This window comes from Bacillus cereus group sp. MYBK15-3 (assembly GCF_051916765.1).
Lineage (GTDB): Bacteria > Bacillota > Bacilli > Bacillales > Bacillaceae_G > Bacillus_A > Bacillus_A cereus.
Map to the genome: position 1 here is coordinate 346028 of NZ_JBQAHG010000003.1, position 56984 is coordinate 403011.

Sequence of the window (56984 nt, forward strand, 5' to 3'; positions counted from 1 at the left end):
GATTTGTATTGGTTTTCACGACCAAGATCCAATAATGCGAACAGGCAGAGACTAAGAATCTCTGCCTGCTTTTTATTTCTTTTCAAAAGTAGTAATGAAAACGCTACATATAATGAGAATACCACCAATGAAAAAGTTACTATTTAATGTCTCATTTAATAAGAGCCAACCAAGTAATGATCCAACGATAGGTTGGAAGAAGAAAAATAAGGAACCGATGCTTGCATCCATTAAGTCTAATCCTTTATTCCAAAGGAAAAAGGCACCTGCTGTTGAAACGATTCCTAAGTATAATACGCCTAATATTACGTACGTATTTACTGTTCCGATAGAGGATGTTTGTAGTTCTCCTATCATAAAAGGTGTAATAAAAAAGAGTGAAAAGAATATGGCATACGTTGTAATAACTAAGGATGAAAATTGGATTGAAGCGATTTTTACATAAATAGATAGTAAGGCCCACGTAATAGCGGCTCCAACTAAAATGATTGTTCCGATAAAATAGGAGCCAATTTCAATATCCCATCCGATTACGATAATGACACCGATTGTCGCTATTATAGTAGATAAAAGTCTATGAGCGGTTAGTTTTTCTTTCAAAATGAGCGCTGCAAATATAACCATAAATGCAGGCGTAGCTGATGTAACTAACGAGCCTGTATGAGCGTCGGATAATTTTGTTCCGATAAATTGGCATGTGATTGAAATGAAATATCCAATAAATCCTATCCAAGCGAAGAGGAGCCAATCTTTTTTGCGAATGGTTACTTTTTTCTTTTGCTTTTTCTCAGCTAGTTTCAAAATGCCATACAAAACAACAAAAGCAATGATAAAGCGTAGCCAAACGAGTGTTAGTGGTGGGATAAAATCGAGTACGTATTTGCTAACAACATACATACCGCCCCATATACTTGCTGCTAGTGATAAACATATAGCTCCTAAAATGGTTTGTTTCATTTGAAGTACCTCCGTCTATTTTTAGGGTAATATGAGTTCCCTAAGACGAGGCATAGTGTATGTGTTATAAGCCCGTCTTAGTTTATAGACGGCCTACAGGTTGATCGTTTTCGAATGAAGTGTTGTAGTACATGCGTGCATTCCTCCTCTTTAAGTTATAATGATATTATAACTTAATTTTCTGATTATTAGAGGTTGTTATGAAATATATCGTTATAAAATCACATGTTAGCAATTATCCTAATCCAATTCGCTTAGAAGAGGGGGATGTAGTGAAAATGATAGAGAGTTACGCTGGTCCGGAAAACTGGGAAAACTGGATGTTTTGTCACGAAGAGAAGTATAACCGGAAAGGATGGGTTCCGGAGCAAATTATAAGAAAAGATATGAATGGAACAGGAATTATTATAAAACAATATACTGCGAAAGAATTAAATGTGAGTATTGGAGAAAGATTGATCGGATTAGAAGAATTGAATGGATGGGTTTGGTGCGAAGGAAGAGATGGTGAGAAGGGCTGGGTACCAAAGGAAAACTTACAAAAATATTAATAATAATATTTGATCAATAATTAGGAAACATATTTTTGCTTATGAGTATATTGGTTGTAGGATAAAAAGTAGATTAATAGAGAAAGAGGAGGAGATTATTATAACTACAACCGTTATTTCACATTTTTACAATGAAGAGTATTTATTGCCATGGTGGCTTATGCATCATACGAAACTTTTTGATCATGGTATTTTAATTAATAAAGGTTCAACAGATCGTTCCGTTGAGATTTGTAAAAAATTCGCACCGCATTGGGAGGTGCGAGATTCTGTAAATCCAGAGTTTGATGCATATGCGACAGATCATGAAGTGATGAGGATAGAACAAGAAGTACAAGGATGGAAAATGATTTTAAATACGACTGAGTTTCTTTGCGTGCAAGATAAAAATCAGTTTTGGAAATCGCTAAATGAATTGGGGGGGAGGATGTATTGGCTGGACGGGCTTATTATGGTTGATGATCCTAACTACAACTATCCGGACCTTAACTTTGGAATACCTTTAATGAAACAGCGATTTCATGGTTATTTACCAGAAGATTGGCCGTTATGGAGAAGAGGTAGATTTATTCATAATCATGAGCATGGAAGTTATACGGTTGGAAGACATTTATCTGCGCATGAATCGATGATTTATCCACCTCTTGCCTGTATATTATGGTTTGGGTTTAGTCCGTGGAACGATGCGATGAGAAAGAGAAAGTTACAAATTGGTCCGACTCTTTCTGAAGCTAGTAAGCATGGGGGAATGGGGACGCACCATATTATTACGTCGGAAAGATTAGGAGAATGGTATAAGGAATTAGCGAGAGGAACGAAGGATTTACGTTTTAATGATGCATATCGTTATGTTTTTGTATAAATGATTTCCACCATAAAATTGTTTCTTCAATTCCTGTATTTAGATCGTATGTTGGTTTCCAGTTTACTTCAGTTTTTAAACGTTCTACATTAACCCCGACAAATAAAGGTTCATCTTTAGAGAAAGGGATTGCACCTAGTTTAATTAAATGTTCTTTTCCTATCTTTTTAGCAATGATAGAAGCTAACTTTTTAATTTGTACAGATTGACCAGAAGCGATATTGATGGTGCCTGTAACGCTGTGTTCTAATATTGTTACGAGAGCGTCAGCGACGTCACTCACATGGAGGAAATCTCTCGATTGTTTTCCATGTGTACATAGTGCTTCCTCGTTTTTTAATAAGGAAGTGATAATGTTAGAAACGAGCCGATTACCTTGTTCGTGAGGTCCATACATATGAAAAATGCGGCCCCAACACATGCTGAGGCCTGTTTGTTGTGCATACGTTTCTAGCCAGGAGTGCAGTGCATTTTTACATAAAGAATACGGGGTTTTATAGGAAAGGAGCGGTGAATCTTCAAATAATACGCCGTTAAACCATTCGTACTCTGCGCCAGTACCTGCAACGACAACACGCTTTCCGCCGCATGTTGTGAAGTGTTGAATCAATGAAATACTAGACTTTAGCCAATAGTAATTATTAATAGATACATAGCATGCTGGTGGCACTGCTTCCCAAGCAAGGTGAATGAGATGGCTAGGCTGAACATCCGAAATGAATTGTTTTACTTCGTCATCGCGAAGCAAGTTTACTTTATGCCAATGGCAAGGGAGGTGAGAGGGGTTATTTTTATTATACGTGGCGTGCACTTCATATCCCTTTTGTATAAGTGAATGTACAACATATTTACCTATCCAGCCACTACCACCTGTTACAACAACTTTCTTCATGGCTCGATCACCTCAATTTCTGGAACCGTCACTAAAAATTTACCGCCCCATTCACGAATGAAAGAGCATTCTTTCATAATTTCGTCTTTCAAATTCCAAGGAAGTATAAGAATGTAATCCGGTTTTGTACGTTTAATTTCTGCTGGAGATTTTATTGGAATACGAGTTCCTGGTAAAAGGAGATTTTGTTTGTGAGGATTTTTATCTACTGTATAAGCTAGAAATTCTTTACCTATCCCGCAATAATTCAAAAGGGTGTTTCCTTTAGCTGGAGCACCGTAACCGATAATTTGTTTGTTTAAAGCTTTCGCTTCAATAAAAAACTTTAAAATATTTATTTTCAATTGTTCGATGCGTTTAGAAAAAAGGAGATAGCAATCTAATGTATCTAACCCGTGGTCGACTTCTTTTTGAATTAATTTTGTAACATTGGAATGGATAGTTGATTGGGCACTTAGATGGTTTACAAAAATCCGTAAGGAACCACCATGCGTTGAAAGTTCTTCTACATCAACAATTTGTAAATGATGATAACTTAAAACTTTTTGAAGGCTTATAAGTGAGAAGTAGGAAAAGTGCTCATGGTAGATAGTATCGAACTGTTTAAAGGATATGAGGTTTAATAAGTGTGGGAATTCAATTGTTATCGTGCCATCTTGTTTTAATAACGTTTTTAAACCGGCAACAAAATCATGCAAGTTTGGAACATGTGCTAATACGTTATTTGCGACGATTAAATCAGCTTGTGGCAATTTTTTTGCTAAGTCATTACTGAAAAAATTTACATGAGTAGGAATTCCTTTTTTGATAGCAATTTCTGCTACGTTTTTCGCGGGTTCAATTCCCAATGTCTCGATATTTTCTTTTTTAAAGTATTGTAATAAGTACCCATCGTTACTTGCGATTTCAATCACTTTTGAATGTTTCGTTAAGTTGAAACGCTTAATCGCCATTTCTACATATTGTTTAGCGTGTAGTAGCCAACTTGAGGAGTAAGAGCTGAAGTATAAATAGTTATGAAAAATATTTTGCGGGGATTCAAATTCATCTAGCTGTACGAGTAAACAAGAGTTACAAACAAATGTGTGTAGCGGATAAAAAGGTTCCATTTTATATGAGCTTTCAGGAGCTACAAATGAATTAGCAAGAGGGGAAACGCCCAAATCTAAAAAAGTGTTGGTTAGTAATGAGTGGCAAAAACGGCATTTTTTCTGTTCCATTTTATAGCCCCCTTATAAATTTTTGAATGCATCGATTTGTTGTCGTGTGAAAGATTCTATATTTTCACCAGATGCATATTTTTTGTACCAATCAACAGTCCAAGCGATAGCATCATCTGTTGATAACTTAGGAGTCCAGCCGAGTTTGTTTACTGCTTTTGTACTATCGAGTGTTAAAACAGGTGATTCATAAGGAGTATTTGTAGAGGAGGAAATGATTGTTAGTGGGTTATTCCATAATTTTATTACAGATTCAATAACATCATGAACGGTTCTGTTAGGTTCATTCATTGGGCCGAAATTCCACGCTTCTGCATATTTAGCATCATTCCAAAGTTTCTCAGCTAAAAGGATATAGCCATGTAAAGGATCTAAAACATGTTGCCACGGACGGACGGCATATTTGTTTCGAATACACAAAGTATGATTGTGCAAATATGCCCGAATGATATCAGGGAATAATCGGTCTTCTGCCCAATCACCACCGCCGATGACGTTACCAGCTCTGACTGAGGCGAGTTTCTGGGTATTAGTGCGGAAGAATGATTTTTGATAGGATGTTGCCACTATTTCAGCGCAAGCTTTACTAGCGCTATAAGGGTCGAAACCTCCTAGTCGGTCATTTTCCACGAACGCTCGGTCGCCACTACCGTCATTCTCATAACATTTATCGCTTGTCACATTAATAATGGCACGTACGCTTTCGATGGACTTTGCTGCTTCTAGCACGTGAACAGTACCTAAAACATTCGTTTTGAATGTATCGATAGGGTTTTTGTATGAAGCGGTTACGATTGGCTGAGCTGCTAAATGAAATATTATGTCAGGTTTATGCTGCTTCATGGCATGAAATAAAGAATGGTAATCTGTAATATCGCCTTTCATTGTCGTGCACTCTTTTGCTACGTTACCTTGTTCAAAAGTGTTAGGAATGGATGGGGGATGAGAAGAAAAGCCTACTACTTCTGCACCTAAAGAACTTAAGAAAAGGGTGAGCCAGGAGCCTTTAAATCCAGTATGTCCTGTAATAAATACTTTTTTCTTATTCCAAAAAGATGATGAAGCCATATTACCAAACCTTCCACGGAGCGTTATTACTTTCCCATAGCTCGACTAATTTATTTTTATCGCGCAATGTATCCATCGGATGCCAAAAACCAGAATGTTGATATGCGGCCAATTCATTTTTGTTTACTAACTGAACTAAAGTGTCTGTTTCAAAAACAGACTTATCTCCACTAATGTAATTGAAAACTTCAGGATTTAAAACGAAAAATCCACCGTTAACCCATCCGCCATCACCTAATGGTTTTTCTTGAAAAGATGTTACAGACTGTTTATCTAATATGAGAGAACCGAATCTACCAGGAGGTTGTACGGCAGTAACAGTAGCCATTTTTCCATGTTTTTTATGGAATGTAATAAGTTCTTTTATATTTACATTACTTAATCCATCACCATAAGTGAGGCAGAAAGGTTCGTCTCCGACATAATTTTTAATCTTTTTCACTCGGCCACCCGTTTCGGTATTTACACCAGTATCGATTAGTGTAACTTTCCATGGTTCTACACGATGAGAATGGCTAGTAATTGTATTATCGTTTAACTGTATTGTGAAATCAGACATGTGTAAGTTGTAATTTAGAAAGAACTCTTTAATTGCATATCCTTTATAGCCTAAGCAAATAATAAACTCAGTAATCCCGTAATGACTATACAAACTCATAATGTGCCATAGAATGGGTTTTGTTCCAATTTCAATCATAGGTTTCGGTTTTAAATGTGTTTCTTCCCCAATTCTTGTACCGTACCCACCAGCAAGAATAACAGCTTTCATTTTTTCCTCCTAAAATAAAAATTTATTATTTATACAGTATTCATGTTTTATGCAAATGAGATTGTTTTTGATTAAGTGAATGAAAATGTTTGAGGTGATGACGATGCAGAAAATATTACGGTTTGAATTTTGGAAATAATTTTTGATATTCAGGGTTATGACGGAGGTCTTGTGTTAGGTTACTAAGCTCTAAAAAACGTATGTCCAGTACTTCAGGAGATTGACCGTAATGTGTTTGAAGTCCCATTTGAACACCCCTTTTTGAAAGGGTAGGTGTAATTTGTAATTTTCTTGCTTTTGATTGTTCATTCCAAGGGCTAAAATAAAATTTTAAAATAAATGAAGGATAGTCATAAATTATATATCCGTGCCGCGAATGATGTCTACCAGGTAAATATGCACCGTCTAGATGATTGTGAATAAATCTCCAAGCACATCCGAGATTTGGGTTATAAGGGAAGACACCGTGGTATCGCTGTTCTACTAAGGGGATAGAATATCTAGGCTTTGAATAATTATAATTATGATTATCTATCATTAAAATCATTCTAATCGCATACATGTTTTGGCCTAGTGTATGAAGAGATGAAAAAAATTCTTCAGTATTATTACAACAAAAGAATTCAGTAGTATTTAAAACGATTTTCCAACCTGAAACTTCTCTTTCAATTTCCATCACTTCAATATCAGTATTAGTTGGATCAAACTCAAGAAATCTTGAATTTCGTACTTCCCAGTGGGGTGCTAATAGTTTACAAATCTCTACGGAACGATCTGTAGACCCTCTATTAATTAAAATGCCGTGATCGAATATTTTCGTGTGATGCATAAGCCACCATGGAAGTAGGTATTCTTCATTATAAAAATGAGAAATGATTGTCTTTTTCATATTAATTCCCTCCTATACAAGCAATCATTATTAGTAGGATATGCTTTTAAATAAGAAAGGTTAAAAGTGGCAGACAATGTAGTGATTAGGTAGTAGTTTAGTAATTTTATTGTATAAGTGTAGATTACTCGTATTGAATCATCATAGGAGGAGATTGGGATTTTGTATAAATTGTGAATAATAAACCGTCACGTTTGACTGTACAGTTTATGTATTGTATGATGTAAGTAATATAAACAAGGGGGGAAGATCGTTGGGAAGGTGTATCGAATCGGACAGTTGGCTCTCATGGCTCACGTGTCGAAACGAACGATTGATTATTATACGAATCTAGGTATCTTAAAAGCGGAGCGATCTCAATCTAATTATCGCTATTACGACGAAACAGCATTTGAGACATTACAATTTATTGAGAAGTGCAAAGAAATGCATATGCCGCTTTGTGAGATTAAAGAGAAAATCGAGGAGAAGAAGAAGCTGCTCGGTATCAATGAACACGTTTCGAAACAAGTGAATGAAGTGACAGACCATATTCATCAATTAGAAGTGGAGCTTACTGAGTTAAAGCCGCTTTTAGATGGATTGACTGATTCACAACGTGAAAAAATATCGAAATCTTTATCTGGTCAAACGACAGCTTTAATACAGACACTTGCTCTATTATTATAGAATAAGTGAAATCCGACCTCTTTAATTTTTGTATCGGGCTATGTTTTCTAACGAACAAATAAGAAAACATTATAGTATACAGGAGGTGGACACCTTAGTTTTTTAACTAAGGGGATTCATTGGAAATATTTAATTTAGTCATGGTTGCGATTTTAATCGCATTTACTGGATTTTTCGTAGCAGCAGAGTTTGCGATTGTAAAGATACGTTCAAGTCGTATCGATCAGCTTGTTGCGGAAGGAAAACGCGGTGCTTTAGCAGCGAAAAAAGTAACAACAAATTTAGATGAATATTTATCTGCTTGTCAATTAGGTATTACAGTTACAGCTATGGGATTAGGTTGGTTAGGTGAACCGACAATTGAAAAGTTATTACACCCGTTATTTGAGAAATGGAACTTAAATCCTTCTATTTCATCAGTATTAACATTTGGTCTTGCTTTTATGATTATGACGTATTTACACGTTGTAGTAGGGGAATTAGCTCCGAAAACGATGGCAATTCAAAAGGCTGAAAGGGTAACGTTATTATTGGCAGGTCCATTAATGATGTTCTATAAAGTAATGTATCCATTTATTTGGGTATTGAACGGTTCAGCTCGTGTGATAACTGGTTTATTCGGTTTAAAGCCAGCTTCAGAACATGAAGTAGCTCATACAGAAGAAGAATTACGTCTTATCCTTTCAGATAGCTATGAAAGTGGCGAAATTAATCAAGCTGAATACAAGTATGTAAATAACATTTTTGAATTTGATAATCGTATTGCAAAAGAGATTATGGTACCGCGAACAGAAATCGTTGGTTTCTACCTGGAAGATTCAGTAGAAGAACACATGAAAGTGATCCAAAATGAGCGATACACACGTTATCCGATTTTTGGAGAAGATAAAGATGATATTATCGGTATGGTCAACGTAAAAGATTTCTTTATTCGATATATGACCGAGGATCAAAAAGATTTATCATCTATTCGCTCGTATATGCGTCCGATTATTGAAGTGATGGAAACGACTCCAATTCACGATTTATTACTTCAAATGCAGAAGAAGCGAATTCCGATGGCTGTTTTATATGATGAGTACGGAGGAACAGCCGGAATTGTAACGCTTGAAGATATCTTGGAGGAAATCGTCGGCGAAATTCGTGACGAATATGATGAAGATGAAGCACCGCCAATTCAACATGTGAACGAGCAACATATCATTGTTGATGGAAAAGTGCTTATCTCAGAAGTGAAAGATTTATTTGGATTACACATCGAAGAAGATGATGTGGATACAATCGGTGGATGGATTATGATGCAAAATCATGAAATCGAAGAAGGACAACACGTTGAGGCGGAAGGTTATGAATTTAAAGTGTTAGAAAAAGACGCTTACCAAATTAAACGTGTTGAAATTCGTAAGATGGAACAAGAACAAGAAGAAGAAGAGAAAGCAGCAACTGTGTAAGTTGCTGCTTTTCTTCTAAAGTACAAAAAATGAGAACTTAGGAGCGGATATTTTGATTCAAGAAGCCTTACGTGTATATCGATTACAATTGTATGTGATCTTTAGTGGTTTACTACTTATGTGGACGATTACTCCGTTTGGAAAACAAGTGACAGGGTTCGGTATTGGATTAGCAGTAAGCGCCTATTGTCTTTGGTTATTAGCTCGCAGAGTGGAGAAACTCGGAAAAAGTATCGTAATGAAGGAAAAGGCTCCTGGATTAGGAGTTTTAAACCGATTTGCAGCTGCTATTTTAGGAGCTATCATCATGTATGAAATTGAGCATGAAATGGAAATGTGGGCATTCGGTACAGGTATTTTAGGTGGTCACTTTTTAATGATTGCAAATTTAGCGTATGCAAATATGCAGTTAGTGAAAGAAGAAGAGAAGCAAAGAGAACATGCTTCGAAAAACATAGAGCTATGATGAAAGGGACCTAATCAGGTTCCTTTTTTAGTTTAGCGATATGATACAAGTAATCAAATTAATGACAAATATAATACGCTTCTTTTTTGTGTTTTTCAATAGTATGAAAAATAATAAAAAAATTTTAAAAAACCCATCGATTTCTAAAGGTTATGTATGTTATTATGACAAAAGACTTTTTGAAAGAGGTGGATACCAATGTTACAAGCGCTACTTATTTTTGTGCTTCAAATTATTTACGTTCCAATATTAACAATCCGTACGATTTTGCTTGTAAAGAATCAAACAAGATCCGCTGCTGGTGTTGGATTGTTAGAAGGAGCTATTTACATTGTCAGTTTAGGTATTGTGTTTCAAGATTTATCAAATTGGATGAACATCGTTGCCTATGTCATTGGCTTTAGTGCGGGACTGTTATTAGGCGGTTATATAGAGAATAAATTAGCAATTGGTTATATTACGTATCAAGTTAGTTTACTAGACCGTTGTAATGAATTAGTAGATGAATTACGTCACTCTGGATTTGGCGTTACAGTATTTGAGGGCGAAGGTATTAATTCTATACGTTATCGCTTAGATATCGTCGCAAAGCGTTCTAGGGAGAAAGAGCTTTTAGAAATCATTAATGAAATTGCACCGAAAGCGTTTATGTCTTCGTATGAAATTCGCTCGTTTAAGGGTGGATATTTAACGAAGGCGATGAAGAAAAGAGCGTTAATGAAAAAGAAAGATGAACATGCATCGTAAAAAAGAGGAGTAGTGCTGCATTAAAAGTGCGGTATAAGTCCAAATGTAAAAGAGAGGAATCTATTTTGATGTAGATTTCTCTCTTTTTTTATGAAAAATATTCATCTATTAATTCAAAAAAACTAAATCGTATAATTATTTTTTTTACTCATTCTCAAATTAATGATTAGCCATATAATTTGAAAAAATACCGGTATGATAAACGCAATTAATAAAACGATAAGTGATATTGATTTAATTTCAGGTGTTTGAATAACACCAGCCCCATCAACATCTCGTAGCCAAATAATAGCGGCCCATATTCCAAAAACGATAATCCAAAATATGTTACCAATCCACCAAGAAATCCATCGTTTTTTCATGTTAGCACCCCCTACATTTATCTACTGTTAAAAGTATATTTTCGTTCGTTACATTTATAATGAAACAACTTTAAAATCAGTTTTTAACTGTATATCTAACTTGTTTGAAGGTTACTATTTCTCCATCATCATTATCATCTTTCGTTTGCAAAAGTTGAACTTTTGGTTTGTAGTCTGTCCGATGAGCGTGTTCGATATCTTTAATGTTAAGCTTGTAGGATTCACCATTCTTTAGCTTTTGTTCTAACACTTTTTTATTAGCAACATAAATAAAAGTTACTTTATTTTCATCAATTCCTTCTGTCTTAATTTCTAACTCATTATCTTTTGCTGTGATCGTTGGTGTTAATAATTCCATACTGCCTTTCCCGCTTTCTAAAGAATTCTCTGCTATAGTTGAACATCCTGATAGTATGATTCCGGTGAATAGAAGAACAAGTAATTTCCTTTTCATAACATCCCCTCCGATTCTATGTGATTTTTGATTTTGGCATTGTTAGACTGCTAGTGTGGAGCGTAAATGTTTAGCTAGTACTCTTTTTATTGTACCATAATATGTAAATTAAAAAAGGCTGTATATCCAATGTAAGAGAGACTGAAAAATTTACTTATTGTTGTAAATTCGTGTGTTTTAGCTTCTAGTTCAATCGAAATGTAGACAGGAGAAAGAAATTTTTTGTGGGAATTACAATTTTTACATTTTACAATAATGATAGGGAATAGATGAATTCATTCACTTCGGAGGTAGTTATTTGAACATTAACGAGAAGGCAATTGAAATGTTTGAACAAAATAAATATGAGGAAGCAATGGAACTGTTTCAACAAGCAGTACATGAATCTAGAGACGTACAATCTCTCAATAATCTGGCTTGGATGTACTTCTATGAGGAAGAGAATGATGATAAAGCTCTTGAATTAATAAGAGAAATTGTTAAGTTGAATCCTTCTTCATACTTTCCTTATAACATCTTAGGGGACATTTACATGAAACAAGAAAAATGGACAGAAGCGAAAGAAGTATTACAAAAATCTATTTCGATTCAACCATCGGATGAAGCATATCATAATGTAGCTGTAGCTCATTATAACCTTGGAGAGCTGGAAAAAGCTTCGGAATTTTTTTTACGAGTTGCAGGGGATTCGGACTATATCATGTATAGCTATGTAAAATGTTTAATTGATTTAGAACGAACGACAGAAGCAAAAGAGAAGTTAGATACTTTTAACAGGGAATCTGATAATTTTTTAGGGGAAATTAATGTAGCAGATTTATATGTTGAATTGAATTGCTATAAAGAAGCAATTGAATGGTTCGAAAAGGGATATAAAGAATGCTGGAAAAGTCCTAATTGGATTGGTAGATTTGTGTATGCTCTATATAAAACGAATAATTTCTCCCGTATAAATGAAGTTATACGGGAATCTATCGAAGCGAAAACAGCAGATATAGAAGATGTTCAGAATGAAGAAGTAGAAGAAAACTGGACAGAAAATGATAAGAAAGAGTTAATTGAGGAATATACAGAAGAGAATAATTGTTATAAAACAATGGTAGAACGTATCAAATCTGGATATGTTCCAGGATTAGAGTTTGAAACTGATTATATAGGCGCTTGCTATTTATTTGGTTGTAAAAGACATAATCACCTTGAATATGAAAAATAAAAAGATTCGACTGTCACATATGATGGTCGAATCTTTTTCGTTATAGGTCGCTTGTATTACATAGGTGTATATCCTCTTTAGAGGCCACTTTTTTTATATTCAAAATATGTAGTGAAATAAAACCAATAAGTCCTATTCCGCCAAAAATAAGCCATGGTGTATACATTCCGCTTAAGTTGGATGTAAAAGATGTACCGGTATAATTACCAATGATAAAACCAAATGCGAGTGATAGTTGATAAAATCCGAAGAAAGTGGCTGTATATGATTCATTACTGTAATTTGCAATAGCGATATCAGCGTTAGGTAATACGAGTGTTTCACCGATTGTAAATAAAATTACACAAATAAAGAGCCAATATGGGTGTTGAAATAAAGGAAGGAGTAAAAAGGAAATACTCATTAATAAAACACCGTATTTAATAATCGAAAGTGTGTTGTATTTGTGGAATAATTTTCGGAATAATATCATAAATATGACGCCTGTTATCGCATTTATCGTAATAACGAGTGTAGCAAGTTGATTGCTATTACTAATGTTTTTCATATGAAGTGGAAGTGCGACAGTAAGCTGAGTAAACATAATATAGAAGAAAATCATGATAAAGGAAAACAGAAGGAAAGATTTGTTTTGTAAGATGACCTGTATTCCTAATGTAATAGACGTGTTTTCAGTAGTGACTTGGAAGTGATTTTTAAGTAAGTAAAAAATAAAAGCAAATAACAGCATAAGAGATCCTGTTAGAGAGAAAGCGTAGAGTGGATCGAGTAAGAGTAAGAATCCTCCTGCAATTGGTCCGATTATTGCACCGCAATTAAAGCTAAGGTTTAAATATGTAAATAAATTTTTTCTCAAATGAGCTGGCTGTGAGCCAAATATAGCGCGAGCGGCAGGTTCGTAAAATGCAGTTCCGAAGCCAATAAGTGCAGAAGAAATAGAAATTGTATAGAAATCAGAGCATATTCCTAAAGCGATAAATCCGACTCCTCTTAAAAATAATCCGGCTATCATCATAATGATATAGCCTATTTTGTCAGCAATTAACCCTGAGAATAATGGGATAACTCGTGATGTAATTGTCATAATCGTCAACACTGTTCCTACTTGGACAGCAGAAAAATGAAGAAAGGTTAATAGATAAATAGCTAAAAATGCGTATACTGCAAAATACCCAAAAGACATAAAAAATAAAGAAATAAGCATGAAACGTATCGGTGTTGAGAAACCTTTCATAGAAATCCTCCTAATTATGTAACCAGTAAAATTATTTGATGGTTAACTATTTTATACTATAATTATACATAAAGTCAGAAAAAAGTAAATTTTAAGAAGAAGGTGGATCGAATTGAATCAAAACGCTCCAAATGAACTAGAATATATTCGGGAATTTTTAAATACATGGAGAATACCAAACGATACGAGAGAGCCAATTGATTTGCTGCAAACAAAAGAAGATATAAAGCTCTTTATGAAAGAATATTTTGATGAAGAGTTTCCATTTCATAGGATAGAGGAATTAAGAGGTTTTCGAGAAGATATTCGGATGACAATTGAAGGCAAAGGATCATTGCAAAAATGGTTAGAGAAATACCCATTTCATGTACATATAAAGGATGATATGAAAGGTATTACATATGAACCAGTATATGAAAAGAATGTGTATACAAAAGTGTTAAGCATTGTATTAATGTCAATTCAAGAAAATGTGTGGGGAAGGTTAAAAGCATGTCCAGATTGCCGCTGGGTATTTTATGATCATTCGCGTAATGGAAGTAAAAGATGGTGCGGTATGTATGCTGGAGAAGAAGGAGGAAGAGCGTGCGGTACAATTGCAAAAGTGAAAAATTACCGAGCGAAGAGAAAAGGAAGAACGGGTTATGATGTGTAATTAATAGTGGGGAAGAAAATGGATGGGGGAATGTAGCATATGAAAGGTACACAAATGTTAGCTTTAAATAAAAAGTGTTGGGATACAGTTGCACCTTATTTCTTTCAAGTGGATTGTTTACCGAAATATGGTCCTTATACGGCGTCTGAAGATGAGATTCATTTGTTCGATTCAATTAAAGATAAAAAGGTACTTGATATTGGATGTGGAAGTGGGCATTCGCTGAAATATATGGGGGAACATGGAGCAGAGGAAGTATGGGGTCTGGATCTTTCAAGTGAACAAATTAAAATAGCGAATGAAACGTTAAAGAGTTGGAATCCAAAGTTAATATGTGGAGCAATGGAAGAAGAAGGGGATATACCGAAAGATTATTTTGATATTGTATACTCCATTTATGCATTAGGCTGGACTTCGGATTTAAGAAAAACGTTGGAATTGATTTATTCGTATGTAAAGCCAGGAGGAAGTTTTATTTTTAGCTGGGAGCATCCCATATATTCAAACTTACAGTATGGTACAGAAGAAGTTGCTATAAAGTCTTCTTATCATGAGGAAACGCCCATTACGTTTGAAACATTTAAAGGAGAAAATGTACAAGCGACATTATATAAGAGAAAAATAAGTACATACATAAATGAGTTAAATAGAGCGGGATTTAAAATTGAGAGAATAGAAGAGCCTGAACCATCAAGCTCGTTTGATGGAGAACTAGCTGAGCCGTCTACGAAGTATTATTCTTTATATAAAGCTAGAATGGTGCCGACTACTTTTATTATTAAAGCTAGAAAATAAACTGTTTTTATAAAAGAAGCCTATCATTTCAAACAAATGATAGGCTTCTTTATTTTAATAAAATTCAGGTTAAATGTGTACTTTTCTTATAAAAATGCATTTCATATAAAAGGTGTAATTATTTTGGGGAAGGGGGATTGTTGTGCGTCATCATAGAAAGTGCAAAAAATTTGGAGTGGCACTGCCTCTTCCGCTTCTAGGAGCAACGGGTCCGACAGGTAATAGTGGTCCAATCGGTCCAACTGGAGGGCATGAAGGTCCTGTTGGTCCTACAGGGGTGACTGGACCGACGGGAGCAACTGGGCCCCAAGGTCCTCAAGGTATCAGGGGGATACAAGGTCCCCGAGGGACAACAGGAGCACAAGGAATACAAGGGGTTATTGGTGATACAGGAGAGCAAGGTATAACTGGCCCAACTGGTCTCCAAGGTGCTCAAGGATTAATTGGTAACCAAGGTCTAATTGGTGATATTGGAGTACAAGGATTAGAAGGAATACAAGGAGCTACGGGTCCTGCTGGTAGTCAAGGTATACAAGGCATACAAGGAATACAAGGGGAAATAGGTGAGCGAGGACAAACAGGGGCACAAGGAATGCAGGGAGAGAGAGGCATAACTGGAGTCTCGGGTATAACTGGTCCACAAGGCCCTCAAGGTGTTCAAGGAATACAAGGAGAGCAAGGGGCTATTGGTATACAAGGGGAAGACGGCTTCCAAGGTATACAAGGAATTACTGGAGAAGAAGGCCCACAAGGAGCTCAAGGAATACAAGGTGAAGTGGGTCCAACTGGTTCTACTGGAATGCAAGGTGCCCAAGGTATAAGTGGAATAAAGGGGATAACAGGTGTAATAGGTTTACAAGGACCACAAGGTGTGCAAGGAATACAAGGTATAACGGGAGCAACAGGTTTTCAAGGGATAAAGGGAATAAGAGGTATAACAGGAGCGACGGGTAGTATTGGCGCTCAAGGCTCAGAAGGACCACCGGGCGGTCCGACGGGAGTGACCGGTCCAATTGGCCCTTCTAGTGGGGTGACTGGACCAGCTGGCCCACCCGGTCCACCAGGAGGTCCAACAGGTCCAACGGGTGCGACCGGTTCAACAGGTGTAAGCGGAGGGATAGGACCAATTGGAGCGCAAGGAGTGGAAGGTATAACAGGTCCAACAGGTTCTCAAGGTGTAAGGGGAGCGCAAGGTTCCCAAGGTGTAGTTGGAGCAGTTGGAGTACAAGGAGCACAAGGTCCTCAAGGTAACCAAGGTATAACAGGTCCAACTGGTGCAGAAGGTTCTCAAGGAATACAAGGTCCGCTGGGAGTAACTGGTCCAACTGGTGCAGAAGGTCCTAAAGGTATTCAAGGTATACAAGGTGTGATAGGTCCAACAGGTGCACAAGGAATGGTGGGAATACAAGGGATAGCTGGTCCAGTTGGTGTTACAGGAGCGGAAGGAGCTCAAGGAATACAAGGAATCCGAGGAGCAACTGGTCCTGCTGGAGCACAAGGTATACAAGGAGTTCAAGGAATTCAAGGGGAAACAGGAGCAGCTGGAACACAAGGTCCTCAAGGTGTTCAAGGGATACAAGGGACTACCGGATTGACAGGTACACAAGGTGCCCAAGGTCCTCAAGGAGTGCAAGGAATAATAGGACCGACTGGAGCTATTGGTTTGCAAGGTCCTCAAGGATTACAAGGAATAACGGGTCCAACAGGAGCGCAAGGAGTGCAAGGAATACAAGGAGTGCAAGGAATTATCGGCCCAACAGGTGCACAAGGAATTAGAGGTCCCCAAGGAAATACAGGGGAAGTCGGTATAACAGGCTCACAAGGAGTCCAAGGAGCGCAAGGTAGTCAAGGCCCACAAGGCCCACAAGGAAATGTTGGAATTACAGGAGCAACGGGCGAAACTGGAGCCACAGGAGCAACTGGGGCAACTGGACTACAAGGTGTGCAAGGTGTTCAAGGGATTACGGGAATACAAGGAATAACGGGAACGACAGGCAATACAGGTGCAACGGGTCCGCAAGGAATACAAGGTATACAAGGGATTCAAGGGTTGCAAGGCCCAATTGGAGCAAGTGGGGTGACAGGTGCTAGTGGTAGTATAGGCCCAGTTGGAGCACAAGGTAGTCAGGGCCCAAGTGGCGTGGTGGGACCGACAGGAGCAACTGGTAGTGCAGGTTCAATAGGTTTCTTGGGAATAGCGGGAGCGACAGGAGCGACTGGCTTACCTAGCGGGGGAGGTTATTTCTTTTCTACTTCAACGAGTATAATTGCAGCGAATGCGTTAATACCAATTAATTCTGGATCTACAGTTTTTGGTTCTGATGTCAGTTTAACAAATGCAACAACTGTAACGTTAAGTACGCCAGGAATTTATTTAGTAAGCTATTATTTTCAAGGCGATCCAACTGCCGGAAATGAAACAATTTCAGTGAGGCTTACTTTAAATGGAATACAAGTCGCAGGGAGTTTTATTTTTTATGTTACAGGAGGTACTTTTATATTAGAACCAGCAGTTTCGAATACGATGGTCATTGAAGTTACTTCTTCAAATGCAACTTTGTCTTTACAAAATGGTCCGTTAGCTATCGGGCATGTAACGACATTATCTGGTGTGATAACAGCTAGTTTAAATGTATTAAAAATAGTTTGATACGTTAGTTATAACGGGGGAGATGCTTGTGAAGAATCAAGATAAGTGTAGTAAGTTTCAAGCACCTATTCCTTTTCCACCGCCAGGTATTACGGGGCCCACTGGTCCAACCGGTCCAACTGGTGCTTTAGGTGGACCAACTGGACCGCAAGGAATACAAGGCGTACAAGGTCCAATCGGTCCAACCGGCCCACAAGGAATACAAGGAGTGCAAGGGGTGCAAGGAGAAAATGGTCCAACCGGCCCAACTGGTTTAACTGGACCACAAGGTTCTCAAGGTAATCAAGGACCTATGGGAGAACGAGGCCCACAGGGAATACAAGGTGTTCAAGGAATACAAGGAGAAAGAGGTCCGACTGGTCCAACTGGTATTCAAGGGATACAAGGAATTCCTGGCCCAATCGGTCCGACCGGTCCAACAGGAATACAAGGAATACAAGGAATGCAAGGAGAAATCGGTCCAACCGGCCCAACAGGAGTACAAGGAATACAAGGAGTGCAAGGGGAAATTGGTCCGACTGGACCAACTGGAAATACTGGTATACAAGGTGTGCAAGGTAATTTAGGAGGTAGTGGTTTACAAGGTGTAACCGGAATACAAGGAATACAGGGTCCGATTGGTCCAACAGGGCCAACTGGTTCTCAAGGAATTCAAGGGGAGCAAGGACCAATGGGTCCACAAGGGGAAACTGGTGTTCAAGGTTTACAAGGTCCCCAGGGAGAGATGGGGCAGGTAGGTCCAACAGGAATACAAGGAATACAAGGAGTGCAAGGTGTAATCGGTCCGACTGGTCCAACCGGTTTACAAGGTGATCCAGGTCCAACTGGCCCAACAGGAGCCACTGGGATAACTGGTCCGACAGGTTCTGCAACTGGCCCGACTGGAGCAACCGGTCCAACTGGTCCACCAGGAGGTCCAACTGGTCCAACCGGTCCAGCAGGATCACCAGGGGGTCCAACTGGTCCGACTGGAGCAACAGGGGCAACAGGAGCGACCGGAGCAACAGGAGCGACTGGAATTCAAGGGGTACAAGGAATCCAGGGACCGACCGGAGCAACTGGTGTAACAGGTTTGCAAGGAGTACAGGGACCAATAGGGGCAACGGGTCCAACGGGTGATCAAGGCATTCAAGGTCCACAAGGGATACAAGGAGTAACCGGTCCGACTGGTCCGCAAGGTCTACAAGGAATCCAGGGACCGGTAGGAGCAACCGGTCCGACTGGTCCACAAGGAGTGCAAGGGGCACAGGGGCCAATCGGTCCAACCGGCCCTCAAGGGATACAAGGCATACAAGGTGAGCAAGGAGTAAGGGGAGCGACCGGTCCAACTGGTTTACAGGGGCTACAAGGAATCCAAGGTTCACTCGGTCCAACCGGTCCTCAAGGTTTACAAGGAGTGCAAGGGATAAGTGGTATAACAGGTCCAACTGGTCCTCAAGGAATCCAAGGAATTCAAGGTCCACAAGGAGATATAGGTCCAACGGGAGCGACTGGAATACAAGGAGTGCAAGGCCCAGAGGGTCCAACCGGTCCACAGGGAATTCAAGGTCTGCAAGGAATTCAAGGTCCGATTGGTCCAACAGGCCCGACTGGACCTCAAGGCATACAAGGTATAACTGGCTCGACGGGTCCAACCGGTGCAACTGGAGCAACAGGTCCGACGGGAGTAACGGGTCCTCAAGGTCCTCAAGGAATTCAAGGTCCACAAGGAGTAACAGGCCCAACAGGAGCGACCGGCTCTACGGGAGTAACAGGTCCACAAGGAATCCAAGGAATCCAAGGTTCGCAAGGGATAACGGGTCCGACGGGAGCAACAGGAGTGACTGGAATAACAGGCCCACAAGGAATCCAAGGAATTCAAGGCCCACAAGGTGTGACGGGAGCAACCGGCGCAACAGGAGCGACAGGAGTGACTGGTGCAACTGGACCGACCGGAATACAAGGCATACAAGGAATAACAGGAGCGACAGGGGGAACAGGAGTAACAGGCCCAACAGGTGCCACGGGTCCAACAGGCTTAACTGGAGCAACAGGATCATCTGCTATATCGACAGGTGGCGGATATTTCTTTTCTACATCAACAAGTACAATTGCAGCAAGTGCCAACATCCCAATTAATTCTGGATCCACTGTATATGGAACTGGTGTATCTTTAACTAGTGCTACGACAGTCACAGTAACGACGCCAGGAATATATTTAGTAAGCTACTATTTTCAAGGGGATGCAAATGGTGGGAATGAGACAGTATCTGTTAGATTGCTATTAAATGGAACGCAACTAACAGGGAGTTTTATACAAAACGTAACGACATCAACTGTAGTAATCGAACCAGCCATTTCAAATACACTTCTTGTGAATGTGACGAGTGCCAATTCAACATTAATATTACAAAATGGCCCGTTAGGTGTAGGGCATGTGACTACTATAGCAGGTGCGATTACAGCAAGCTTAAATGTAGTGAGAATTTTATAAAGAATATAAAAAACACAAGGAATGTCTTTGTAAGACACACCTTGTGTTTTTTAATATTAAATAAACATTTTCTTTATCTTTTCGGTTGAAAAATATGCTGAAAGAAGTATTTGTGATGTAAGTTATCTACAACCTTATTTGCTTGATATGTGCGTTGTTTTTCAATTCGAAGTCTTTGCTCCATCATTTTAATTGCGTGATCAGATAAACGTAACATAATACATTCTCCTTTTCTATAAATATAGGTGACTATTTGATATCGATCCCATATTTATAATTAAGGAGGCAAAATGTGTAACATAGGCAAAAAGCACCTTCCTCTCCCATTACGCTTACGAGGTTAGCTGTCGGACTCGGGAAGTGAGAGTTTCCCTACTTAAAAAAGATTCGCCCCAAGTAGCATAGCTACAAAAATGGTTCCCCCGCTCCAAAATTTGGACTCAGCAAAAGGTTTTATAAAGTAAAAAATAACATAAAGGAGCGAACAAGTCAAATTATTTTGTGTATTCTGTCTTTTTTAATTGCGTAAGAATCATACCGTCAGGAAGTATTGTATCTGATACTGTAATGAATCCGTGTTTTTTATATAAAGTAATAGCAGGGGTATTCGCTTTACCTGTTTGTACAATGTATGTCATTGAAGAGGGAAACATGTTAAATATATAAATTAGGAGTTTCGTTGCGATTCCTTTTTGAAAAAAATCGGGCGATACAACTAACCTGTGGATATCGATTAGTTTTTCTTCTTGTACAAAAGAAATAAAACCGACAAGTTTATTTTCAGAAAAATATCCATAGAATGTTTCAACGCAATTTTGAATATCGTTTACAGTATCATATAAACGAGGTATGGCAGTACTATTTAAGTAGTCTGCTTCAACTTTATAAGCTGGAATTTGAACCTGTAAAATGGATGTTGCTACTTCAAAAGAAGTGGAATTTAACTTAAGAATCATAGATAATGAAGCCTCCTTTAAATATGGTATATGAATATAATTGCTTTATGGGTGAGTTTGACAATATTTTTCTTTTTTGCATATAATATATGTATCTCCATATGTAAAATAGTAGTAAATATATTTCTATAGTGAAATATGATTAGCAATGATAAATACATATGTTTGTATTAAATCATACAAACTATAATAGAAATGGAGGACTAAAAATGGGATGGATTATCACATTAATAGTTGGTGCTATTATAGGTGCAATTGCTAGTTCTATAACAGGTAAAAATTTCCCAGGTGGTATGTTCGGAAATATTATCGCAGGTTTATTAGGTGCTTCGTTAGGTGGTAGATTATTTGGATCCTTTGGGCCATCATTTGGTGGGATTCATGTAGTGCCAGCATTATTAGGTGCAATCGTGTTAATTTTTATTGTATCATTTGTAGTGAAAGCTGCAAAGAAATAGATATATAGATTATGATGAAGAGCCCTGAATAAGGGCTTTTCATCATTCGAAGAGGTGGTTTCATTGGAGAAAATAAATATAAGAAAAAGAGATAAGTTAAGAAAGTTTTTTAGAGAACAAAATTATTTGGCGGTATTACTTGGATTTGCGTTATTGTTCATTAATATTTTATTGCTAACAAAAATATCATTTGTTTTTACACCGTTTATCGTATTTTTAAAAACAATTTTCTTCCCAGTACTATTAGCAGGCGTACTATTCTATATTTTACATCCATTCGTTTCGCTTTTAGAAAAGAAAGGTGTTTCAAGAATCGTATCGATAGCTTCTATATATTTAATCGTACTAGGATTATTTGTATTTTTAGTTGTAACGGTTATCCCTATTATTAAAGATCAAATTGATGCATTAATTGATAACTTACCGTATTTTGGCCATGAGATTGAACAAGCAGCACGTAGATTCGGGGAAAGTAATTTACTCGGTAAAATTCAGGAGAATTTAAATATTAATGTTGCGAATATGGTAAAAGACTATACAGTTGATTTTACAAAGTCATTATCATCAGTAACTGGGAATGTAACTGGATTTTTGAGTACTATTACAGAGGTTGTTTTAACATTTGTAATGGTTCCATTTATATTGTTCTATCTTTTAAAAGATGGCGAACAATTGCCGAATCACTTCTTAAAGTTCATTTCAGAGCAAAGACAACCAGCAGCAATGAGAATACTAGATGATATGCATTATGCGATTAGCTCGTATATTAGAGGTCAAATTATCGTCAGCTTATTTATCGGTATTATGCTATTAATTGGTTATCTTATTATTGGTATTAAATATGCGGTATTACTTGCGATTTTAGCGATGATTGTAAATATCGTTCCGTACGTAGGACCAATTATCGCGATTACACCAGCGTTAATTATCGCATTCATCGACTCGCCAGCAATGGTGTTAAAAGTAATTATCGTTATGATGGTTGTACAATTAGCAGAAGGTAAATTTATTTCTCCGCAAGTTATGGGTAAAAAGTTAGATATTCATCCGATTACTATCATTTTTATCATTTTAACTGCCGGAAACTTATTCGGGATTATGGGCATTATTTTAGCCATTCCAGGATATGCGATATTAAAAGTGTTAGTTACGCACGGTTATAGATTTGTTAAGTTGAATACGTGAAAAAAAGCGTTAAAACAGTGGGAACTGTTTTAGCGCTTTTTTATTAACAATTCATTTGCATATTGGCGCGCCCATTGATCCGCTTCTAATATAGCATCTAGTGAAGGATCTTTTACGTTATGATGAGCTTCAACTGTTTTGTAAATTGTTTTTTCAATATCGAAAAAGGCAATTTCATTTTTTAAGAATAGTGCATTCGCAAGTTCATTTGCTGCATTTAATACAGCGGGAGTAGTACCACCGATTTTGCCACATTCATATGCGTATTGTAGACAAGGGAACTTCTCTAAATCTGGTTTTTCAAAATGTAAACTACCGATTTCTAATAAATTTAATTTTTCATAGGAAGAAGGTAGCCGAGTAGGATAGTGAAACGCATATTGAATCGGCATTCTCATATCAGGAGCACCGAGCTGTGCCATAACTGATCCATCAATAAATTCTACTAAAGAATGAATGATACTTTCTTTATGAATCATTACATCAATTTTTTCATATGGAATATCAAATAGCCATCTCGCTTCCATTACTTCGAACCCTTTATTCATTAATGTGGCAGAATCAATCGTTAGTTTTGCGCCCATTAACCAGTTTGGGTGCTTTAAAGCATCTTTAGCTTGTAATGTTTGCATTTCATCACGTGTTTTATCACGGAATGCACCGCCAGAAGCTGTAACGATTAATTTCTCAATTTCTTTATTATTTTCTCCGTTTAAACATTGGAAAATAGCTGAATGTTCGCTATCTACTGGAATTAAGCGACATCCGTTTTGTTTCGCTAGTTCAGTTACGATATGTCCAGCTGCAACTAACGTTTCTTTATTAGCGATGGCAATATCTTTCTTCGCCTTTAATGCTTCAATCGTTGGAAGTAGTCCGGAAACTCCGACAACAGAACTTAATACAAGATTTGAATCAGGGTGAGTAGCTACCGCAATTAAGCCATCAGTTCCGTATGTGATTTTTGTATTCGCTGAAATACGCGTACGAAGCGTGTCTGCTAAGTCTTTTGTTGCAACGCTTACAATACGAGGTTGAAACGTTTTGATTTGTTGCTCAAGAAGATCGATATTATAATTTGCGGTTAAACCGACGATTTTGAAATGTTCAGGATGAGCTGAAACGACATCTAATGCAGATGTGCCGATGGATCCTGTGGAACCTAAAATGGATATATATTTTACCATGAAAAAACCTCCAAAGTTGTTTCGAATATTTCTGCAAACCTATATAATATTAGACAATTGAAGTGGAAATTCCTGCTATATAAAATAGAAAATTCGGGTTTGTTTGGAAGTGAAATGTGATAAACTGTAAAAAATAACGAAAAAGCAATGAAAGAGAAGAGTACATATTCGAAACTTTTCAGAGAGCTGATATGTGGTGAGAATCAGTAAGGGATGAATATGGAATGGACTCTGGAGCTTCTAACTGAAATGAGTAGGTAAAGACGGTTACTTCACGTTATTGAAGTATGAAGTGAGCTAATGATAGCTAATTAAGGTGGTACCGCGGGAGTCTCTCGTCCTTTTTTAAGGATGAGAGGCTCTTTTTATTTTGAGAAAGGAGGAGTTAGTGTGAGTGAAAAAATAATGTTAACAGGAATTAAGCCGACAGGTTATCCACATTTAGGAAATTATATTGGTGCGATTAAACCTGCATTACAAATGTCAAAGAATAATGAAGGAAAAGCATTGTACTTTATAGCTGATTATCATGCATTAAATGCTGTGCATGATTCAGAAAAGTTCAGCAGTTATACGAAAGAGGTAGCAGCTACTTGGTTATCGCTTGGACTTGGGGAAGATGTTGTTTTTTATCGGCAAACAGAAGTACCGGAAATTCTAGAATTAGCTTGGATTTTAGCTTGCCTAACTCCGAAAGGTCTTATGAACCGTGCTCATGCGTATAAAGCGAAGGTGGAGCAAAATAAAGAAGTAGGGTTAGAGGTCGATGCGGGAGTGAACATGGGGTTATATACGTACCCGATCTTAATGGCAGCCGACATATTACTATTTCAAGCTACACATGTACCTGTCGGAAAAGACCAAATTCAACATATTGAAATCGCGCGTGATATTGCGACGTATTTTAATCATACATTTGGCACGACATTTACACTACCGGAGTATGTCATACAAGAAGAAGGAGCTATTTTACCTGGTCTTGATGGAAGGAAAATGAGTAAAAGTTACGGAAATGTAATCCCATTATTTGCAGAGCAAGAAAAACTTCGAAAGTTAATATTTAAAATCAAAACAGATTCTTCACTTCCAAATGAACCGAAAGAACTAGAAACCTTATTTACAATTTATAAAGAATTTGCGACAGAAGACGAAATACAGTCATTACGTGAAAAATATGAGACTGGAATCGGATGGGGCGATGTGAAAAAAGAGTTGTTTCGCGTTGTAGATCGTGAGTTAGCTGGACCTCGTGAAAAGTACGCAATGTATATGAATGAGCCGAATTTATTATATGAGGCGTTAGAAAACGGTGCTGAGAAGGCACGCGCTATTGCAAAGGTAAATTTAGCGGAAATTAAAAAACGGATTGGATTTGAGAGGGAACGTTAAGCGTTCCCTTATTTTTTTTGATAATCTGTAATAATCCTCTCAATAACAGGGGGAAGATTATTAGGTAATTCATTAAGTGAAAAGAAGCGTAGTTCTTTTGATTCACTTTGATCGCATACAAGTTCACCATGAAATTCTCGGCAAATATAAACAACGAGTACACCGTTTACTTGATCGCCGTTTGGATAGATTTGAAAGAAATCTGGCCCTGAGTATGTACGGAATAGTTCTGGATTTTTAATAATAAGTCCAGTTTCTTCAAACACTTCTCGTTTTAAAGCATCTTCTAACGTTTCGTTATATTCTAGGGCACCACCAATAATGCCCCAGCGGTTAAAATCTGTACGGAGCTGCAGCAATACTTCATCTTTTTCATTTAATATAATGGCGTGTGATCCTATTAGAATAAGTGGATGATTTCCTACTAGATTTCTCATATCTTCAATATAACCCATGTCATTGCTCCTTGTATTTAATAATAGTTAGGAATTTCTTTTAACATTCGTTCTGTTTTACGTGCTGTAAAGGCTAAGTTATGGTCGTCTTTCGTTCTGAAAAATAATGTGCGTAAAAAGGTTTTAATGTTGGCACATAAAATACAATACTCATTAAGCGAAAGGCGTTTTCTTATTTGAGGAAGCCTTTTTATTTTTTTATGAATAATAGAAATTAACTCGTTTTGAGGAAAATCATGATACAGCATTGCTAGTAATGGCGTAACAATGCGCTCATCTTCGTTATTATGAAAAAGGTCAGATGGAATAAAGATTTTATTTAATAAACAATGAATTAATTCTTCGTACCATTCAAAAGTTGTATACGTATTATGAACAATTTCAGTAAAGGCATCAGATACGTGAGCAAGACAATGAGCCCATCCTTTATTTTCGATATAGCCCCGAAAATCCGTTTCTAAGTTTGTGTATGTAATGAGTTTATTTTTTATTTCTTCGATATCTTCCTCTGTACAAAAGTAGTGCGAATTAGCGAATTGGAGTATTAACGCAATTAACGAAACAGTGTAAGAACGTGTGAAAACCCCATCTGTATGTGGGGAGTAAATGTCACAATATAAATACTCATCACTTAAACAAGTTTGCAGAAGTAATTTCAGCTGATCGTCCATAAGGAATTCATGATGAATGAAATGCGCAAAACATTTATATATAAGTTGGTAACGAACGTAGCTATCAGTCGTTCCGATATACTGGAGCATGTTCAAAGTTAACTCATTTACGTCTATATGCTGTAGTTGCGTATAGTCATTTTGTTGTATAAGCTCTAACTGTTGTTGCAATGCTGTAATATCCACTGGAGAACCTCCTCCGCACTTTAAAGATGCGATCTTTTCTAGTATTCTATATATTCAAGGACAATCCTGCTCATGCAAGGAGAACGATTAGAAATTCGAGTATGATATAGATGAGGGAAGAATATGACGACGATAGAACAGTTAGAAAAATATTTTAAAATAAGAAGAAATGCTTCTTCTATTATGATAAAAGAAAATAATGCAGAGATTTTTACAGAAGAGCAATTAGAGGGAATGATGCAATATTGCGTTGCTGAAGCTAAAAAAGATGGATTAGAAAAACTACATTTTGAAATCTCTTCAAAAAGTCCAAATTATGATGTGTATAAAAAATGTTTTGAAACGTATTCATTTGAATATGTTACGGAAAACATGATTGTATTTAAAGATATATATGAAGTAGAAGATGTAGAAAGTGAAATGGATTTTAAGCTTATTGAAGAAGTTGGAGAAGAGGCTTTTTATTCACTGTGGAATGAAGCGACGGGAGAACCAGTCGCTCATGATCAATTTGTGCATATGATGCTACAAGAAATTGGTGAGCAATGGAAAGAACATTGCTTAACAGCGAGTGTCGATGAAGAGCCGATAGGAATTGTAATCCCGCATATTGAAAGAGGTACGTTAGAAGAAGGGAAACTTATGTACTTCGCAGTTACTCCAAATATGCGTAATAAGGGATATGAAGCGGCATTATTTGCAGGTGCGATGTTTGTCTTAAAGGAAATAGGTGCATCTTATTATATTGGTGAGACAAATATACAAAATGAATGGATGAAGGATGTTTTTGAAAAGAATGGATGTCAGTTGCTGAGTTGTACTGAGCGGTATGTAAGGAAGTTTTAGGATATAATCTGGGACACATCTAGTGAGAACCCTTGTACAAATTTTGAACAAGTAAAAGAACTTTTCGCCTGTTTGTAAGATAAAAAGAAAAATGAGAACGACAAAGTAGATATTTGTATAATACAATAGAGTGAGATTCGATTATATGAGAAAGCGTTGGTGAAAGAATGGGACAGCAAAGAAATTGGTTACAAGCAACTGTAGAAAGAAATAAAGATAATACGTTACAAATAAAGTGGGAAAATAATATAGAAGAAGTTCGTATTTATTGGAGTACTTCACCAGAACATATTGAAGAAACTGGAGAATTACTTGCAACGGTAAATGGAGAATTATCATATACAATTGAAAACCCGAGTGAAAATGAACGTCCATATTTTAGATTAGTAGGAAGTAATGGACAAGCAGTAACAGTAGCTGAGCGTAGACTGCCATTACAAGGCGCGTTTAACTTCCGTGATATGGGAGGATATGAAACGACTGAAGGCCGTAAAGTAAAATGGGGCAAATTATACCGCTCTGAAGAATTAGCAGGGCTAACTGAATGGGATATTGCCTATTTACAAAAGTCTGGTTTAAAGTTAATTTGCGATTACCGTACAGACTTTGAAGTGAAGCATAAGCCGAATCCAGAAATTACGGGTGCTCGTCAAGTGTGCTTACCAGTTATGCAAGACTTAGCGAAAGACTTAAATATAAATGAGTTTTTCCAAGTTGGTGACCTTTCTATGTTAGGAAAACCAGGTGAGTATCTTGTGAAAATGAATCAAGATTTCGTAAGTGGTAACGAGGCATTCGTGAGCTTCTTAAACTTAGCGCAAAACCCGGAAAACTTACCGTTAGTAAACCACTGTACAGCTGGAAAAGATCGTACTGGATTTGGTTCAGCATTATTACTACTTTTACTAGGTGTACCAGAAAAAACAGTAATGGAAGACTACTTACTAAGTAACGGATTCCGTGAAAAGCTAAATGAAAAAATGATGGCCTTTTTAGGTGCGAAATTACAAAACGATGAGAGTAGAGCGATATTAGGTGCAATGTTTGAAGCACGTGCTGAATACTTGCAAGCTGCGATTGGTGAAATTCAAAAGCAATACGGATCAGTTGAAGCATACGCTGAAGAATCTCTCGGCTTTACGAAAGAGTCGTTAGAGGAAATGAAAGTGTTATTGCTGGAAGATAAGTAAGAAGAAGGAGGCTGGTTTTAATTAGCCTCCTTTTCTTATTGTTGATATAATTAAGCTATGAGAATATAGGAATTGAGGAGAACATCATGAAATACAAATTTATATTATTCGACGTAGACGATACATTATTAGATTTCCCTGAAACGGAAAGACACGCATTACATAATGCGTTTGTACAGTTCGGGATGCCTACAGGGTATAATGATTATCTTGCAAGTTATAAAGAGATTAGTAATGGATTATGGAGAGATTTAGAAAATAAAATGATTACGCTAAGTGAATTAGCGGTAGATCGATTTAGACAATTATTTGCCCTTCATAATATAAAAGTAGATGCGCAGCAATTTAGCGATGTATATCTTGAAAACTTAGGGAAAGAAGTACATCTTATAGAAGGTGCAGTGCAATTATGTGAGGATCTACAAGATTGCAAGTTAGGTATTATTACGAATGGATATACGAAGGTGCAACAATCGAGAATTGGAAATTCGCCTGTATGTAATTTCTTTGATCATATTATTATTTCAGAAGAGGTTGGTCATCAAAAACCAGCACGTGAGATTTTTGATTATGCGTTTGAAAAGTTTGGGATTACAGATAAATCAAGTGTATTAATGGTTGGAGATTCGCTTTCTTCTGATATGAGAGGCGGAGAAGATTACGGCATTGATACGTGTTGGTATAATCCGAGTTTGAAAGAAAATAGGACAGATGTTAAGCCGACTTATGAAGTGGAGAGTCTGCTACAAATTTTAGAAATTGTAGAAGTGACTAAAGAAAAAGTAGCTTCATTTTAAGTGTATTGATATATGTTCAGTTACAGTCAATATAGGAAAGAGCTGTGTAACAACTAGAGGTGAATAAAGGATGTTAACGTTTTTATTTGAGTTAGACAAGAATCTCCCGCAGAAGGATGAGCCACGGTATGATGCTTATTCAAAGGGCTTTATCGAAGGAGATGTAACGATTTGCGCGAGTGACAGTGTATTTTTTCAAAAATCATGTATGAAGGTTGCAGAGCTGGGGATTTATTTAGGTCAGTGGATGGAACAAGTTCAACATGGGCAGAACGTGCCTATGAAATATGAAACGGCTGACCGTGAAGAGGTAATTCTTGGTTTCTTCTACGAAGAGGATTATAATCAATGGAATGTTTTTTCCAGCTGGCAAGAATTTGAACTTCAAGAGCGTATAGCTACTACAACATTAATAGAGAGCGTTCAACGCTATTTATATGAGTTAAATAAGGAACTGCGCATGATAGAATATCCTGTGACGTTTGATCAGTACTTAAGAGGAGAGCGAATGATGCAACTCTCTTACAAACGACCGTGTGATAGCAAGGCAGATACGACGCCGATAGAGGTTTATAATGGAAGTGAGCAAGTAGGTGTAGTAAGGGGCTATTATAAAAATACGCTGATGAGAGTGCTGGATTTTATTCCGAAAATTGGTAGTAATATTATTTATGAAATAAAGGATAGTAAGGACAATATTCGCGTCATTGCAAAGGATGTAAGTAGGCAGCGCCAAAGAAGGATTTTAGTAACGTACAAAGATAATCATGATGCAGAGCATGAAATACTTGTATGTGACGGAAAGTTATTGGATGCAAATTTCTTATTTACCTTTACATATAAGGCAGAAGAATATGTTGTTCATAAAACTTCATTTGGAATGGGAAAGTTATTACGAAAGGGCTATGTAATTGCAGATTGGAATATTCGTCTTGAGGAAGATATGTATTACATTGAGATGAATGTATATGATGAAGATTACATGCAGGATCAATACTTACTATTAGGCGTATTTCATGCGGTTTTATATGGATAATCAATGAGAAATACCGTCATTCTTCTTGGAAAGAATGACGGTATTTTTTATTTATCCTCAAAAATAAAAATCTCATCAATCGTACTATGTAGTGCCTTCGCTATATCGTGAGCAAGTTGTAAGGAAGGATTGTATTTAACTTTTTCGAGATGACTAATTGTTTCACGTCGCACACCAACGCTCTTTGCTAAATCTTCTTGTGTCATGTTCAACTTGGCGCGGTATTCTTTTATTTTCGTTACGAACGCCATGGTGCATCTTCCGTTTCATCAACAGGTTTATCGTAAAAGAACATAGAGAAGCCGAACGTAAGAATGAGTGTGCTGAAAATAAGAGCGATATCAATCTCTTGTAGTACCGGGTTTGGAAATAACATTTCAATAAACAGAATGATAGCGGTAGTTAGTAATGTAACGATAAAGGCATTGCGGCACGATTTATTGACGATTTGTTCAAATAGTTCATCGTGTTGAACTGTTCTATACGATGTGAAAAAGGAGAAGAAACACAACATAGTAAACAGTCCTTTTTCATAAAAAAAGCCGAGGAAACCGAAGAAACCGAGAAACCCTAAATATTTTATCCAAGTAGTTTTCATGATAGGTCCTCCTTACGTTGTTAGAAATAAGTCACGTTATGTTACAAATATATCACAATTGGATAGGAATGGTAATAATAGTTTTCCAGTTTGCTTCATAATAATAGTAAAAAGAGGAAATATGCTGCAAAATAGAGAGGATAATATTGTAAAATGGTTGTAAGGAGGGGGAGGAAGAAATGCTAACTTGGATCATGATCGTTGTATTACTTGTAGTGATTACTGTCATTGCGACGGTGTTAATTGGGCGGAATGGTGATGCAAATTATAGCAAAGCGACAAAGGGGAATATTAAACGCTTAACAATGATTTATATTATACTAGCTGTCGTTTTAGTTGTTGGATTAGGGGTGTATATTTATTTTAAAGGTTAAATAAACTGAAAAATGTAAAAATCTTAAAATAGAAGTATGCTATAATATCAATATAGTTATTTGGTAATTAAGGAAAGGATTGGATGGAATGATTGAAATTACGAATGTGTCAAAAAGTTATAATGGGTCTACCTATGCAGTAAAAGACTTAAGTTTATCTGTACCTAACGGAGAAATTTTTGGATTTTTAGGGCCGAATGGTGCGGGTAAATCAACGACAATTAAGATGATTACTGGTATTCACGGGGTAGACAAAGGGACTATTACGATTAACGGAAAAAATATTATGGAAGAGCCGATGGAAGCGAAAAAGACGTTTGGTTATGTGCCAGATAGCCCAGATATGTTTTTACGATTAAAAGGAATTGAATATTTAAACTTTATGGCAGATATGTATGAAGTGCCGAAAGACGTACGACAAGAGCGAATTGAGTCTTTAGCGAAGAAATTTGATCTTTACAATGCGTTATCGGATCAAATTCAAAGTTATTCGCACGGTATGAGACAAAAAATCGTTATTATTGGTGTGCTCGTGCATGAGCCAGATATATGGATTTTAGATGAACCGTTAACGGGGCTTGATCCGAAATCCGCATATATTTTAAAAGAAATGATGAGAGAACATGCGGATAAAGGAAAGATTGTATTTTTCTCGACACACGTATTAGAAGTAGCAGAAAAAATATGTGACCGCGTTGCAATTATTAATAAGGGGAATCTTCAGTTTAAAGGGAATTTAGATGAAATGAGAGATCATTTTAAATCCAATGAATCACTTGAAAAAATGTTCTTGGAGATGACGGGCAATGAGTAAAATTTGGACGTTAACGAAAGTATTATTAAAATTAAATTATGCAGATTTTATAACAGATAAGAAGAAGCGATGGGCGTATGTATTTTCATTTGCAGCCATTTTATTTGTCGGCTTTTTACTATTTGGTTCTATCACGCACGCAATGTATGAGGGAATGATACATTTAGGGCAAGATCCAGGAATGATTATCGCAATGGGACTTGCGATTGCGAGTATATGGGTATTTTTAATGAGTATAACGAACATTTTAACTGTATTTTACTACAGCAATGACATTGAAATGTTACTACCATTACCATTAAAACCAGCCCAGATTATTTCGGCAAAATTTTTAACAGTATTAATAACACAATACGTAATGAGTTCATTCATTTTATTACCAATCTTTATTACGTACGGATTAAAAAGTGGCGCATTTATTACATATTACATATACATGATTTTTATTTACTTACTCTTCCCGATTGTGCCGTTAGTACTAGCTTCGTTACTGATGACAGTTATTATGAGGTATACAAATATAGCAAAAAATAAAGACCGAGGAAATATATTTATTGGAATTGTAAGTATACTATTTATTGTAGGAATTAATGTATTTTTACAGTGGAAAAATAAAAGTTCGTTTTCTGAAGATGCAATTGCGGATTACCTTGCGAACAACCAATCTTCTCTTTTAGTACAAATGACAAACTATTTTCCAACTACATATTTCGGAGCAGTGGCATTAGTAGAAAATGCAAATTGGAAGGGTCCTTTATATGTATTAATCTTTGCACTTATTTCATTTGTATTTTTTGTGTTGTTTTATTACATTGCAGAGCGTACATATTTAAAAGGGGTTATTGGACTTTCAACGAGTACAGCAAAAAAAGAGGTCATTTCAGCCGAAGGATTACAGAAATCAACGGTACAAAGTTCACATTTAAAAGCGTATGTGAAAAAGGAATTTAAAACGTTATTCCGTACACCACAATTTTTCTTAAATTGTATTGTACAAACTTTCGTTATGCCGATTATGTTGTTCTTTATTTTATTTGTGCAAGATGGGAATTTAAAGTTTATTACAGAGTATATTAACAATCCAGAGACAACGGGATTTGCAATTGGTGTTGGCCTTTGTGCATCGTTATTTTTAATGGGTAGTAACGTCATTGCAACAACGTCATTTTCGCGAGATGGAAGCTCTTGGTTTGTGAATCGTTATTTACCAGTAAAGGCTTCGGATATCTTTTTTGCGAAAGCAATCACTGCTTGGTTAATTAATGTGATCATTTTAGCAGTATTCGGTATTACGATGGCAGTTGTAGCTGGGATTTCTCCAGTCTTTATGATACTGTGGTTTTTACTAAGTGCGAACGGGTTGTTATTAATTAATTTAATCGGAACACGCTGGGACGCACAAACTGCAGATATTCATTGGGATACAGAGCAGAAATTATTTAAAAGTCGATATACCACTTTGTGGAATTTTTTGGCTAATATTTTAATAGCTTTAATTATTGTGGGGGGAGTAAGTGTATTATACTTCTTCCTTCATGTCGGACTATGGGTTATGTTTATCGTTTTATTTGTAATGTTTACGATTGTAAATTATATCTTTATTAAAATGTTAAAATTAGGTGCTGAACGTATACTGTCAAATATTCAATAAGAAGATAGATCCTCTGTATTCATGCAGGGGATCTGTGTATAGATGGAGGAGAAAAAGGTGAAGAAAATAGCAATTGTAACAGGGGCAACTCGTCTGAATGGAATTGGTGCAGCTGTATGCAAGGTGCTTGCTCAAAAGGGGATAGACATTTTTTTCACGTACTGGCCAAAGTATGATAAAGCGATGCCATGGGGAATGAGTGATCAAGAACCCTTTTTGCTGAAAAAGGAAATTGAAAGTTACGATGTTCGATGTGAAATGGCAGAAATCAATTTATCGCAGTCTTATTCGCCAAATCGTTTGTTTTATATGGTATCAGAACGGTTAGGTGATCCATCTATTCTAGTTAATAATGCAGTATATTCTACTCATACGAGGATTGAGGAATTAGATGTAGAGCAGTTGGATAAACATTATACAGTTAATGTTCGGGCTACTATGCTATTAAGTTCATTGTTTATAAAACATTATTCACTTAAAACGGGCGGGAGTATTATTAATCTTACTTCAGGACAGTCAGTAGGCCCAATGCCAGATGAACTAGCATATGCAGCAACGAAAGGGGCAATCGAAGCATTTACAAAGTCAGTAGCACCAGTTGCAATGGAGAAGGGGATTACAGTGAATGCTGTAGATCCAGGACCGACGAATACAGGATGGATTACAGAGGAGCTGAAGCATCATTTAGTATGGAAATTCCCGCAAGGTAAAGTAGGAGAACCGGTGGATGCTGCGCGCTTAATTTCTTTTTTAGTAAGTGAAGAAGCGAAATGGGTTACTGGGCAAGTCATTCACTCGAATGGTGGTTATTCATAAAAATATTATGTTAACAAATGTTGAGAAACAAAAAACGAAAGAAAATTTTATTTTTTTGTATAAATAAAATGTCAAGAAAGATAAAAATTTGATAGAAGAGTATATTGTCATATGAAGATAGTAATTCTTAATGTGACAATATACTCTTTTTCTTTTACTTGCGAGCAGAAAAATGAAGTAGAAGAAACTCGAATATTAAAATGAGTTTATCAGTTTTTGTACGTATTATTATGAAGATTACTGTCGGAAAGATGATAATTCGTATGAAAAGGGATTTTTTAAGGGGGAATCGAATCGTAAAGGGGAGGATAAATTATGTAAAACATAGGGGGATTTATATGAAAATGAAAAAGGTCGCTATCGCATCGATTACAATTGGTACAATGCTTACTATGGCAGCTTGTAGTCCTTCAGTAGATAAAGAAACGGAAAAGAAAGAGCAAGTAACTGCGCAAAATGATGGAGAAGCAAAAACGACAAGTGCAGATGAAGCGTCAAAAACAACGAAAGATACTGAAAAAGAAACAAATACTTCTTCAAATGAAAAAACAGATAAGGATGCAAAAAATACGAAAGAATCATCAGGAACAGAAAGTAACGGCAAAACGTCAACTCAAAACGAAAATGTAAAAACAAAAGAAAAAGAAACGACAGGAAAAACGAATGATCAAACGACTAGCGGGAAAACAGCAGATCAAAGCACAAGTACAAGCACAAACAATAACGGAAAGACAACGAAAGATCCGAAGAAAAGTGTTGCTGTGAAAACGAACGTTAAAGAAGTTGTAGCATTAATTGATAGCTTGGACAAGCAGTTAGCTGCTAATCCGAAATTGGAAACAGTGAATAAGCTTGGCAAACAAATTAATGAAAAGTGGGATGTGATTGAAAAAGAGCTAGAGGCATCACATCCGACGGATTCTAAAACAATCGGTCAAAGTATGTATCCGTTAATTGTAGGAGCGGAGAAAGAAAAAATCGATATTAATAAAATGAAATCTTTAACGACGAAAACGAAAAAAGATTTAAATCAGTTATTGACGAAACTTTCATAGTTTCAAAAGCCTACTCGTGTGAGTAGGCCTTTTTTAGGTTGTTGTAATGTGCACAGTATAACTTATTTATTTTCATTTTCAATTACGATGCGAAAGGAACTGAATGCTTGTTGACTGATATAATCTTCTTCGCTAACTTTAAAAGGAAATGGAAAAGCGACGAGTTGAAAATTACTTTCCTGATCCACTAAAGGCAATGTGAAATTAAAGATTTGTCTCGTTTCAGGTGCAAGCTTAGTATAAACAACTTTTCTATTGTTAAATATTTCAACTTGTTTCCAATCTTTAAAAGCCACGATTGCGTAAGTCATTTCATCATTTGTTTCATTACCGTTTGATAGAATTAATTGCTTGCCTTCCTTTTCAAAGAAGACAGTTTGTAAATTCTCTTCACGGTTCGTAACAAATACTGGTTCGTAAAGACCGTCTTTTAAAATTGCATCTGGATTTATAAGGGAGAGTTTTATTTTTTCGTTTTCTTTCTGAAGAGGATGTATTGAATATCGCATACTTAGAATATCTTCTAAAATAGCTGCTTTATTTAAGTTATTATCTTTTAATTTGTATTCAGGTTTTTTAATTATTAAAAAGGTTAATTCACTTGCATTAGGAGAAGTGTGTAAAGAGATTTTCGTAGTAATTGAACTGTTTGGTTTCATATCAAAAAAATAGTGTGATATTTCATTAGTAGTATCTTCTATTTTAAAAGGTTTTTGTTCGTAATCTTCTAGAACAATTAATCCATATTTTCGGTTTTCATTAATAGTATGTACGAATGATAATGTTACATTAATTTTATTATCCTCACTAGTAATTGTACTGCCATTGTTAATGTGTTGGCCTTGATTATCCTTCAATCCGTAAGAAATAGTATTGGTTTGTTGCTCTCGTTTATTTTCTATGGAAGGTGGATGAGGTTGTATGATTGAAGTATTGAACAAAATATAAATTGTAAGTACTGAAATAAGTAAAACACAGCTAATAATATATATTTGTTTCATAAATAGCACCTCAATATATGTAAAATATTAGAGAAAAAAGATATGCAAGATGCATATCTTTTTTCTCTTTCTTACCAGAAAGCTTTTGTTTCGTGATTCACATCATTATAACCACTTAATTTATAGGTATGATTACCGATAGCGTAATCATCTCCATAATAAATGCTTGTGTTGGTTGCTGTAGCACTTACAAAGGATGATTTTTTTGCACTATTACTTTTCGTATTTACTAATGAGCCATCGCCATTGAAAGTTCTTGCTTTTGCATAAACATAGTCTTCGGTCGTAGTTGATTTCGATTTAGCAACTGCATATGGGTTACCAAAAAAGGGAGTATATACGCTAATGTTAGAGTCATTCTTAGGTGCAGCTGCAATAGTCAAACTAGGAACACTAGATGTTTTTGTTGATTGAATTGTATCAAAGTCAACTAAAACGGGCTGCTTGTCTACAGTATCGATCTCTGAAGCACTTGCGTTATTAGTAAAACCAAAACCTAACACCGCTAACCCTAAAGTTGTCACCGATAAAGATTTTTTCATATTCACTAATTTTCCCACCTTTTTAAATTTTTGAGTTCGAACTCAATTCATACAATATATGAAAATTTCGAAACTCTCAATGGTTTATCCCATACTTAACTTTTCTTTTACTTTCGATTCAGCATGTCTTCATTTGCAAAAAAGCGAATATATCTTCTAATGCTTAGCCAGCAAGGGATACAGGTTTAATTTTATGAAATTCATGTAAATTTAAATCTATTCATGTCAGAATCTCTGTTATTTTTAAGTTCATATGGGAAACTTATTAAAAAAAGGATGGTGACAAAAATGACAATCGATCGAATTTGTACAATTGGACCCGCAAGTAATAATAAAGAAACGTTAGTGCAGTTAATAAAGAATGGTATGAAAATTGTTCGACTGAATTTATCGCATGGCACGCATGAAAGTCATAAAGACATCATTCGTTTAGTGAAATCATTAGATGACTCTATTAAATTTTTGGGTGATGTACAAGGACCTAAAATAAGATTAGGTGAAGTGAAGGGAGGGCAAATTACACTTCAGGCAGGAGATTCTTTTATTTTACATACACAACCAGTTACAGGGAGTAATACAGAAGCGAGTGTTGATTATGAAGGAATACCGAATGATGTGAAAGTAGGCAGTAGAATTTTAATTAATGATGGAGAAGTTGAATTAATTGTTGAAAAGATAAGTACGGACAAAATAGAAACGAAGGTAAAAACAGGTGGCAATATCTCATCTCATAAAGGAGTTAATTTACCAGATGCGGCTGTTCGTTTACCAGCTATTACAGAGAAAGATAAAAAAGATATTCAGTTTCTTTTAGAAGAGAATGTTGATTTTATCGCGTGTTCTTTCGTAAGAAAACCTAGTCATATAAAAGAAATACGAGATTTTATACAACAGTATAAAGAAACGTCACCTAATGTAATTGCAAAAATAGAAACAATGGAAGCAATCGAGAATTTTCAAGATATATGTAAAGAAGCAGATGGAATTATGATTGCAAGGGGCGATTTAGGAGTAGAGTTACCGTATCAATGCATTCCGCTTTTACAGAAAATGATGATTCAGGAATGTAATCGAACGAATACATATGTCATTACAGCAACACAAATGCTTCAATCTATGGTAGATCATTCTATTCCAACAAGAGCAGAGGTGACTGATGTGTTTCAAGCTGTACTGGACGGGACGAATGCAGTTATGCTTTCAGCTGAAAGTGCATCAGGAGAACATCCAATCGAAAGTGTGAGAACATTACGTCTCGTTTCAGAATTTGCAGAGCATGTTAAAAAAGATGGACCTTTTGCGATGAAAGATGTACTGGAGTTACTGCATAAATCACTGAATGAGTGATGAATAAAAACACGAGGGCGGATATGCACCCGCCCTCGTGTTTTTCATTCATACTATTCTTGCTCTTGCTCATCCAAAATCTTTTCAAACGCAGCAGATACTTTATCAAACTCTTCATCATTTTCAATGTATGAAAACTCATTATCTTCTTCTACTTTTAAAAAGAAAATATCAATGTCTTCCTCAGTTTCTGTTTGGATATCTTCAACAAAGGCAACTGCAATATATTCTGCACCTTCGACATCCATCGCTCCAAGTACTTCTACTTCTTGCTCTTCGTTATTCTCATCACTAAGAGTAAACACTTCGCCAACTTCAATATCAGACATATTCATTCTCCTCCTGTTCGACTCTAAAAATAGAGCACTCAAACTGTATACATACTAACATATCTTTCCATGAAAAACCAAATTCATACGTAAGAAAACAATTCATTCTTCTTTAGTATGAGTATACAGCTATTAGGAGCATTATTTGTGTGTGCTATATTACTTAATCCATTCAACAATTGTATCCATAGTCTGTCTTGTTTTATCACGTTTTGGATCTTCTTTACGGTAACCAAAGGCAACCATAACTGATACTTCAAGATTATCGCCTTGTATAATGCCTTCTTGACGAAGTAAGGAGTCTACTTTCTCTTTATCGAATCCTTCTATCGGACAAGAATCAATGCCGATTTGAGCTGCGCTCGTCATCATATTACCTAAAGCAATATAAGTTTGTTTAGATGCCCAATCAAATACAGTACGATCAGATTGTAATAAGTTAAAATCTGTTTCCTGGAACTTTTTGAAGAATTCATATCTAATTTTTTGAGTGTCTTCAGGCAATCCAATAATATCGTTCATCATATATTTAATATACTCTGCATCATAATGCATATCTTTAATGTTTCTTGAAAGAACAATGACGAAATGGCTTGCTGTTGCAAGTTGCCCACCAGCGCCCCATGAATACGGTTGTAGTTTTTCTCTTAATTCTTTATTTTGTACGACAATAAATTTCCAAGGTTCATATCCAAAAGAAGAAGGAGATAATCTGCCTGTTTCTAAAATGAATTTAAAATCCTCTTCTGAAATTTTGTGCATAGGATCGAACTCTTTACATGCATGTCTGAAATGAAAAGCCTCCATAATTTTCTCTTTTGTAATTTCGTTTGTATTTGTCATAAAAGTTCCTCTTTTCGTTAATTTATTTTGTAAGTAAATTATATTTTTAAAGTAACATAGATACAAGTACGCACATTTATGTGTTATAGTATCAAAAAAGATACTATTGTTAAGAGAAGGGATTTATTATGGATTGTTCAAATGAAAAAAATATAAATTACCCATTTTTAAATAAATATTCTTGTCCAGTTGAAGCGATGGTAGAGGTGATTGGTGGAAAATGGAAAGGTGTTATTTTGTATCATTTATTAGATGGGAAAAAGAGGTTTAATGAATTAAAAAGATTAAAACCTAATATCACACAAAGAATGTTAACACTTCAGCTTAGAGAACTTGAAGCAGATGGCATCATACATCGTGAAGTATACCGTGAAGTGCCACCTAAAGTAGAATATTCGTTAACCGATCTTGGTGAATCTCTTCGTCCAATGATTTTATTAATGATGGAGTGGGCAACTCATAATATGGAGAAGGTTTTGGAGAGTAGGAATACGAAAAATAATAATTAAGAGTTGAAATTAGTATAGACGAGATATGTGAAATAGTTGTAGAAATAAAAGGTGTTTCCATACGTGAAAACACCTTTTATTTCTATATTTTTACTTTTTAACTTCAACTGCTGAAGTTGGAAAGTTATTTAAGTTTGCAATTTGACCATACCAATCAGCGTGTTTAAAAACAACACCTTTTCCATATCCGTCCGTTGAAGTACGTTCCCATAGCGTTGTTGAATAGCTAGCAGTGGGGGATGCTGTACGTACAGAAACAATTTGATTTTGCCAACTAGCAGACAAGTTTTTATAACCGCTACTTAGAGAAAAATACTCGCTACCTTGATTTGTGTGTTTATAGAAGTCTGTACTACCAGGTCCGCTTCCACCAACACCAAGGGGAGTGATTGAATTATTCAACCTTTGTTTATCTTTTTCAATAAAAGACTCTAAACTTTCTTTGCTCGAAAATCCATAAGATAACCAGTCTCCATTTTGATTTTGTTTCGGTAGAACTAATGTTATTTTTACGTCTTTCTTTGATGGAGCACTCAATTTGTTAAACGAATCAACAGTCTTTTCATCTACAGTTACATATTCGAAAGAGGAAATCGAATAATCCTTTTCGGTACTAGCTGATACTAATCCCACTCCTCCAGTTAACGACGAAACAGTTAATAATGCACCTGCTATCAACTTTTTAAGCATGGATTCATCTCCTTAAAACTTAGATTTTTTACATAACTAAAATGTATGTTAATTTGAATGTTTTATAAATATTTAGAAATTTATAAAAATTAAACAGAATATTCTTTTATTATTCTGGAGTAAGGAAAGTAATTAAAAATGAAAAAAGGTTTACTTAAAAAGTAAATCCTTTTTGCTGACCTATTTCAAAACTCAATGGATTAAAGTTTCATTTTATCCATCTATGAATCATAAACTTCTTTTGCATTCGTAGAAGCAGCATCTAATATAAGGAAAATGGCTGCTATCATATGTAGAACGATGTCTATATAAGGGAAAAAGGCAACTAGAGTAACGATAATGCCGATATAATGAGGGTACGTATTCATGTCTACTTTTTTAGCTAATAAAATAGTAGTGATATGTAACACAATCAATAGAAGTAAAGGTATCCCATATAGGTTAACAAGACTTGGAAATACATAATAACAAGGAAGTAATAAAAGATGATAGATACCTGTAGTCCACTTTAGTGCTTGTATGTAGGTTTTCAAAGTGAATCCTCCTAAAATCATTCATAGCTATATATTACCAAAAATAATGAATAATTTGATATTATATATTTGTAGCTTTGAGTAGATTGTAATTATTTTATGTAAACTAATTATAATCTATAAAATAGAAAAACCACCCAAACGAGGGTGGTTCGTATTATAAATAACTACTTAAAGAAGAAATCGGAACCTTCATCTCACTACCTTCCTTCATATTCCGCAACACAACAGTGTTTGTACTAAGTTCTTCTTCACCAACAATAAGCACATAAGGGATATTCTCTTTATTGGCATAATTAAGGGCACGTTTTAATTTGCGTCCTGCTAGTTCAAGTTCAACTTTTAAGGAAGTGGTGGAACGTAATTGCTGGGCAATTTGTAAGCATTGTAATTCTGTCCCGAGCGGGATGATAAATAGATCCGCTGTAGATGAGATTGTTTCTTTCTGCGATAGTGCTGCATAAATAACGTCTAAACCGAATGAGATACCGACTGTTGGATAGTTCATACTATCACCACGGAATGCTCCGATAATGTTATCGTAACGGCCGCCGCTACCTATGCTAGATGTAATTGAGCCATCTTTTAGGAAGATTTCATATACAGTACCTGTGTACATTGTCAGTCCTCTTGCTAAAAACGGATTGAATATCGTATTTTCATTTATTCCGAGAGCGATTAAATATTGCTGTAATTGTTGCAATTCGTTTACTCCATCGGCAACGAGTTGGTTATTGAAAGCTTCTTTAAAGTCAGCTATTGTAAGCTTTAGACAAGATAATACAGTATTACATATTGTATCAGCCATTTCTTCAGAAATTCCGCGCTCTAATACATCTTTTCGTACACCATCAATCCCAATCTTTTCGATTTTGTCTAATGATAAAATGACGTCATTTGTTAATTCAGTAGGGATGTTAATGGCCTGAAGAATACCATTTAACAATTTTCGGTTATTATATTGAATCGTTATCTCTAAGTTTAATGTTCGGAACAGGTCAAACGCCATGCTCATGAGTTCCGCTTCAGCCATGACTGATTCTACACCGACAATATCAACGTCGCATTGTATAAATTCACGAAATCTTCCTTGTTTAATTGGCCCATCTCGAAATACTTTCCCAATTTCATAACGTTTAAAAGGGAGGCGGAGGTTCGGATTCATTGCCACAACTTTTGCGAATGGAATAGTTAAATCGTATCGTAAGGCGAGCTCACGTTTTCCTTGATCTTGAAGTGTATATATTTCTTTTAATATTTCATCACCACCGCCGTACTTGTAAGACATAAGCTCATACATATTTAACGTCGGCGTTTCTAAAGGTTTGCATCCGTATCGTTCAAACGTATCTTCACAAGCTCTTTTAATTTTATTTCGCAGCACTTGTTCCTCTGGTAAATAGTCTTTCGTTCCTTTTACATTTCTCATTTCCATTGTAATCACTCCTTTTTAAATTAAAAAAAGCTATGTGAGTATAAAAATACCCACATAGCTTTATGAACGCTTCGTGGGTCAACAGGAAAAGCCCTGTACCCACGAAGAAAAATTTTTCTTCGGATACACGGCGTTACGTATGATGATGAAGTTGGAAAGAAGTATTAAAATTTCGCATTACAAATCTCTCCTTAACATAAGTTTTTCCAAATTATATCAGATGATTTTTGAATTATCAATATTTTTAGTTTTGAAATATACGTGAAGTTATGTAGGAGAAATGGAAAAGGGTGTATAATAAAACTTAATAATATGAAATAACCTTTTAAGGAGAACGTTATGAAAAAAGATAAAACAAATGCGATGCGAATATTAGATAAAGAAAAAATTGAATATTCGATGATGTCATATGATCCAGACGATGGGAAAATTGATGGCGTATCAGTAGCCGAGAAAATTGGACGAGAAGTGAGAGAAGTATATAAAACGTTAATCGCTCAAGGGAATAGTAAAAATTATCATGTGTTTATTATTCCGGTAGATGAGGAACTAAATTTAAAAGCTGCCGCAAAAGCAGTAAGTGAAAAGAAAATTGAAATGATTCCTGTTAAAGATATTACGAAAGTGTCAGGATACATTCGCGGCGGTTGTTCACCAGTTGGAATGAAAAAGCTATTTTCTACATGTATTGATGAAAGTGCCCAATCACTTGAAACGATGATAGTGAGTGGCGGGAAAATTGGTATACAAATTGAGCTGAAAGTAGAGGACTTGGCGAAGGTGACGAGAGCGCAGTTTGGTGAGGTAACGAAGTAATGATACATAGGAAAAGAAGTTCTAGTTTTATCCCGCTATTTGCCGGGCAGTAAGACCCTCATCTCAAATTTCAGCGGAAGCAAAGAAATTAGGTGGGGATCAACTGCCCGTAAAAGCCCGATTGGTGAGGGCTGATTAAAGTCTCACTTTATTGAATTTAGATAATAATTTATAGGATAGTTAGTCCGTTATGGGGCTGATTATCCTATTTTATTTACAAACTGGATAAAGATTGAATGTTTAGTTTGATATAGGCATGTAATCTGAATTGTTTGTTTGGCTTTGGGAGAAGGTAAAACCTCGATGCAAGAACTTGAAATAAACAAGCAGGGTTTATTCTTAAAGATAGACAAAGAACAGGAGAGTGTTTTAATGAGGAGTCAAGAAATATCCATAAGAAAGCACAAATTGGGGGATGCCAGTATTTTTGAAAAAACACGCTAATAGTATGCAAGATTTTATACAGTTTTTTGGCTAATCCAGTAACAAACAAGAGCACTAAAACCACGTTAGGATAGGAATGTATATAATATGTATAGATTCATAGAACTAAAAAAGGGTTCATTTGTGAGAGCAGGGTTGTCCTTTTTCCTCGCTAACGCTAATGATGGGTTATGTTAACCTCATATGTATAGAATATACAGTTAACTAAAAATGAAAAGTTTACAATTAAAAATGAACAATAAAAAACAGTAATGTAAAATCACTACTGTTTTTTATTGTTTCTTATAAGTAAATCATTTGTACTCCTGTCTATATAATTTAAACGAATAAATAGCTCCAATAAAGAATACAAAAGCTTCAAATAATATAAAGATTTGACGGAAATTCTCAATATCTTTACCAACTAAAGAAATAAATATAGCATTCATTAGAATTTGAGTAGTAAACATACGAGAAGTAATTTTTAAATAAATAGTATTTGTTCTTTCAACCGGTTTACCAATTTTTTTGTAAATAATAATAAGTGCAATTACTGAACCCAAAAATAGAAGTGCTGTAAGTCCTACAACGATATTAAAATTGGCTGTACTTTCTAACATCCATTTATTTAATAGATCAATCATTATTATCTTCCTTTCCTACATAAGAGAATATTTTGTTCTTCTTTTTCACTATAATAAAAAAAGGAAAAAGAAAACATCGAACTTTCTTACAAACATTCGTGTATTCTTACAGTTTTGTCATTTTGTAAATGTATTCATCGCCCTGTTTTTCACTATTTTCTTTGGAAAACATAGTGAATTACGAGAAAGGGCGCTACAAAATCAACTTCCGAGAACAAAAATTATGTAAATAAGCTGTTCACTGGATTCTCGTAGAAAACTGTGGTGAGATAAAATTTTTGATTTTGTAGCACTTTAAAATCTTAGCTAGAGGGCTATTTATCGGTATCCCACAATAAAAAGGCAGGAACATATCAAATATGCTCCTGCCTTTGATTTTATTAAGTTTAATATCTATGACCTAAATATAATAGAATTTGAAGCTTCTTTTTATTTTAAATAAATTGAGTAATTAGGTTATAACGTTAATACGTATGATTGAATATCATAATAATATAATGGAGGTGATGTTATATGGCTCTTACTACAGGACCAATTGAAAACGTAGGAAATCAACCTGCTAATGCAAATAGAGTTAGGGTGAAAATCCTTAACCGTACTGCGGGCCCACTTACTGGAGTAGCTAGAGTTTTTAGACTTGACGGTTCATTAGTATTAATTGAACAGGTAAACTTCAATGTGAATTCTAATGCTTCTACTTTTGCAACTCTAAGTTTAGTTCATCCTACTTTTGGACAAGCATTTGAATATGAAGTTCAAATTGTTCCTAATCAACCTGGTGGACTATATAGTGTTTATGGACTAACAGCTGAAAATGTTATTATTACTGCACAACGTGTTGTGAACGCAGAATTGACACAGTTTCTTTAATTAAAATAGATTGGTGCCTACATGGTATCCAATCTATTTTTGTGCGTATTATTCAGGGAAAGAAAGGTTTTACACAAAAATAAAGACAGTTATGGAAAAGGGAAAAGTCGAGCTATCATCTTGATTTTTATTATTTCTGTCTTAGATTGTATCTGTTTTGTGGCACGGTTTTCTTTGAATGCATTTTATTCAAACTGTTTTTTAAAGTATTTATCAAATATGCATTATTGCATAAATAAATTTAAATTTATAAGTTAATATTAAACTACTTTTAAATTGTAAAGAATATTTTAATAATCTTTATAGGAGAAGGATATTTCTTGTTAAAAGTGAAATTGTTTGGAATGTGAATAAATAAAAAGTTTAGAAGTGATACAGACTGGATAGAGTCTTGTATTAAATAAACAGAAAAGGGGTAGGGGTTTCTAAAAGGTTTCGGGAGTTAGAAAGCATTTTTTAGTGAATAGCTTCAAATTATATTTTAAAGGGGAAATGGGTATATGAAGTTTCGAAATACAAAGCTTGCTATGATTACACTGTCTTCATTTTTTATTTTAGGTTCTGCATCTCTATCATTCACAGATACTATACACGGTGAAGTAGCTTCTGCATCAGCACAAGAGATTATTGTGAAAAATTATGACGATACATATTATAATAACGCAATAGGAAAAACGGGTTTAGAATTAAAGAAGGAACTGCATAATATTATTGATAATCATACAAAGCTATCATACAGTGCGGTTTGGGAAGCGCTAAGAGATACTGATGAGGACCCAAATAATAAAAATAATGTGATACTCTTATATACTGGTCGTTCGCAAGGGAAACTTACGAATGGATCAGGAGTAAATAACTGGAACCGAGAGCATGTTTGGGCAAAATCTCACGGTGACTTTGGAACGACTGCAGGACCTGGAACAGATCTACATCATTTAAGAGCGACGGATGTATCTGTAAATAGTTCACGTGGAAATCTGGATTTTGATAATGGTGGTGTGAATCATTCTGAAGCGACAGAATGTAAATATGATAGTGATTCTTGGGAACCTCGTGATAGTGTAAAAGGAGATATTGCTAGAATGCTGTTTTATATGGCTGTTCGTTACGAGGGAGACAACGGCGAAATAGATTTAGAACTAAATGAAAAAGTGAATAACAATAAAGATCCATACATGGGGAAACTATCTGTCTTATTAAAATGGAATGAACAAGACCCGGTCGATGATTTAGAGCGAAAGCGTAATGAAGTGATTTTTACAAAATATCAACATAACCGCAATCCTTTTATTGATCATCCTGAATGGGTAAATAAAATTTGGAACTAAGATTTTTAAAGGTATTATATTTTGATAGAAGGGATTGATCATTATGATCAATCCCTTCTTATATTTTTACTAGAATAAATGATTTTTATAGGATTGAAGAGGAGAATAGGATAGATATTTTATCAAGTTAATTATATATGGGTATTTTAGTAAGGTCCCCACTCAATATTCACCCCAACAATAAGAAAAACAAGTCCAATGATAAACCAAATGAGTGCAAGTGGAGCCATGAAACGAATCCATTTTCCATAAGAAATGCCGCTCGCTGCGAGAACGCCCATTAAAACACCGGAAGTTGGATTAAGGCAGTTTACTACACCCTCGCCGAGCATAACAGCCTGTACTGTAACTTGGCGTGTAATGTGCATGAAATCAGCTAATGGAGCTAATATCGGAATAAAAATAACCGATTCTCCTGTTCCGGATGAAATAAGGAAATGTAATGCGGCACTACTTACGTACATACCGATAACACCAAATACAGGGCTTTGTCCTTCAAGAGACTGTGCGAGCTGGTTAACGATAGTATCAAGTAATTTGCCTTGTTCTAAAATGACTGAAATACAGCGAGCCATTCCGACAATTAAAGCACCATAGATAAGGTTTTGGCAGCCATTTAGAAAAGTAGAAGCGATATCGTTTGCTTTCATGCCACCTATTATTCCGGCTGTAATTGCTATGAAAATAAAAGTAGCGGTCATTTCTGCGTCCGTCCAATGTAGACGAAAAGCGCCTATTAAAAATGCAATTAATGATAAAGCTGAAACGAGTAAAATTAATTTATGACGTATCGTCCAAGGAACTTCTTTTTTCTCTGCTTCCTTTTCGCTTGAAAGAGCGTTACTTGGAAACCAGTTGTCGCCAAGAATGCTTCCTTTATTCAATTTTTTCAAGCGCTTTACATACCAATTAATATAAAGGATAGTGGCAAGTAAAAAAGATATATAGATAGCTGTGCGTAAACCAATTCCCGAAAACATCGGAAGTTCTGCGATCTTTTGTGAAATGCCTAAAGGTGAGGGGGATAAAATAGTAGCGTTAAAACCAGCATAAGTGCCTAAATAAATAATTGCCACACCGACGATAGCGTCCCATTTTAATGTGCGTGCAACGATGATACCGATGGGGATAAAACCGATAACTGAATTAACGATAATGCCAGTCGTTCCAAGAATAGAAAAAAGTGCGGCAACGATACAAATGAAAAGTAATTGCTGATTACGAAATTTGTTAATAACATGATAGATTAAACCGTCAAGAGCACCTGTTTTTTCAAGAATGGCAATGGCACCGCCTGTAAATAAAATTAAAAAGATGATCGGAGCAGCAAGTGTCATTCCTTTTTCAATAGCGGTAAAAAAAGAAACAAATCCTACAGGTGATTGCGGAACAGAATGATAGCTACCTGGTATTGTCGTTGTAACGGTCCCGTTTGTAACTCTTTTAAATTCTCCAGCAGGAACGAAATACGTAGCAATGGCGCAAAGTAAGGCAATAAAAAATAGTAGTACGTACGCATCAGGCATTTTAAACTTTTGTTTACTAGGTTGTTTTTTTGCCTCAGTTTGTATTTGCATAAAATTCCTCCTTCTTCACTTTATTAATTTTAATATTCTGAATTCAATCTGTGAAATAGATTATAATAAAGGTAGCTTCTTAAGGCAATAGTTTTTGTATCCTTTTCCCGTACATACAAATTATTGCAATATTAGACAGGGAAACGATAATAAGCCAAGAATATGTTATGTAGAAAGAAAAAGGAAAAGAGGGAACAAGATGTGGAAAACTACAGATCTATGTGATGAGTTTGAAAAGGAATTACAAATATGTCGCCAGTCTTTTCGGTCTTTTGGGAAGAAAGAACAATTCCACGGGAAAATTGCAACTGTAAAAGTGAAAGATGATAATGTACTAGTGAAGGAAGGATTGCAAACATTACCAGAAGGAACAGTATTAGTTGTTGATGGCGGAGCGTCTAGGAATTGTGCATTACTTGGTGATAATTTGGCAGCTATTGCGGAAGAAAGAAAGCTAGCAGGAATTATTGTGAATGGGTATGTTCGTGATTCTAGTGAACTAAAGAATATTAATATTGGTATTTTAGCGTTAGGGACAATGCCAAATAGAAGTGTGAAAGAAGGAAAAGGAGAACGAAATATTTCATTGCATTTTGGACAAGTGGATTGGAATCCAAATGAATATGTTTATGCGGATGAAGATGGCGTCATTATTAGTGAAAAGAGTTTACATAGTTAAGAGTTAATAAGTTATTATTCTTAGAAAATAAATCCGATAAAGCATGGACAAAATTCTTTGTCAATAGTAAAATAATACAGAAATTTAAAATTTACAGAATGTATAGGTTTATCGTTTTACGATAACTTAAATGGAAGTAAGTTGTGCCAAGAAAAGTGAATGTTATCACAATGATACGTTCATAAACAAAATTATTTTTTCCTATACAAATATAGCCGCGAATAATGCGGGTAGGAGGTGTTGTACATTTTTGTTCGACACTTACAAAAAGAGAGTGTCAATCGCACGCCCTTGAAGGGCCTTTTTTTGTGTAAATGGTAGTAAGGGAGGAAATTTTGGGATGGCAATGTTGAAAAAGTGGCTGCTTACGTCGTTAATGGCAGTGACACTTGTATTTGTTTCTTTTGCGAATACAGTACATATTACGTTTGCTGAAGAAAATACAGCAAAACTTGCAATTATTGGGGAATCACAAAAAGGCATTATGTTATGTCCGAAAGAAGAGCAAATTAAAGATGGGGAAACAGCTTTAAGTTTGCTGCAAAAGGTCATGGGGGACAAGGTAGAATCTGAAACGATGTCGTTTGGAACATATGTAAAAGGCATCGATGGTTTAATGGCCGGGGCTACAAGTGCTTGGCTGTATGATGTAAATGATAAGTCTGCAGAAGTCGGAGCAGATAGTTATAAATTAAAATCTGGAGATGTTGTTGTCTTTCGCTTTGTTTCAGACTGGAGCAATATAAGCCAGGAAACATTGAAAGAAACGTTAGATAAGTTCGGGACGTGTAAACCAGAAGAACCTAACGGTGGCAAACCAGAAGAACCAAAACCAGAAGGTCAAGACGGTAAAACACCAGATGGGAAAAATCAAGGTGACCAAGACGGTAAAACGCCAGATGGGAAAAACCAAGGTAATCAAGACGGTGAAAAACCAGATGGGAAAAACCAAGGTGATCAAGACGGTGAAAAACCAGATGGGAAAAACCAAGGTGACCAAGACGGTGAAAAACCAGATGGGAAAAACCAAGGTGACCAAGACGGTGAAAAACCAAATGGGGAAAAACCAGAACAACCACAGCAAGAGAACATTCAAGTTCCAAGTGCACAATTAAATGAAGCCATTTCTAAAACATCAGACAAGATGTTACAAGATGGAATTGAAAGTGATTGGGTAGCTGTAGCGCTTTCTCGTTCTGGAAAGAATGTGCCAATTGAGGCAAAATTAAATTATGTTAAGTCAGTAACTGAAAAAGTAGAAAAGCGCATTAATCGTTTTTCAGCGACAGATTTAGCTAGAACAATTATTATGATGAATGCAATGAGTGCAGACCCTAAAAATGTAGGTGGACATAATTTAGTTCAAAAATTGTATGAGTCAGATAAAGTGAATTCTGTTACAGGTTATGCATTTGCTTTACTTGCATTTGATACGAAGAAGTATGAGATTCCAGTTGAATCAAAATGGAACAGAGTTGCTCTAGTGGAAGCACTGTTAAATAATCAGCATACAGACGGTGGATGGACTTATAATAGTTCAGGTAGTAAAGATAGTGCTAGTAGCGTTGATGTAACAGGTATGGTTTTATCAGCATTAGCTCCTTATCAAGAGCGATCAGATGTGAAACCAGCTATACAAAAAGCTGTTGCGTATTTATATAACGAACAGCTGCAAAATGGCGGTTTTTCAGCTGATGGACAAGAAAATTCAAATAGTACTGCGCAAGCAATTATTGGATTATCGCTTGTTAAAGATGTAGATCAAAATCGTCTTCATAAGGCAATGCAAAACCTATTATCATATCAACTTTCAAATGGTGAATTTAAATGGTTACCAAGTGATCAAAATGGTAACGGAATGGCTACAGAACAGGCTCTTTTAGCATTACTTCAATTTAAGGAAATGGGGAAATCTATTTATGATTGGTCTAATGTAGACGCTGGTAATGTAATTAAGCCAAAACCGATTGAAGAGCCAGAAAAGGTCGTTGAACCAGAAAATAATGTAGTAGAAAAAGAAGTTACTGAAGAACCGAAAGAACAAGACCAATTACAACAAGAAACAAAAGATGAAAATCTAAAAGTAGTTGTAGATAACGAACCGGTTAAGAATAAAAAAATCGGAAACGGTAACAGTCTACCAAAAACAGGAGCATCTTCTCATAGTGCAGCAACAGAAGTAGGTATGGGTGTATTATGTATTGCTTCTGCATATGTATTATGGAGACGTAAAGCAGCTTAACAAAAAATTAGGAGCAATTATTTGCTCCTAATTTTCGTATGAAAGGTGAGAGATAGGATGAGTAAGGTGAAATGGTTCATTTCTTTACTGCTTTCGCTCGGGCTACTTGCCGGATGTGAAGAGACAGCTGTAAAGCCTGAGAAGAAGGTAGAACCGAAGCAAGAAGAGGTAGCGAAACAAGAAGAACAAAAAGATGAAGCGAAGCCGGAAGAAAAAACAGAAGAAAAGCAAGCTGAATCAGAGCAAAAGCAGCAAGAAGAGCAGAAAGAGAAACAAGAACAAAAAGTAGAAGAGAAGCCGAAAGAGGAAAAGCCGCAGGCACAACCAGAGGTAAAGAAAGAAGAGAAACAACAGGAACAACAGGAACAACCGAAAGAACAGCCAGCTGTAAATAAGCAACCAGAGCAGCAACAAGCACAAGAAGAGAAACAACAACCGAAAGCACCAGAAGTAAAAGAAGAAGCAAAGGTTGTGAATCAGCCGAAAGAAACACCGAAGCAGGAGCAAAAAGTTGATCCGAATAAAGGTGGAAAAGACGTAACTCTTCCAGCACCACCGAAACCAGTACCACCTAATCCACCAGCACCACCGAAACCGCAAGCAAAACAAGTAACAATCTCGGTAAAAGGAAATAACGGATATATAATGGGTGCGAAAAAGATGGATATACAAGATGGCGATACTGTGTATAAAGTATTACAACGTACAGGATTAGATGTTGATGCAAGCGGATCTAGAGATAGTATTTATGTAAAAGGTATTAATGATTTATATGAAAAAGATATTGCGGATACTAGTGGATGGAAATATCGTGTGAACGGTGCTTTTCCAAACCATAGTGCTGGTGTAGCTACGGTAAAACCAGGAGATACAATTGAGTGGGTATACGTATTACAATAAGAAAGGCATTCGGTAAAGGGCTATGAAAATAAGTTTTTCTTCTTTACATCCTTTTGTGAATTTTTTCTATTATATCGGGGTGATGATACTATGTACGATGTGTCTTCATCCTCTTTTTTTAATTGGAGCAATAGTATTAATTATTATGTTAAATGTGATGCAAGGAAATAGCGAAAAGATAAGAAAGATGCTACCGAGCACAATTGTTTTCTTCTTTATGGTAATTTTATTTAATTCGTTATTAACGCATAGAGGTCGAACTACGTTATTTTGGTTAGGTGATAGCCGTATTAAGCTTGAGGCGATTATGTTTGGAATAGTAATGGGGTTATTACTAGTTGCAGTTATGTTTACGTTTGCGTCATACAATGATATTATTTCCAGTCATAAATTTTTATATTTGTTTTCAAGAATTTCACCGAAAGTTGCATTGTTAACGATGATTACAGTGAGATTTGTTCCTTTGTTTATGAGGCGATTAAAGAAAATCACACTCGTTCAAAAGACGAAAGGTGTGCAGGTAGATTCAGGTTCGATAATTGAACGCGTCAAAAATGGTATGCAATTGCTGCAAGTATTATTAATTTGTTCATTAGAAGATGCACTGCAAACGGCAGATTCTATGCAAGCTCGTGGATTTGGTGTAACGAAGCGTACGACGTATATTCGCTATAGAATGGAAAGGCGCGATTGGTATACGCTCAGTTATTTAATCATTTTATTTATAGCTGCTATTATATGTAGTAATTATGGCGGGGGGAAATTGATTATTTATCCGAAAGTCGAATCGATTCTATTTCAGCAATACGATGGGATGATGTTTGTCGTATTAACGATGTTTATTAGTTTACCAATCATAATGGAAGGGAGAGAATGGATATGGTGGCGCATGCAGAAATAAACAATTTATCATTTGTATATGCTGATGAAAATGAAAAAGCGTTACAGCATATTTCTCTTTCTGTTCAAAAAGGTGAGTTTATTGCACTTGCTGGAGGATCGGGATCTGGGAAGACGACTTTATTAAAACATTTTAAAAAGGAGTTACTTCCAATTGGTACGCGTTCTGGAGAGATATTTTATGAGGGTGTTTTAATAGAGGAAGTAGCTGATTTGTTATCTGCCCAAGAAATTGGGATGGTATTTCAAAACCCAGAAAATCAGATCGTTATGGATACAGTGATTCAAGAATTAGCATTTTCTTTAGAAAATATCGGATTACCATCACATATTATTCAAAAAAGAATAGCAGAGCTTATTAGCTTTTTAGGATTTCAAGATTTATTGCATCAATCTGTTCACACGTTATCTGGTGGGCAAAAGCAACTTGTTAATTTAGCTGCGGTATTAGTTATGCAGCCGAAATTGCTATTATTAGATGAACCGACAGCGCAGTTAGATCCAATCGCTGCAAAAGAGTTTTTAGGATTATTAAAACGGATTAATGAAGAACTTGGAATTACGATTATTTTAAGTGAACATCGTTTAGATGAAGTTATCCCGCTTGCAACACGCGTTGTTTGTATGGATAATGGCCGTATTATGTATGATGGTAGTCCTAAAATTGTTATTACGGATATGTGGGGAGTAGAATCATTCCGTCCATTTATTCCGCAAATTCCAAGGCTATTTTTAGAGTGGAATGTGAGAGATATTCCGTTTACAGTGCGAGAGGCGCAAATGAAAATGAATGATTTTGCAGCGATATCATATGTAAATGAGCCAATAGCACAAAGTGAAAAGCAAGAGGTAATTTTAAGCGCAGAGCATATTTCGTTCCAATATGAAAAAAATAGTCCGCTTATTTTACATGATTTATCAGTTTCGATTGAAAAAGGAAAATGGGTAGCGCTCGTTGGGAAGAACGGTACAGGTAAGTCTACACTGTTAACGATTTTAGCAGGATTACAAAAAGCGAGAAGAGGGAAAGTAAAGTGGAACGGAAAAGTGATACATAAAATTGATTCGAAAGAACGATTTAAAAGTATTGGGTATGTATCGCAGCATCCGTATTATCATTTTACATTTGATACAGTATGGGATGAGGTTTATGAACGTGCACGTGAATTATACGGAGAACAAGGAAAAGAAATAGCAGAAGATACGCTAAAACAGTTTTGGTTGTACTCGCTTAAAGAACGCCATCCGCACGACTGTAGCGGAGGAGAGCAACAATTACTTGCGCTATGTACAACGTTATTATCAAAGCCAACGCTATTATTACTGGATGAACCGACAAAGGGGTTAGATCCATGGAAGAAAGAAAGAGTAGGAGAACTATTTAGGGAGCTGCAAAAAGAAGGAACAACAATTGTAATGGCGACGCATGACATTGAATTTGCAGCGAAATACGTTGATCAATGTATGATGTTATTTGACGGAACAGTCATTATGAATGATGCACCGAAAGAATTTTTTAGCGGGAACTTCTTTTATACAACATCTATTAATCGATTCATTCGAAAAGAATTGCCATATGCATTAACGTGGGAGGATGTGTACGAAGCGTGTCCAAACGATATGTTGCATTCATAATATGTATCTTTGCAGTAATAATCGGCACATTACTTCTTACGACACTTGTCATGGACGGTTATTACATGTTAAGTAGTTTGTTTATATTAGCGGTTATTATGTTACCTTTCTATATCCGTTTTGAAAGAAAGGCGTTTGTTTCACGTGAAATTGTTCTCGTTGCTGTATTAGCGGCAATTGCAGCAGTAAGCCGGGTGCCATTTTCTATTTTACCAAGTGTACAACCAACTTCTTTTGTCATTATCGTTTCTGCAATTGTATTTGGTAGTGAAACTGGTTTTATGATTGGTGCTACAGCAGCAATTGTATCTAATATTTTTTTAGGACAAGGTCCATGGACACCGTGGCAAATGTTTTCGTGGGGTATGATTGGTTTTATAGCAGGTTTACTTCGTAATACATTTTTTATGAAAAAGCTATGGGGAAGACTTCTTTACGGAGTAATTGTTGGCTTTTTATTTGGCTGGATTATGAATTTCTGGGGCCTTCTCGGTTTTATACGAGAAGCAACGTGGGAAACTGTCATTTCGTATTATATTGCAAGTTTTTACTTTGATTTGAGCCATGCGATTTCGAATGTTATTTTCTTATTACTATTTAGTACTTCATGGATTACGATTCTTACAAGATTTAAAAAGAAATACGGTATATTAGATGAGCATAACGTGACATAGAAAAGCATACTCATATAAGGTAGGGTCGCGACTTACATATTCGTTTGCCTCTTTCATGCTTCTTACATATTGTAAGGAGCATTTTTTTGTCAAAAAATCGATTTAATATACATCCGTTATTATATAAAATTATTTGTATAATGGTAGGTGAGAACTTTTTTCAAAAGTGAGGTGTATAGTTAATGAAGTTAGTTATTCCGAAGCAACATGGTGCATGGGCTATGCTTGTTATTCCTTTTTTATTAAGTGTCATACTTGGGAAACCTACTATTTATCATATTCCATTGTTTTTAGCGTGGTTTTTTATCTATTTAGCCACGTATCCATTTCTTACGTACATAAAGCAAAGACGAAAAAAAGAGTTTTTACAAGCTGCCATTGTTTATTTCAGCATTGCGTTCCTATTTGGGATGATTTCTTTATTATATGAGTGGCGAATTCTTTTATTCGTAATAGTAATGATTCCATTATTTATAGTGAATATGTATTACGCTCGTCAAAAAAATGAAAGAGCACTATTAAATGATATTTGTGCGATTATTGTGTTTTGTATCGGTGGATTAATTAGTTATTCCTTTTCAATGAAGCAAATCGATCATACAGCTATATTCATTGCACTTATTTCATTTTTATACTTTTTAGGTAGTACGTTCTATGTGAAAACGATGATTCGTGAAAAAAATAACCCGAAGTATCGTCTTATATCTTGGGGATATCATACCGTATTAATAATAATCATATTTGTGATTAATCCGTGGTGTTCTCTTATTTTTATACCAAGTGCCATTCGAGCAATTGTGTTGTATGGCAAAAAAATTTCTATTATAAAAGTAGGAATTTTAGAAATTGCTAATTCTGTATATTTTTTAATCATAACGGCAATAATTATGAAGTATGCCATTTGAAAAAACTTCCCATCAATTGATGGGAAGTTTTTAATCTTTTTCTAAAATGTGAACGGTGTACTCGCAACGTTGAATAGCTTGTTCAACAGCATAAAGTGATTGTTCAATACGAGCGCGATTA

Annotated in this window: 63 protein-coding genes, 1 riboswitch and 1 other annotated feature (2 of these 65 running past the window's edge); of the genes, 37 read left to right on the forward strand and 26 right to left on the reverse strand. The window is 35.8% G+C overall.

Features of this window, described 5'->3' with window-relative positions; translation table 11 throughout:
* Positions 1 to 55: the end of a hypothetical protein gene (locus ACTFR8_RS15865; protein ID WP_000350928.1), read on the forward strand. 482 nt of this gene lie to the left of the window's left edge; only the last 55 of its 537 coding nucleotides appear in the window; its start codon lies beyond the left edge, outside the window; its stop codon occupies positions 53 to 55.
* 17 nt (positions 56 to 72) lie between these two features.
* Here ACTFR8_RS15865 and ACTFR8_RS15870 read toward each other — a convergent pair whose 3' ends face one another.
* Positions 73 to 957, reverse strand: coding sequence for a DMT family transporter (locus tag ACTFR8_RS15870; RefSeq protein WP_000814730.1), 885 nt, complete (start codon positions 955 to 957; stop codon positions 73 to 75).
* A 200-nt stretch (positions 958 to 1157) separates the two neighbouring features.
* Here ACTFR8_RS15870 and ACTFR8_RS15875 point away from each other — a divergent pair, with 200 nt between their 5' ends.
* Complete coding sequence (locus ACTFR8_RS15875; RefSeq protein ID WP_000875289.1) at positions 1158 to 1508, forward strand: SH3 domain-containing protein; 351 nt, start codon at positions 1158 to 1160, stop codon at positions 1506 to 1508.
* A 61-nt stretch (positions 1509 to 1569) separates the two neighbouring features.
* Positions 1570 to 2370: a glycosyltransferase family 2 protein gene (locus ACTFR8_RS15880; protein WP_076774856.1), complete on the forward strand. Its 801-nt coding sequence runs from the start codon at positions 1570 to 1572 to the stop codon at positions 2368 to 2370.
* Here the strand turns inward: ACTFR8_RS15880 and ACTFR8_RS15885 are convergent.
* The 5 genes from ACTFR8_RS15885 to ACTFR8_RS15905 all read right to left on the reverse strand — a co-directional run bounded on the left by ACTFR8_RS15885 (position 2339) and on the right by ACTFR8_RS15905 (position 7208).
* Positions 2339 to 3262: an NAD-dependent epimerase/dehydratase family protein gene (locus tag ACTFR8_RS15885; RefSeq protein ID WP_000758375.1), complete on the reverse strand. Its 924-nt coding sequence runs from the start codon at positions 3260 to 3262 to the stop codon at positions 2339 to 2341. The two genes, ACTFR8_RS15880 and ACTFR8_RS15885, sit on opposite strands and share 32 nt — an antisense overlap.
* Positions 3259 to 4482 (reverse strand): class I SAM-dependent methyltransferase, encoded by a 1224-nt coding sequence (locus tag ACTFR8_RS15890; protein ID WP_000435776.1) that lies wholly within the window; start codon positions 4480 to 4482, stop codon positions 3259 to 3261. Before ACTFR8_RS15890 ends, ACTFR8_RS15885 begins: the two co-directional genes overlap by 4 nt.
* Before the next feature lie 12 nt (positions 4483 to 4494).
* Positions 4495 to 5550, reverse strand: a complete 1056-nt coding sequence (gene rfbG / locus ACTFR8_RS15895; protein ID WP_000168666.1) for a CDP-glucose 4,6-dehydratase — start codon at positions 5548 to 5550, stop codon at positions 4495 to 4497.
* 1 nt (position 5551) lies between these two features.
* On the reverse strand, positions 5552 to 6319 hold the full coding sequence (gene rfbF, locus ACTFR8_RS15900; RefSeq protein ID WP_000648800.1) for a glucose-1-phosphate cytidylyltransferase: 768 nt from the start codon (positions 6317 to 6319) through the stop codon (positions 5552 to 5554).
* A 115-nt stretch (positions 6320 to 6434) separates the two neighbouring features.
* Positions 6435 to 7208, reverse strand: a complete 774-nt coding sequence (locus ACTFR8_RS15905) for a glycosyltransferase family 2 protein (RefSeq protein ID WP_000750974.1) — start codon at positions 7206 to 7208, stop codon at positions 6435 to 6437.
* Positions 7209 to 7469: 261 nt separating this feature from the next.
* On the opposite strand from ACTFR8_RS15905, the gene ACTFR8_RS15910 reads away from it, so the two are divergent.
* The 4 genes from ACTFR8_RS15910 (at position 7470) to ACTFR8_RS15925 (ending at position 10541) form a co-directional block, all read left to right on the forward strand.
* On the forward strand, positions 7470 to 7877 hold the full coding sequence (locus ACTFR8_RS15910; protein WP_000285635.1) for a MerR family transcriptional regulator: 408 nt from the start codon (positions 7470 to 7472) through the stop codon (positions 7875 to 7877).
* A gap of 119 nt (positions 7878 to 7996) precedes the next feature.
* A complete protein-coding gene (locus tag ACTFR8_RS15915) occupies positions 7997 to 9328 on the forward strand; it encodes a hemolysin family protein (protein WP_000402257.1) in 1332 nt (443 codons plus the stop codon).
* 52 nt (positions 9329 to 9380) lie between these two features.
* Positions 9381 to 9794, forward strand: a complete 414-nt coding sequence (locus ACTFR8_RS15920; protein ID WP_000613876.1) for an ATP synthase subunit I — start codon at positions 9381 to 9383, stop codon at positions 9792 to 9794.
* Between the two features lie 198 nt (positions 9795 to 9992).
* Complete coding sequence (locus tag ACTFR8_RS15925; RefSeq protein ID WP_000938438.1) at positions 9993 to 10541, forward strand: DUF2179 domain-containing protein; 549 nt, start codon at positions 9993 to 9995, stop codon at positions 10539 to 10541.
* A 122-nt stretch (positions 10542 to 10663) separates the two neighbouring features.
* Here ACTFR8_RS15925 and ACTFR8_RS15930 read toward each other — a convergent pair whose 3' ends face one another.
* Positions 10664 to 10903 carry a DUF3923 family protein gene (locus ACTFR8_RS15930; RefSeq protein WP_000747679.1) on the reverse strand — a complete coding sequence of 80 codons (240 nt, stop codon included), beginning with the start codon at positions 10901 to 10903 and terminating at the stop codon, positions 10664 to 10666.
* A gap of 76 nt (positions 10904 to 10979) precedes the next feature.
* Positions 10980 to 11357 carry a hypothetical protein gene (locus ACTFR8_RS15935; RefSeq protein ID WP_000823781.1) on the reverse strand — a complete coding sequence of 126 codons (378 nt, stop codon included), beginning with the start codon at positions 11355 to 11357 and terminating at the stop codon, positions 10980 to 10982.
* Positions 11358 to 11655: 298 nt separating this feature from the next.
* On the opposite strand from ACTFR8_RS15935, the gene ACTFR8_RS15940 reads away from it, so the two are divergent.
* The gene (locus tag ACTFR8_RS15940) at positions 11656 to 12570 is read left to right on the forward strand and encodes a tetratricopeptide repeat protein (RefSeq protein WP_044584706.1); all 915 of its coding nucleotides are present in this window, start codon (positions 11656 to 11658) and stop codon (positions 12568 to 12570) included.
* Between the two features lie 40 nt (positions 12571 to 12610).
* Here ACTFR8_RS15940 and ACTFR8_RS15945 read toward each other — a convergent pair whose 3' ends face one another.
* On the reverse strand, positions 12611 to 13804 hold the full coding sequence (locus ACTFR8_RS15945; protein ID WP_044584705.1) for an MDR family MFS transporter: 1194 nt from the start codon (positions 13802 to 13804) through the stop codon (positions 12611 to 12613).
* A gap of 112 nt (positions 13805 to 13916) precedes the next feature.
* Here ACTFR8_RS15945 and ACTFR8_RS15950 point away from each other — a divergent pair, with 112 nt between their 5' ends.
* The 4 genes from ACTFR8_RS15950 to ACTFR8_RS15965 all read left to right on the forward strand — a co-directional run bounded on the left by ACTFR8_RS15950 (position 13917) and on the right by ACTFR8_RS15965 (position 20377).
* A complete protein-coding gene (locus ACTFR8_RS15950; RefSeq protein ID WP_001072941.1) occupies positions 13917 to 14459 on the forward strand; it encodes a CGNR zinc finger domain-containing protein in 543 nt (180 codons plus the stop codon).
* A gap of 39 nt (positions 14460 to 14498) precedes the next feature.
* The gene (locus ACTFR8_RS15955; RefSeq protein WP_000679180.1) at positions 14499 to 15254 is read left to right on the forward strand and encodes a class I SAM-dependent methyltransferase; all 756 of its coding nucleotides are present in this window, start codon (positions 14499 to 14501) and stop codon (positions 15252 to 15254) included.
* A gap of 142 nt (positions 15255 to 15396) precedes the next feature.
* Positions 15397 to 17904 carry a collagen-like protein gene (locus ACTFR8_RS15960; protein WP_044584704.1) on the forward strand — a complete coding sequence of 836 codons (2508 nt, stop codon included), beginning with the start codon at positions 15397 to 15399 and terminating at the stop codon, positions 17902 to 17904.
* Positions 17905 to 17926: 22 nt separating this feature from the next.
* Positions 17927 to 20377 (forward strand): BC_3345 family exosporium-associated protein, encoded by a 2451-nt coding sequence (locus tag ACTFR8_RS15965; RefSeq protein WP_440027541.1) that lies wholly within the window; start codon positions 17927 to 17929, stop codon positions 20375 to 20377.
* A gap of 73 nt (positions 20378 to 20450) precedes the next feature.
* On the opposite strand, the gene ACTFR8_RS15970 is transcribed toward ACTFR8_RS15965, so the two are convergent.
* The gene (locus ACTFR8_RS15970) at positions 20451 to 20594 is read right to left on the reverse strand and encodes a hypothetical protein (protein ID WP_000945243.1); all 144 of its coding nucleotides are present in this window, start codon (positions 20592 to 20594) and stop codon (positions 20451 to 20453) included.
* A 96-nt stretch (positions 20595 to 20690) separates the two neighbouring features.
* Positions 20691 to 20833, reverse strand: a riboswitch (cyclic di-AMP (ydaO/yuaA leader).
* Between the two features lie 38 nt (positions 20834 to 20871).
* Positions 20872 to 21333: a GNAT family N-acetyltransferase gene (locus ACTFR8_RS15975; RefSeq protein ID WP_000601229.1), complete on the reverse strand. Its 462-nt coding sequence runs from the start codon at positions 21331 to 21333 to the stop codon at positions 20872 to 20874.
* A gap of 209 nt (positions 21334 to 21542) precedes the next feature.
* Between ACTFR8_RS15975 and ACTFR8_RS15980 the strand changes: the two genes are divergently transcribed.
* Both ACTFR8_RS15980 and ACTFR8_RS15985 read left to right on the forward strand, forming a co-directional pair.
* Positions 21543 to 21791 carry a GlsB/YeaQ/YmgE family stress response membrane protein gene (locus ACTFR8_RS15980; protein ID WP_000539730.1) on the forward strand — a complete coding sequence of 83 codons (249 nt, stop codon included), beginning with the start codon at positions 21543 to 21545 and terminating at the stop codon, positions 21789 to 21791.
* A gap of 63 nt (positions 21792 to 21854) precedes the next feature.
* Complete coding sequence (locus ACTFR8_RS15985) at positions 21855 to 22976, forward strand: AI-2E family transporter (RefSeq protein ID WP_000411480.1); 1122 nt, start codon at positions 21855 to 21857, stop codon at positions 22974 to 22976.
* Positions 22977 to 23005: 29 nt separating this feature from the next.
* Here ACTFR8_RS15985 and ACTFR8_RS15990 read toward each other — a convergent pair whose 3' ends face one another.
* The gene (locus tag ACTFR8_RS15990) at positions 23006 to 24163 is read right to left on the reverse strand and encodes a 1-deoxy-D-xylulose-5-phosphate reductoisomerase (RefSeq protein WP_000241795.1); all 1158 of its coding nucleotides are present in this window, start codon (positions 24161 to 24163) and stop codon (positions 23006 to 23008) included.
* Between the two features lie 138 nt (positions 24164 to 24301).
* Positions 24302 to 24509, forward strand: a binding site (T-box leader).
* 44 nt (positions 24510 to 24553) lie between these two features.
* On the opposite strand from ACTFR8_RS15990, the gene ACTFR8_RS15995 reads away from it, so the two are divergent.
* A complete protein-coding gene (locus tag ACTFR8_RS15995; RefSeq protein WP_001290896.1) occupies positions 24554 to 25552 on the forward strand; it encodes a tryptophan--tRNA ligase in 999 nt (332 codons plus the stop codon).
* Between the two features lie 8 nt (positions 25553 to 25560).
* Here ACTFR8_RS15995 and ACTFR8_RS16000 read toward each other — a convergent pair whose 3' ends face one another.
* Both ACTFR8_RS16000 and ACTFR8_RS16005 read right to left on the reverse strand, forming a co-directional pair.
* Positions 25561 to 26007, reverse strand: coding sequence for an NUDIX hydrolase (locus tag ACTFR8_RS16000; protein ID WP_000540460.1), 447 nt, complete (start codon positions 26005 to 26007; stop codon positions 25561 to 25563).
* Positions 26008 to 26024: 17 nt separating this feature from the next.
* On the reverse strand, positions 26025 to 26864 hold the full coding sequence (locus ACTFR8_RS16005; RefSeq protein WP_000355452.1) for a DUF2785 domain-containing protein: 840 nt from the start codon (positions 26862 to 26864) through the stop codon (positions 26025 to 26027).
* Positions 26865 to 26987: 123 nt separating this feature from the next.
* On the opposite strand from ACTFR8_RS16005, the gene ACTFR8_RS16010 reads away from it, so the two are divergent.
* The 4 genes from ACTFR8_RS16010 (at position 26988) to ACTFR8_RS16025 (ending at position 30733) form a co-directional block, all read left to right on the forward strand.
* Positions 26988 to 27710, forward strand: coding sequence for a GNAT family N-acetyltransferase (locus ACTFR8_RS16010; protein WP_000207426.1), 723 nt, complete (start codon positions 26988 to 26990; stop codon positions 27708 to 27710).
* A 167-nt stretch (positions 27711 to 27877) separates the two neighbouring features.
* On the forward strand, positions 27878 to 28900 hold the full coding sequence (locus tag ACTFR8_RS16015) for a tyrosine-protein phosphatase (RefSeq protein WP_000531497.1): 1023 nt from the start codon (positions 27878 to 27880) through the stop codon (positions 28898 to 28900).
* A gap of 86 nt (positions 28901 to 28986) precedes the next feature.
* Positions 28987 to 29697: a YjjG family noncanonical pyrimidine nucleotidase gene (locus tag ACTFR8_RS16020; protein ID WP_000875417.1), complete on the forward strand. Its 711-nt coding sequence runs from the start codon at positions 28987 to 28989 to the stop codon at positions 29695 to 29697.
* Positions 29698 to 29767: 70 nt separating this feature from the next.
* The gene (locus ACTFR8_RS16025) at positions 29768 to 30733 is read left to right on the forward strand and encodes a tubby C-terminal domain-like protein (protein ID WP_000955104.1); all 966 of its coding nucleotides are present in this window, start codon (positions 29768 to 29770) and stop codon (positions 30731 to 30733) included.
* 47 nt (positions 30734 to 30780) lie between these two features.
* Here ACTFR8_RS16025 and ACTFR8_RS16030 read toward each other — a convergent pair whose 3' ends face one another.
* Positions 30781 to 30984, reverse strand: coding sequence for a helix-turn-helix transcriptional regulator (locus tag ACTFR8_RS16030; RefSeq protein WP_000896306.1), 204 nt, complete (start codon positions 30982 to 30984; stop codon positions 30781 to 30783).
* The gene (locus ACTFR8_RS16035; RefSeq protein WP_000859233.1) at positions 30972 to 31331 is read right to left on the reverse strand and encodes a DUF3796 domain-containing protein; all 360 of its coding nucleotides are present in this window, start codon (positions 31329 to 31331) and stop codon (positions 30972 to 30974) included. The genes ACTFR8_RS16030 and ACTFR8_RS16035 overlap by 13 nt, the downstream gene beginning before the upstream one ends.
* Before the next feature lie 179 nt (positions 31332 to 31510).
* On the opposite strand from ACTFR8_RS16035, the gene ACTFR8_RS16040 reads away from it, so the two are divergent.
* The 5 genes from ACTFR8_RS16040 to ACTFR8_RS16060 all read left to right on the forward strand — a co-directional run bounded on the left by ACTFR8_RS16040 (position 31511) and on the right by ACTFR8_RS16060 (position 36041).
* Positions 31511 to 31705 carry a hypothetical protein gene (locus ACTFR8_RS16040; protein WP_000958863.1) on the forward strand — a complete coding sequence of 65 codons (195 nt, stop codon included), beginning with the start codon at positions 31511 to 31513 and terminating at the stop codon, positions 31703 to 31705.
* An 88-nt stretch (positions 31706 to 31793) separates the two neighbouring features.
* Positions 31794 to 32519 (forward strand): ABC transporter ATP-binding protein, encoded by a 726-nt coding sequence (locus ACTFR8_RS16045; protein ID WP_252209640.1) that lies wholly within the window; start codon positions 31794 to 31796, stop codon positions 32517 to 32519.
* On the forward strand, positions 32512 to 34170 hold the full coding sequence (locus ACTFR8_RS16050) for a putative ABC transporter permease subunit (protein WP_000036887.1): 1659 nt from the start codon (positions 32512 to 32514) through the stop codon (positions 34168 to 34170). The genes ACTFR8_RS16045 and ACTFR8_RS16050 overlap by 8 nt, the downstream gene beginning before the upstream one ends.
* A 57-nt stretch (positions 34171 to 34227) precedes the next feature.
* On the forward strand, positions 34228 to 34986 hold the full coding sequence (locus ACTFR8_RS16055; RefSeq protein WP_000716965.1) for an SDR family oxidoreductase: 759 nt from the start codon (positions 34228 to 34230) through the stop codon (positions 34984 to 34986).
* A 338-nt stretch (positions 34987 to 35324) separates the two neighbouring features.
* Positions 35325 to 36041: a hypothetical protein gene (locus ACTFR8_RS16060; RefSeq protein WP_000782566.1), complete on the forward strand. Its 717-nt coding sequence runs from the start codon at positions 35325 to 35327 to the stop codon at positions 36039 to 36041.
* A gap of 62 nt (positions 36042 to 36103) precedes the next feature.
* On the opposite strand, the gene ACTFR8_RS16065 is transcribed toward ACTFR8_RS16060, so the two are convergent.
* Both ACTFR8_RS16065 and ACTFR8_RS16070 read right to left on the reverse strand, forming a co-directional pair.
* Positions 36104 to 37042, reverse strand: a complete 939-nt coding sequence (locus ACTFR8_RS16065; RefSeq protein ID WP_044584702.1) for a hypothetical protein — start codon at positions 37040 to 37042, stop codon at positions 36104 to 36106.
* A 71-nt stretch (positions 37043 to 37113) separates the two neighbouring features.
* Positions 37114 to 37590: a hypothetical protein gene (locus ACTFR8_RS16070; RefSeq protein WP_001056346.1), complete on the reverse strand. Its 477-nt coding sequence runs from the start codon at positions 37588 to 37590 to the stop codon at positions 37114 to 37116.
* Positions 37591 to 37872: 282 nt separating this feature from the next.
* Between ACTFR8_RS16070 and ACTFR8_RS16075 the strand changes: the two genes are divergently transcribed.
* Positions 37873 to 38931: a pyruvate kinase gene (locus ACTFR8_RS16075; RefSeq protein ID WP_025966655.1), complete on the forward strand. Its 1059-nt coding sequence runs from the start codon at positions 37873 to 37875 to the stop codon at positions 38929 to 38931.
* Between the two features lie 53 nt (positions 38932 to 38984).
* Here ACTFR8_RS16075 and ACTFR8_RS16080 read toward each other — a convergent pair whose 3' ends face one another.
* Positions 38985 to 39266, reverse strand: coding sequence for a DUF1292 domain-containing protein (locus ACTFR8_RS16080; RefSeq protein WP_002005464.1), 282 nt, complete (start codon positions 39264 to 39266; stop codon positions 38985 to 38987).
* Positions 39267 to 39419: 153 nt separating this feature from the next.
* Entirely contained in the window at positions 39420 to 40103 is a 684-nt protein-coding gene (locus ACTFR8_RS16085) for an NAD(P)H-dependent oxidoreductase (RefSeq protein ID WP_000185718.1), read from the reverse strand.
* 128 nt (positions 40104 to 40231) lie between these two features.
* Between ACTFR8_RS16085 and ACTFR8_RS16090 the strand changes: the two genes are divergently transcribed.
* A complete protein-coding gene (locus tag ACTFR8_RS16090; RefSeq protein ID WP_003313296.1) occupies positions 40232 to 40612 on the forward strand; it encodes a winged helix-turn-helix transcriptional regulator in 381 nt (126 codons plus the stop codon).
* Positions 40613 to 40702: 90 nt separating this feature from the next.
* On the opposite strand, the gene ACTFR8_RS16095 is transcribed toward ACTFR8_RS16090, so the two are convergent.
* The 3 genes from ACTFR8_RS16095 to ACTFR8_RS16105 form a co-directional block, all read right to left on the reverse strand.
* Positions 40703 to 41302 (reverse strand): hypothetical protein, encoded by a 600-nt coding sequence (locus tag ACTFR8_RS16095; RefSeq protein WP_000914244.1) that lies wholly within the window; start codon positions 41300 to 41302, stop codon positions 40703 to 40705.
* A gap of 221 nt (positions 41303 to 41523) precedes the next feature.
* Positions 41524 to 41835 carry a hypothetical protein gene (locus ACTFR8_RS16100; RefSeq protein ID WP_000860723.1) on the reverse strand — a complete coding sequence of 104 codons (312 nt, stop codon included), beginning with the start codon at positions 41833 to 41835 and terminating at the stop codon, positions 41524 to 41526.
* A 157-nt stretch (positions 41836 to 41992) separates the two neighbouring features.
* Complete coding sequence (locus tag ACTFR8_RS16105; protein ID WP_044584700.1) at positions 41993 to 43270, reverse strand: histidine--tRNA ligase; 1278 nt, start codon at positions 43268 to 43270, stop codon at positions 41993 to 41995.
* Between the two features lie 339 nt (positions 43271 to 43609).
* Between ACTFR8_RS16105 and ybaK the strand changes: the two genes are divergently transcribed.
* Positions 43610 to 44086, forward strand: a complete 477-nt coding sequence (gene ybaK / locus ACTFR8_RS16110) for a Cys-tRNA(Pro) deacylase (RefSeq protein ID WP_000710861.1) — start codon at positions 43610 to 43612, stop codon at positions 44084 to 44086.
* 303 nt (positions 44087 to 44389) lie between these two features.
* Complete coding sequence (locus ACTFR8_RS16115) at positions 44390 to 44530, forward strand: hypothetical protein (RefSeq protein WP_001156924.1); 141 nt, start codon at positions 44390 to 44392, stop codon at positions 44528 to 44530.
* A gap of 293 nt (positions 44531 to 44823) precedes the next feature.
* On the opposite strand, the gene ACTFR8_RS16120 is transcribed toward ACTFR8_RS16115, so the two are convergent.
* Positions 44824 to 45153 (reverse strand): hypothetical protein, encoded by a 330-nt coding sequence (locus tag ACTFR8_RS16120; RefSeq protein WP_000566272.1) that lies wholly within the window; start codon positions 45151 to 45153, stop codon positions 44824 to 44826.
* Between the two features lie 513 nt (positions 45154 to 45666).
* Here ACTFR8_RS16120 and ACTFR8_RS16125 point away from each other — a divergent pair.
* Both ACTFR8_RS16125 and ACTFR8_RS16130 read left to right on the forward strand, forming a co-directional pair.
* A complete protein-coding gene (locus ACTFR8_RS16125; RefSeq protein ID WP_001229425.1) occupies positions 45667 to 46023 on the forward strand; it encodes a hypothetical protein in 357 nt (118 codons plus the stop codon).
* Between the two features lie 500 nt (positions 46024 to 46523).
* Positions 46524 to 47351, forward strand: coding sequence for an endonuclease I family protein (locus ACTFR8_RS16130; RefSeq protein ID WP_000672200.1), 828 nt, complete (start codon positions 46524 to 46526; stop codon positions 47349 to 47351).
* Between the two features lie 146 nt (positions 47352 to 47497).
* Here the strand turns inward: ACTFR8_RS16130 and ACTFR8_RS16135 are convergent, their stop codons facing one another.
* On the reverse strand, positions 47498 to 48928 hold the full coding sequence (locus ACTFR8_RS16135; protein WP_001166970.1) for a YfcC family protein: 1431 nt from the start codon (positions 48926 to 48928) through the stop codon (positions 47498 to 47500).
* Positions 48929 to 49127: 199 nt separating this feature from the next.
* Here ACTFR8_RS16135 and rraA point away from each other — a divergent pair, with 199 nt between their 5' ends.
* From rraA to ACTFR8_RS16170, 7 genes are all read left to right on the forward strand, one after another.
* On the forward strand, positions 49128 to 49607 hold the full coding sequence (gene rraA, locus ACTFR8_RS16140; RefSeq protein ID WP_000266033.1) for a ribonuclease E activity regulator RraA: 480 nt from the start codon (positions 49128 to 49130) through the stop codon (positions 49605 to 49607).
* A 340-nt stretch (positions 49608 to 49947) separates the two neighbouring features.
* Entirely contained in the window at positions 49948 to 51849 is a 1902-nt protein-coding gene (locus ACTFR8_RS16145) for a DUF4430 domain-containing protein (RefSeq protein ID WP_252209638.1), read from the forward strand.
* 57 nt (positions 51850 to 51906) lie between these two features.
* The gene (locus ACTFR8_RS16150) at positions 51907 to 52749 is read left to right on the forward strand and encodes a DUF4430 domain-containing protein (protein ID WP_044584696.1); all 843 of its coding nucleotides are present in this window, start codon (positions 51907 to 51909) and stop codon (positions 52747 to 52749) included.
* A gap of 22 nt (positions 52750 to 52771) precedes the next feature.
* On the forward strand, positions 52772 to 53650 hold the full coding sequence (locus ACTFR8_RS16155; RefSeq protein WP_044584695.1) for an energy-coupling factor transporter transmembrane component T: 879 nt from the start codon (positions 52772 to 52774) through the stop codon (positions 53648 to 53650).
* Positions 53623 to 55284: an ABC transporter ATP-binding protein gene (locus ACTFR8_RS16160; RefSeq protein ID WP_044584694.1), complete on the forward strand. Its 1662-nt coding sequence runs from the start codon at positions 53623 to 53625 to the stop codon at positions 55282 to 55284. The genes ACTFR8_RS16155 and ACTFR8_RS16160 overlap by 28 nt, the downstream gene beginning before the upstream one ends.
* On the forward strand, positions 55257 to 55958 hold the full coding sequence (locus ACTFR8_RS16165; protein ID WP_000044907.1) for an ECF transporter S component: 702 nt from the start codon (positions 55257 to 55259) through the stop codon (positions 55956 to 55958). Before ACTFR8_RS16160 ends, ACTFR8_RS16165 begins: the two co-directional genes overlap by 28 nt.
* Positions 55959 to 56140: 182 nt before the next feature.
* The gene (locus tag ACTFR8_RS16170) at positions 56141 to 56863 is read left to right on the forward strand and encodes a YwiC-like family protein (RefSeq protein WP_044584693.1); all 723 of its coding nucleotides are present in this window, start codon (positions 56141 to 56143) and stop codon (positions 56861 to 56863) included.
* Between the two features lie 30 nt (positions 56864 to 56893).
* On the opposite strand, the gene ACTFR8_RS16175 is transcribed toward ACTFR8_RS16170, so the two are convergent.
* On the reverse strand, positions 56894 to 56984 hold the end of the coding sequence (locus ACTFR8_RS16175) for a hypothetical protein (RefSeq protein ID WP_000554032.1). Its footprint extends 101 nt past the window's final position; only the last 91 of its 192 coding nucleotides appear in the window; the start codon falls outside the window, past its right edge; it ends in the stop codon at positions 56894 to 56896.

Excerpts from the sequence above, each read along its gene's own strand:
- ACTFR8_RS15870 (WP_000814730.1), bottom strand. The coding sequence starts at position 957 with ATGAAACAAACCATTTTAGGAGCTATATGTTTATCACTAGCAGCAAGT.
- ACTFR8_RS15875 (WP_000875289.1), top strand. The coding sequence starts at position 1,158 with ATGAAATATATCGTTATAAAATCACATGTTAGCAATTATCCTAATCCA.
- ACTFR8_RS15885 (WP_000758375.1), bottom strand. The coding sequence starts at position 3,262 with ATGAAGAAAGTTGTTGTAACAGGTGGTAGTGGCTGGATAGGTAAATAT.
- ACTFR8_RS15890 (WP_000435776.1), bottom strand. The coding sequence starts at position 4,482 with ATGGAACAGAAAAAATGCCGTTTTTGCCACTCATTACTAACCAACACT.
- rfbG (WP_000168666.1), bottom strand. The coding sequence starts at position 5,550 with ATGGCTTCATCATCTTTTTGGAATAAGAAAAAAGTATTTATTACAGGA.
- rfbF (WP_000648800.1), bottom strand. The coding sequence starts at position 6,319 with ATGAAAGCTGTTATTCTTGCTGGTGGGTACGGTACAAGAATTGGGGAA.
- ACTFR8_RS15905 (WP_000750974.1), bottom strand. The coding sequence starts at position 7,208 with ATGAAAAAGACAATCATTTCTCATTTTTATAATGAAGAATACCTACTT.
- ACTFR8_RS15925 (WP_000938438.1), top strand. The coding sequence starts at position 9,993 with ATGTTACAAGCGCTACTTATTTTTGTGCTTCAAATTATTTACGTTCCA.
- ACTFR8_RS15930 (WP_000747679.1), bottom strand. The coding sequence starts at position 10,903 with ATGAAAAAACGATGGATTTCTTGGTGGATTGGTAACATATTTTGGATT.
- ACTFR8_RS15935 (WP_000823781.1), bottom strand. The coding sequence starts at position 11,357 with ATGAAAAGGAAATTACTTGTTCTTCTATTCACCGGAATCATACTATCA.
- ACTFR8_RS15945 (WP_044584705.1), bottom strand. The coding sequence starts at position 13,804 with ATGAAAGGTTTCTCAACACCGATACGTTTCATGCTTATTTCTTTATTT.
- ACTFR8_RS15955 (WP_000679180.1), top strand. The coding sequence starts at position 14,499 with ATGAAAGGTACACAAATGTTAGCTTTAAATAAAAAGTGTTGGGATACA.
- ACTFR8_RS15965 (WP_440027541.1), top strand. The coding sequence starts at position 17,927 with ATGCTTGTGAAGAATCAAGATAAGTGTAGTAAGTTTCAAGCACCTATT.
- ACTFR8_RS15970 (WP_000945243.1), bottom strand. The coding sequence starts at position 20,594 with ATGTTACGTTTATCTGATCACGCAATTAAAATGATGGAGCAAAGACTT.
- ACTFR8_RS15975 (WP_000601229.1), bottom strand. The coding sequence starts at position 21,333 with ATGATTCTTAAGTTAAATTCCACTTCTTTTGAAGTAGCAACATCCATT.
- ACTFR8_RS15980 (WP_000539730.1), top strand. The coding sequence starts at position 21,543 with ATGGGATGGATTATCACATTAATAGTTGGTGCTATTATAGGTGCAATT.
- ACTFR8_RS15990 (WP_000241795.1), bottom strand. The coding sequence starts at position 24,163 with ATGGTAAAATATATATCCATTTTAGGTTCCACAGGATCCATCGGCACA.
- ACTFR8_RS16000 (WP_000540460.1), bottom strand. The coding sequence starts at position 26,007 with ATGGGTTATATTGAAGATATGAGAAATCTAGTAGGAAATCATCCACTT.
- ACTFR8_RS16010 (WP_000207426.1), top strand. The coding sequence starts at position 26,988 with ATGACGACGATAGAACAGTTAGAAAAATATTTTAAAATAAGAAGAAAT.
- ACTFR8_RS16015 (WP_000531497.1), top strand. The coding sequence starts at position 27,878 with ATGGGACAGCAAAGAAATTGGTTACAAGCAACTGTAGAAAGAAATAAA.
- ACTFR8_RS16020 (WP_000875417.1), top strand. The coding sequence starts at position 28,987 with ATGAAATACAAATTTATATTATTCGACGTAGACGATACATTATTAGAT.
- ACTFR8_RS16025 (WP_000955104.1), top strand. The coding sequence starts at position 29,768 with ATGTTAACGTTTTTATTTGAGTTAGACAAGAATCTCCCGCAGAAGGAT.
- ACTFR8_RS16030 (WP_000896306.1), bottom strand. The coding sequence starts at position 30,984 with ATGGCGTTCGTAACGAAAATAAAAGAATACCGCGCCAAGTTGAACATG.
- ACTFR8_RS16035 (WP_000859233.1), bottom strand. The coding sequence starts at position 31,331 with ATGAAAACTACTTGGATAAAATATTTAGGGTTTCTCGGTTTCTTCGGT.
- ACTFR8_RS16040 (WP_000958863.1), top strand. The coding sequence starts at position 31,511 with ATGCTAACTTGGATCATGATCGTTGTATTACTTGTAGTGATTACTGTC.
- ACTFR8_RS16045 (WP_252209640.1), top strand. The coding sequence starts at position 31,794 with ATGATTGAAATTACGAATGTGTCAAAAAGTTATAATGGGTCTACCTAT.
- ACTFR8_RS16050 (WP_000036887.1), top strand. The coding sequence starts at position 32,512 with ATGAGTAAAATTTGGACGTTAACGAAAGTATTATTAAAATTAAATTAT.
- ACTFR8_RS16060 (WP_000782566.1), top strand. The coding sequence starts at position 35,325 with ATGAAAATGAAAAAGGTCGCTATCGCATCGATTACAATTGGTACAATG.
- ACTFR8_RS16065 (WP_044584702.1), bottom strand. The coding sequence starts at position 37,042 with ATGAAACAAATATATATTATTAGCTGTGTTTTACTTATTTCAGTACTT.
- ACTFR8_RS16075 (WP_025966655.1), top strand. The coding sequence starts at position 37,873 with ATGACAATCGATCGAATTTGTACAATTGGACCCGCAAGTAATAATAAA.
- ACTFR8_RS16080 (WP_002005464.1), bottom strand. The coding sequence starts at position 39,266 with ATGAATATGTCTGATATTGAAGTTGGCGAAGTGTTTACTCTTAGTGAT.
- ACTFR8_RS16085 (WP_000185718.1), bottom strand. The coding sequence starts at position 40,103 with ATGACAAATACAAACGAAATTACAAAAGAGAAAATTATGGAGGCTTTT.
- ACTFR8_RS16090 (WP_003313296.1), top strand. The coding sequence starts at position 40,232 with ATGGATTGTTCAAATGAAAAAAATATAAATTACCCATTTTTAAATAAA.
- ACTFR8_RS16095 (WP_000914244.1), bottom strand. The coding sequence starts at position 41,302 with ATGCTTAAAAAGTTGATAGCAGGTGCATTATTAACTGTTTCGTCGTTA.
- ACTFR8_RS16105 (WP_044584700.1), bottom strand. The coding sequence starts at position 43,270 with ATGGAAATGAGAAATGTAAAAGGAACGAAAGACTATTTACCAGAGGAA.
- ybaK (WP_000710861.1), top strand. The coding sequence starts at position 43,610 with ATGAAAAAAGATAAAACAAATGCGATGCGAATATTAGATAAAGAAAAA.
- ACTFR8_RS16115 (WP_001156924.1), top strand. The coding sequence starts at position 44,390 with ATGCAAGAACTTGAAATAAACAAGCAGGGTTTATTCTTAAAGATAGAC.
- ACTFR8_RS16120 (WP_000566272.1), bottom strand. The coding sequence starts at position 45,153 with ATGATTGATCTATTAAATAAATGGATGTTAGAAAGTACAGCCAATTTT.
- ACTFR8_RS16125 (WP_001229425.1), top strand. The coding sequence starts at position 45,667 with ATGGCTCTTACTACAGGACCAATTGAAAACGTAGGAAATCAACCTGCT.
- ACTFR8_RS16130 (WP_000672200.1), top strand. The coding sequence starts at position 46,524 with ATGAAGTTTCGAAATACAAAGCTTGCTATGATTACACTGTCTTCATTT.
- ACTFR8_RS16135 (WP_001166970.1), bottom strand. The coding sequence starts at position 48,928 with ATGCAAATACAAACTGAGGCAAAAAAACAACCTAGTAAACAAAAGTTT.
- rraA (WP_000266033.1), top strand. The coding sequence starts at position 49,128 with ATGTGGAAAACTACAGATCTATGTGATGAGTTTGAAAAGGAATTACAA.
- ACTFR8_RS16145 (WP_252209638.1), top strand. The coding sequence starts at position 49,948 with ATGGCAATGTTGAAAAAGTGGCTGCTTACGTCGTTAATGGCAGTGACA.
- ACTFR8_RS16150 (WP_044584696.1), top strand. The coding sequence starts at position 51,907 with ATGAGTAAGGTGAAATGGTTCATTTCTTTACTGCTTTCGCTCGGGCTA.
- ACTFR8_RS16155 (WP_044584695.1), top strand. The coding sequence starts at position 52,772 with ATGAAAATAAGTTTTTCTTCTTTACATCCTTTTGTGAATTTTTTCTAT.
- ACTFR8_RS16160 (WP_044584694.1), top strand. The coding sequence starts at position 53,623 with ATGGATATGGTGGCGCATGCAGAAATAAACAATTTATCATTTGTATAT.
- ACTFR8_RS16170 (WP_044584693.1), top strand. The coding sequence starts at position 56,141 with ATGAAGTTAGTTATTCCGAAGCAACATGGTGCATGGGCTATGCTTGTT.